This window comes from Burkholderia sp. E168m22, from assembly GCF_001319805.1.
GTDB lineage: Bacteria > Pseudomonadota > Gammaproteobacteria > Burkholderiales > Burkholderiaceae > Burkholderia > Burkholderia orbicola.
In genome coordinates this window covers 1-56315 of the sequence record NZ_BBSK01000155.1, presented here as the reverse complement: position 1 = coordinate 56315, position 56315 = coordinate 1, and the positions used below count along the sequence as shown (strand labels likewise).

The window sequence follows — 56315 nt, the reverse complement described above, 5'->3', positions numbered from 1 at the left end:
CACGTGCAGGTGGTCAGGCTGCCGATCCGCTTCGCGATCATCCCCGAATCGTCGAGCGCGCCGATGCGCACCACGCAGTCGACCCCTTCGCCGACGAGGTCGATCTGCCGGTCGGTCACGCCGAGTTCGAGCATGATGTCCGGATGGGCGTCGAGAAACGCCGGCAGCGCGGGCACCACGACCTGCTTCGCCATCGCGGGCGGCAGGTTCACCTTCAGCCGGCCGCGCGGCACGTTGCGGGCCTGCGAGACCGACGCCTCCATGTCGTCGATCTCGCGCAGCACCGCGACGGAACGTTCGTAGTAGGCCTGACCGTCCTCGGTCAGCGAGATGCGCCGCGTGGTGCGGTTCAGCAGCCGGCAGCCGAGATGCTGCTCGAGTGCGCTCAGCAGCGCCGACACGCGCGGCGTGGTGAGGCCGGTCGTGTCGGAAGCGCGCGTGAAGCTGCCGGTTTCGACGATGCGCGTGAACACGCGCATCGAAAGCAAGGTATCCATCGTCGGAAGTTCTCCAGCCGGTCGGCATGCGGCGCCGGTGCGTGCCGGCGCCGTCTTGTCTCATGTCGGATATAGGGTGTCGCGTAGCGGGGTGACCGACCCGCTAGGCGTCGATGCGCTTTCTCAGCGCGTCGCCGGCGAACGGCATTTCGCGCATGCGCTGCCCGGTCGCGTCGAAGATCGCGTTGGCCAGCGCGCCGGCGGTCGGCCCCATCGACGCCTCGGCCGCGCCGAGAAACGGCGCGCCGGGGCGATTGACCAGATGGACCTTCACGTTCTGCGGCACGGCCGAGAAGCGCAGGATCGGATAGCTGCTCCAGTCGAAGCTGCGAATCCGTTCCGTGTCGTACTTCAGCGCTTCGTACAGCGTCCAGCTCGCGGCCTGCACGATGCCGCCCTCGATCTGGTTGCGGATGCCGTCCGGCGACACGATCTGGCCCGCGTCGACGGCGGCTTCCGCGTGTTCGAGCGTCACCTGGCCGGTTTCCGGCACGACCGACACCTCGACCGCGATCGCGACGTAGGCCATCAGGTTCTTGTACTTGCCGAACGCGAAGCCGACGCCGCGATTGCGCGCGCGCGGCGGCCGCGGCCAGCCGAAGTGCTTCGCGGCGAGCTGGATCACCTGCCGCGCGCGATGGTCTTCCATGTGACGCAGCCGGAATTCGACCGGATCGACGCCGGCCGCGCGCGCGAGCTCGTCCATGAAGCTCTCGATCGCCCAGATGTTCGTGTGCGCGCCGAGCGAACGCATCGCGGACGTCTGCAGCGGCATCGTCGGCGAGAAGTTGTTGACGATGTGCTGGTTCGGCAGCGCGTACAGCGGAATCGCGTTGCGGTCGCCGCCGCCCTCCGGTTGCAGCATCGGCGTCGACGGCGCGGGCACGAACGGCGGCTCGAGCATGCGCGCGGGCAGCAGCCGGCCGGCGTTGACGATCCGCTCGTTGTGCGAACTGCTCCACAACGCATAGTTCCAGTCGACGATGCGGCCGCCCGCATCGAGCGACGCGCTGACCTCGGTCACCATCGCGGGTGTGAAGTGATCCCACGTGTGTTCCTGTTCGCGCATCCATTGCACGCGAATCGGCTTGCCCGGCATCGCAGCGGCGATCAGCGCGGCGTGCGCGGCCGCGTCGTCCGCCGCGTTGTGGCCGTAGCAGCCGGAGCCTTCGGTGTGAATGCAGCGCACGCTCGCCTTCGGCATCGACAGCATCTCCGCGAGCGCGTCGCGCAGCGGGTAGACGCCCTGCGAGTGGGTCCACACCGTCATCATCCCGTTCTCGAGATGCGCGACCGAACACGACGGCCCGATCGACCCGTGCAGCAGGTAGTTCTTCAGGAACGTCGCATTCAGCGTCTTCACGGCCGGCGCGGTGGCCGCATGCGTGTTCGCTATCTCGATGCGCTGCGTCGAGATCCGTTTCAGGTCCGCGTGCACGGTGCCGCGCTCAGGCAGCTTGCGGCCCGGCGACCAGCGGCAGCCGGCGGCGAGCGCGCGCTGCGCGACCACCGCCTGCCACTCGCCCTGCGCGACCACCGCGAGCATGCTGCCGTTGCGCACGATCCGCACGACGCCGGGCAGCTTCAGGATCGCGGCTTCGTCGAACGACAGCAGCGTCGCGTCGTACACCGGCGGCATCACGACACGTGCGTGCAGCATGCCGGGCAGCTGCATGTCCTGCACGTAGCTGACGCCGCCCGTGACCTTGTTCGGGATGTCGACGCGCGGCAGCGACGTGCCGATCACGGCGAACGTCGCCGGGTTCTTCAGCGGCGACGTGGGCGCGGCATTGCGATGCAGGTCGACCGTGCGGATCGCGTCGCCGTAGGTCATCGTGCGGCCGTCGGGCGCCTTGATCACCGCGTCGGCGGTCGTCAGCACGCCCGGATCGACGCCGAAGCGTTTCGCCGCGCCTTCCACCAGCAGCGCGCGCACCTGCGCGGTCGCGTTCAGCAGCGCGGAGCCGCTGTCGGCCATCGTATGGCTGCCGGCGGTCAATCCTTCGTCCGGCGACGCGCCGGTGTCGGCGGTCAGGAACGTGATCAGCGACGGCTTCATGTCGAGTTCCTCGGCGGCCACCTGCAGCAGTGCGGTGCGCACGCCGGTGCCGAGCTCGACCTTGCCGGTAAACACGGTGACCTTGCCGTCGGGCGCGATCTTGACCCACGCGTCGAGCAGCGGATTGGTCTTCAGGCTGCCCGCGAGCGCCTGGGTGGCCTTCGCCACGTGCACGGCCGCACCTTCGTCGGCGATCACCAGCTGCGCGGCCGCGCGCGACGCGGGCGCGAGACTGAACGTGACGAACAGCGCGCCGGAGACGATGAAATGCCGGCGGCCTTCGTCGATGTCGTCGTGGGAATTCATCACAGCCCCTTGCTGATCGTGACGGGAGCGGAAGCCGGTTCGGGAGCCGGCAGCCCCGCGACCGAGCGCACCGCCGCGAGAATCCGCATGTGCGTGCCGCAGCGGCACAGATTCGGTTCCATGTGCGTGCGCAGTTCCTGTTCGGTCGGCTTCGGATTGCGTTCGAGCAGCGCCTGCGCGCGCATGATCATTCCGGCGATGCAGTAGCCGCACTGCGCGGCCTGGTGCTCGATGAACGCGCGTTGCAGCGGGCCCGGATGCTCGGCGGTGCCGAGGCTTTCGATGGTGCGCACGCTGCGCGCACCGACCGCGGCCACCGGCATCAGGCACGAGAAGGTCGGCTTGCCGTCGACGATCACGGTGCAGGCGCCGCATTGGCCGAGGCCGCAGCCGAACTTCGCGCCGTGCAGGTGCAGGTCGTTGCGCAGCGCGTACAGCAGCGGCGTGGACGGATCGATGTCCAGCGTGTGCCGCACGCCGTTGACGGTGAGGGTAATCATCGTGCGGTGTCCTCTTTTCTGAGCTTTGCGGCCATCGCGTCGACGCCCGGCCATGCGGGACGATCGGTATAGGTCTCGCGCACGTACGCGGCGAGATCGGCGATCTGCGCGTCGTCGTACTGGTCGATGAACGACGGCATGTAGTTGAGCGTGTCCTCGCCGTGCCAGCCGATGCCGTTGAACATCATCTGGATCGCGTTGCGCGGCGTATCGGCGTTGACCGCCGTGCTGAACGAAAGCGTCGGCCGCTCGCCGATCGACTGCATCGGCGCGGCCGGCCCGTGGCACTGCGCGCACGACGCCTGGAACAGCGTCGCGCCGCGTTGCGCGGCCGGCGTCGTCGCGGCGCGTTCGACCGGCTTCGCGGCGGCGGCCGCACGCGCATTCGCCGGCTTCTGGATCGACAGGATGTAAGTGGCGATCGCCTCGACGTCCTCCACCGGCACCGTCGCGAGGTCGCGCGTGACCGGCAGCATCGGCCCGGCCGCCGCGCCGTGCTCGCTCGCGCGGCCGGTACGCAGGTAGGTGACGAGCTGCGCCTGCGTCCACGGCCGCGCGGCCTGGCCGAGCGCATTGAGCGGTGGCGCTTCCCAGCCGTCGACGATGCCGCCGTCGAATGCGCGGCCGCGCTGCTCGCCGCCGATCGCATTCAGCGGCGAATGGCACGACGCGCAGTGGCCGAGCCCGTCGACGAGCATCCTGCCGCGGTTCCATTGCGCGGACTGCGCGGGGTCCGGCTGATACGCGCCTTCGCGCAGGAACAGCACGTTCCAGAACGCGACCAGCGGGCGGAAGTTCAGCGGAAAGATCAGGTCGTTGGCGGGCGCCGTCGCGTGGACCGGTTCACGCGTCATCAGGTACGCGTACGCGGCGGCGATGTCGTCGTCCGACATCCGCGTGAAATGAATGTACGGAAACGCCGGGTAGAGCGGCTGGCCGTTGCGGCCGATGCCGGTGCGCAGCGCCCGGGCGAACGCATCGCGCGACCAGCGGCCGATCCCCGTTTCGGCGTCCGGCGTGATGTTGGTTGCATAGATCGTGCCGAACGGCGTCGCGAGCGGCAGCCCGCCCGCGAACGGCTTGCCGTCCTTCGCGGTGTGGCACACGATGCAGTCGCCGAGCGCGACGACGCGCGCGCCGGCGCGCACCAGTTGCGGATCGAACGACGCGGGAGCGGGCGGATCGATCGGCGCGATCGACGGCCGCACCATGATGCCGATCGCGACCGCGAGGCCGACGACCGCAATGCCGGCCGCGCCGAACCAGAGTCGTTTGTGCTTCATGCGCGCTCCATGCGACGCGGTGCGCCGCAAGTGATGCGAGGCGCGGCGACACCGGACGATGCGGGTCGGCCGTGCGGGGTCGTCCGATGCGGCCGCGAGCGTGTTGCCGAGCGGCGGTGATTGGCGGCGGGGATCATGTTGTCACTCCAGCAGTCGATAACGGGCGCAAGTGCCGTTCTGCGCGGCAGCTCATGAACGGCAGTCTACGCAGAGGCCGCCACCCTTGCCTGAAGCGGCGCTGAAACGTTCTGAACGGTGTCCGGCCCCGGATCGGCCGGGGGCTCGGCGCCGGGGCGGACGACGTGCGCGTTACGTCACGACCACCGCGCACGTCGCGTCACGACGGAATCTCGCCCGCGACGACTTCGTCCGCGTAGCACCAGATCCAGCGCTCGCCGGGCTCGATCGAGCGGACGAGCCGGTGGCCGGTGTCGTGGAAATGCCGGCTCGCGTGGCGATTCGGCGACGAGTCGCAGCAGCCGACGTGCCCGCAGATCAGGCACATCCGCAAATGCACCCAGCGGCTGCCCGATCTGATGCATTCCTCACAGTAGTCCTTGTCGGTGTCGAACACGCGTGCTTCGTCGAGATGCGTACAGGCGTTGGCCATCTTGCGCTCCGATGCCGGCGCGGGAGCGACGCTTGCGACGGGCCGGCGCGAGGCCGCAAGCGGGACGGATACGCGACATTGTGCGGCGTCGCGGCGCGGCCGGACCTTAATTGTCATGAAGCGGCCCGCGCGGCGCGTGCCGGCGGCGTACAGTCGCGGATGCGTCCGGCCGCGGCACCGCCGCACCGGCCGGACCGCATTCGACATCGACATCATCGGGAGGCGCTCATGGAGCAACCGCAACACGTGCGGATCGTCGGCCTGCCGCGCAGCCGGGACGCGTACGCGATCCGCGATTTCCTGCAGCGGCGCATGATCGCGTACGACTGGTGCGAGCTGACGTCGGACGCTGACTGCGCGCAGGTGCTCGGCATCGCGCCGCTTCGCGACATCCGGCTGCCGGTCGTGATCTTTCCGGACGGCTCGCGCCTGTACCAGCCGACGCTGGCCGAGATCGCCGCGCGGCTCGGCTGGGTCGCGCGGCCGCGCTTCGTCGAATACGACGTGTCGATCTACGGCGCGGGACCGGCCGGGCTGTCGGCGGCGGTCTACGCGGCGTCCGAAGGGCTGCGCGCGGTCGTGATCGAGCGCGGCGCGATCGGCGGGCAGGCCGGCACGAGTTCGCTGATCGAGAACTACATGGGCTTCCCCGACGGCATCCCGGGCGCGGAGCTTGCCGAACGCGCGCGCGAGCAGGCGGTGAAGTTCGGCGTCGAGCTGCTGACGATGCGCGAGGGCGTGCATGCGACGTTCGTCGACGGCAAGATCCGCGTCGAGCTCGCCGACGGGTCGATCCTGATCGCCCGCGCGAACATCTGCGCGACCGGCATCGAATATCGCAGCCTCGGGCTGCCGGAGGAACCGGCGTTTCTCAACGCGGGGCTGTTCTACGGCGCGGGGTCGAGCGAAGCGCCGATGTGCGCGGGCGAGCAGGTGTTCATCGTCGGCGGCGGCAATTCGGCCGGCCAGGCCGCGATGAATTTCTCCCGGCATGCGCGCCAGGTGACGATGCTCGTGCGCGGCGCGTCGCTCGCCGACACGCTGTCGCGCTACCTGATCGACCGGATCGAACGCACGCCGAACATCGAGGTCCGCTACCGGTCGAGCGTCGCCGCGCTGCACGGCGACGGCTGGCTCGACGCGATCGAGCTTCGCTCGGCGGACGGCACGCGCGAACGGCTGCCGGCCACGCGCCTGTTCGTGTGCATCGGCGGCGCGCCGAATACCGACTGGGCGAGGGACACCGACATCATTCGCAATCCGGACGGTTATCTCGTCACCGGCGGCGATCTGTACGATTGTCCGGCGTTCGAGCGCGTATGGCCGCTCGAGCGCCGGCCGTACCACCTGGAAACCAGCGTGCCGGGATCGTTCGCGGCCGGCGACGTGCGATCGGGCTCGGTCAAGCGCGTCGCGTCGGCGGTCGGCGAAGGCGCGATGGCCGTGACCTTCGTGCACCGGTTTCTCGGCGAGGATGCGCATCGGCTCGCGCGCGCGTGACGCGCTCGCGGGCCGTTCGATGCGTTCATCGCGCGTCGGCTTGCGTCGCGTCGCGCAACCCGCCCCGGCCGGCGTGCGCCGGCGGCGTCCACCCGCCGCCCAACGCACGCACGAGGCTCACCGTCGCGACGGCCAGCGCCTGCCGGCTGTGAATCAGCTGGCGCCGCGCATTCAGTGCGTCGCGATCGGCGTCGATCACTTCCAGGTAGCTGACGTAACCGTGCGCGTAGCGGCTCAGCGATAGCCGCGCCGCCGCGTCCGTCGCGCGCGCCGCACTGTCGTAGCGCACGATCCGTTCCTTTTGCGCGGCGATGTCGTTGAGCGCGTCCTGCACGTCGCGCAACGCACCGATCGCGGTCGCGCGATAGTCGGCGTCGGCGACGTTCGTGCCGGCTCGCGCGGCGGCCACCGCGGCATCGCGCTTGCCGCCGTCGAACAGCGTCAGCGCGACGTTCGCGCCGAGACTCCACAGCGAGCTGTTGCGGTCGAGAAACGAGCGCAGGTCGCGGGTGGCGAAACCGCCGTCGGCGGTCAGCGTCAGCGTCGGCAGCCACGCGGTGCGCGCGATGCCCAGCTCGAGCGACGCCGCATCGGCGCGCCGTGCCGCCGCGAATACGTCCGGGCGTTGGGCGAGCAGCGCGGACGGCAATCCGGCCGGCACCTCCGGCACCTGCACGGGCACGGCGCCGGTATCGACGTCGAACGCGGTCGGCGACACGCCGGTCAGCACCGCGAGGGCGTCGACGAGGTTCTCGCGCAGCCGGCGGCTTTCCGCGAGATCGGCATGCGCGGTATCGAGATCGGCCGACGCGCGCAGCCCGTCGAGATCGCTCGCCGCGCCGGCCCGCACGCGGGCGGCGATCACGTCGAGCGCGGTGCGCCGCAGCCCGATCGCGCGCACGAGCGTCACGAGATCGTCGTCGACGTAGCGCAGCGTCAGGTAGTCGACGGCCACTTCGGTCGCCACCCGCAGACGCACCGCATCGCGATCGGCCGCCGCCTGCAGCAGGTTCTGTTCGCCGACGTCGGCATCGCCGCGCAAGCGGCCCCATAGATCGACTTCGTAGCTCGCGGCGACGGGCACCGACCAGTTGTGCATCGTGCGCTTCGGCAGCGCGTTGTCGACCGTGCCGGACACCCGCGTGCGGCTGAACGACGGGTCGACGCGCACGGTCGGCGCCAGCGCGGCTTCGCGCACGCCGAGCAGCGCCTGCGCCTGGTCGACGCGCGCGGCCGCCGCGCGGATGTCGAGGTTGTGCGCGAGTGCGGCGTCGACGAGGCGGCCGAGTTGCGAGTCACCGAACCACGCCGGCCACGCGGCGAGCGACGGTGCGTGCGCATCGGTCGCCGGATCGGCATGACGGAACCGGTCGGTTTCGACCGGGACGGGCGCGAGCGGCTGCGGCGCGATCGAGCACGCGGCCAGCAGGCTCGCGGCGAGCAGGGCGAAGACGCGCGTCATCGCGATTCGCTGCCGGGTTGCAGTGTGACGACGACCGACAGCCCGGGCCGGATGCGCGGCTCCGTCGCGGCGGGGCCGTCGAGCAGGATCTTCACGGGCACGCGCTGCGTGACCTTCGTGAAATTGCCGGTCGCGTTGTCGGGCGGCAGCAGCGCGAACTGCGCGCCGGTCGCGGGCGACAGGCTGTCGATGCGGCCGCTGAACGCGCGCTCCGGCAGCGCATCGAAGCGCAGTTGCACGGCGTCGCCGGCGCGCACGTGCCGTAGCTGCGTCTCGCGGAAATTGGCGACGATCCACGGATGCGGCTCGACCAGCGTGAGCAGCGCCTGGCCGGGCGCGACATGCTCGCCGGTCTCGACGGTCTTCTTGCCGACGTAGCCGTCCGACGGCGCGACGACCGCCGTGTAGCCGAGTTGCAGCAGCGCGTCGCGCAACTCGGCGTCGTTCTGGCTCGACGCGGCCTCGGCGGCCTGAGCGGCGGCGAGCGCGCTGCGCCGTTGCGCATCGGCCGCCGCGACGCGCGCGCGGGCCGACTTGCGGGCGGCGTCGGCCGCATCGAACTCCTGCTTCGACAGGCCGCGCGGCGTCTCGCGAGTCAGTTCGCGTGCACGGGCGTAATCGAGTTCGGCCTTTTCGGCATCGGCGTGCGCCGACACGAGCGCCGCGTCCGCCTGCTCGATCAGCGCGCGTGCGCGGCTCGCATCGGCATGCGCCTGGGCGACGCGGGCGCGCTGCGCCGCGACGCGCACGTCGAAGTCGCGCCGGTCGATCTGCACGAGCGCGTCGCCCGCATGCACGAACTGGTTGTCGTCGACGAGCACATGCTCGACCGTGCCGGCGACGCGCGGCGAGATCACGTGCAGATGGCCGGTCACGTACGCGTCGTCGGTGCCGCGATCGCGTGCGTAGAACTCGTACACGAGCAGTGCGACCAGCAGTAGCGCGATCACGGCGATCGCGACGACGGCCAGTCGCCGGGAACGCGCGGGCGCAGCGGGCGATGGCGCGGGGGTGGGTGGGGTCATGATCGGCAAACTCCATCGTACGGGCAGGATTTGACGCACCGCGTTATGCTTGCGCCAGCTTGACAGGCGGGAGCCGCTCGACGATGAACACGACGTTCGCCACCGGCAGTGCCGTGCCGGCGCCGGCCGCAGGCCCGGCCTCCGACATCCCGACGTTTCGGTCGATCGCCGCGATCGCGGCCGTGCTGCTCGGCGCGATCATCGCGACGCTGACGTCGCGCATCACGTCGCTCGGGCTGGCCGACGTGCGCGGCGCGCTCGGGATCGGCTTCGACGAAGGCGCGTGGATCAACACCGCGTTCACCGCGTCGCAGATGTTCGTCGGGCCGCTCGCGATCGCGGCGGCCTTCATGTTCGGCACGCGCCGCGTGCTGGTCGCGGGCGCCGTGGTGTTTCTCGGCGCGGAAACCGTGCTGCCGCTGTGCACGCAATTCGGCGCGTTCATCGTGTGCCAGGCGATCGCGGGGCTCGCGTCCGGCGTGTTCGTGCCGCTGACGGTCGGCTTCGTCGTGCGCACGCTGCCGCCGCGGCTGATTCCGTTCGGCATCGCCGCGTATGCGATGAATCTCGAGATGTCGCTGAACCTGTCGGCCACGCTCGAAGGCTGGTACAGCGAACATTTGAGCTGGCGCTGGCTGTTCTGGCAGAACGCGGCGCTGACCGTGCCGTTCATCGCATGCCTGATGCTGTCGCTCGCCGACGAGCCGATCAAGCGCTTCGCGTCGGGCATCGATGCGCGCGGGATGCTGCTCGGCGCGGGCGGGTTCGCGTGCCTGTGCATCGCGCTCGACCAGGGCGAGCGGCTGTTCTGGCTGCAGTCGCCGCTGATCGTCGCGTTGCTGGCCGCGGGCATCCTGATGATCGCCGCGTTCCTGATCCACGAACTCGCGTCGCCGCGCGCCGGGTTGGATCTCGGCTACCTCGCGCGGCCCAACATCGCGCTGCTGATCGTGCTCGTCGGCCTCGTGCGTTTCACCGTGCTCAACACGAGCTTCATCCCGTCGCTGTTCCTCGCGAGCACGTACGGGCTGCGCCCGCTGCAGATCGGCGACACGCTGCGCTGGATCGCGATCCCGCAACTGCTGTTCGCGCCGTGCGTCGCGCTGCTGCTGCAGCGGGTCGATCCGCGCCGGCTGATCGTCGCCGGCTTCGCGATGGTGGCGATCGCGTTCGCGCTCGGCTCGCGGCTCACGCCGGTGTGGGCCGAGCCCGACTTCATTCCGTCGCAGCTGCTGCAGGCGCTCGGTCAGACGATGGCGCTCACGTCGGTCATCTTCTTCTTCGGCAAGCACGTGACGGCCGAGCACGCGTTGACGTTCGGCGCGGTCGTGCAGGCGACGCGCCTGCTGAGCGGGCAGCTCGGCACGACGTCGATCGCGGTGATTCAGCGGATCAGGGAGGCTACCCATTCGAATCTCGTCGGTCTGCATGTGTCGCTGTCGGATCCCGAAACGCTCGAACGGCTGCGGGCCGGCGCGGCGTCGCTGGTCGCGCATGGCGCCACGTTCGCGACCGGCAACCAGGCGGCCTATGCGCTCGTCGATCGCGCGGTGCGCGTGCAGGCCACGACGCTCGCGCTGGCCGACAACTTCCGGGTGGCGATGGCATTCGCGCTCGCCGGCGCGCTGCTCGGCATCCTGCTGCGCCCGGTGCGGGCGCCGTAAGTGTGGCACCGGGCGGCCTGAAATTTCCTGAAAAGTCCTGAACGGCGCGTCCGTCGCGGCGGCATGCGCGCCGCCGCGACGGACCGCGTGCTTACGCCTGCAGGAACGCAAGCAGCTCGGCGTTGATGCGATCGGCGTTCACGACGCACATGCCGTGCGAGCCGCCTTCGATCACCTTCAGCACCGCGTGCTTCACGATCTTCGACGACAGCCGGGCCGAATCGTCGATCGGCACGATCTGGTCGTCGTCGCCGTGCAGCACGAGCGTCGGCACGTCGATCTTCTTCAGGTCGTCGGTGTAGTCGACTTCCGAGAACTCCTTCACGCACAGGTACTGGCCGTGGATGCCGCCCATCATGCCCTGCGACCAGAATGCGTCGATGGTGCCCTGCGACACCTTCGCGTTCGGCCGGTTGAAGCCGAAGAATGGCACGGCGAGATCCTTGTAGAACTGCGAGCGGTTCTCCGCGACGTTCTTGCGGATGCCGTCGAATACTTCCATCGGCAAGCCGCCGGGATTGGTCGGCGACTTCACCATCTGCGGCGGCACCGCGCCGATCAGCACCGCCTTCGCCACGCGCTTCGTGCCATGGCGGCCGATGTAGCGCGTAACTTCGCCGCCGCCGGTGGAGTGGCCGACGAGCGCGGCTTCGCGCACGTCGAGCGCGTCGAGCAGCGCGGCGAGATCGTCCGCATACGTGTTCATGTCGTTGCCGCGCGACGGCTGGCCCGAACGGCCGTGGCCGCGGCGGTCGTGCGCGATCACGCGATAGCCGTGCTGCACGAGGAACAGCATCTGCGCGTCCCACGCGTCCGCGCACAGCGGCCAGCCGTGCGAGAACACGACCGGGCGGCCGCTGCCCCAATCCTTGAAGTAGATCTGCGTGCCGTCCTTGGTGGTGATCGTGTTCATCGTGTGCGCTCCTGAGTGGGCCGAAGAGGGGCTGTGGGACGGCGTGCCGGCCGCGGCCGCCATGGCGGGCAGCGCGGCTGCGGCAACGGCCGTCGCGCCGGCGAGCAGCATGTCGCGGCGGCGGGCCGACGAAACGGCGTCGGTCTGTTCGGGATGCATCTGGACTCCTGAGGTATGCGGCGGCGAGGCCGCACGGGATGGTGGATCGGTGGCGGCTGGTCGCGGCCATCCCGCCCGGCAGCCGGCCGGCGTGCGCCGTCGCGCGTCGATGGTGGCGCGCGGACGAACGAATGCCGTCGGGAGCGTAATCCGGCGCGGTGCGCGCCGTACTGAAATCCGGCTGAATTCTCTTGAACGCCGCGGCGCCGCCAACGGATTTGCCGCACTGCAGAAAAATTAAGGCCGCGACCGGGACTCTTCAGCGAACGGCGGCTATCGTCAGCATCGGGTCATCGGCACACGTCGCGCGCCACGCGAACGGGGCCGACCGGCCCGCGCCGCCCGTCACCTGCCTGGATAAGCCGCCATGGACGCCTTCAATCGCTGGGAGCACATGATCACGTCGCTCGGACCGCTATCTGCCACGGGCGTCCGGATGCCGCCGCTGCCGCGCACGCGAGAGGCGGACGGCTCGCGTCGCCCGCATCGGGACGATGCGCCGGTGCCGTCGAGCGGCGACGTGCGCCGCCGCAGCGCGATCGTCGCCGTCGAGCGGCAGACCGATTCGTCGATGCTGGTGTCGTGGAGCGATCCGACGCGCTGCCGCTACGACGAACAACGCTGGATCAGCGCGAAGGCGCGCCGGCTGGCGCGCTGCGCGCTCACCGGGCAACCGATCCGGGTCGGCGACGCGATCTACAAACCCCAGTGGCGCGGCGAGAAACGCCCCGCGAACTGCCGCGAGATGGTGCTCGCGACGGCGCTCGAGCAGTTCGTCGCCCGGCAGTCCCGGGCATGACGCGCCGCGCCGCACGCTTCGGCCGCGTCCGTGGGCGCGGCCTCCCTACTCGAAAGGAACCTTCATGAGCACGTTCACCACCCGCGACGGCGTGTCGATCCACTACAAGGACTGGGGCAGCGGCCGCCCGGTCGTGTTCATTCACGGCTGGCCGCTGAATGCCGACATGTGGGACGTGCAGATGCATCATCTGGCGTCGCACGGCCTGCGCGGCATCGCGTACGACCGGCGCGGCTTCGGGCGGTCCGATCAACCGTGGAGCGGCTACGACTACGACACGCTGGCCGACGATCTCGCGACGCTGCTCGAGACGCTCGACCTGCATGACGTGACGCTCGTCGGCTTTTCGATGGGCGGCGGCGAGGTGGCGCGCTACATCGGCCGGCACGGCACGCGCCGCATCGCGAAGGCGGTGCTGATCGGCTCCGTGACGCCGCTCGTCGCGCGCCGCGACGATCATCCGGAAGGCGTGGACGTCGCGGTATTCGACGGCATTCGCGCGGGTATCGTGGCCGATCGCGCGGCGTTCTTCGACGGCTTCTGGCCGCTCTTTACCGGTTCGAACCGCGACGGTTCGACGGTGTCGCGAGCGGCGCTCGGCTGGACCTCGGTGATGGCGTTGCAGGGCGGGCTGAAGGGCACGCTCGAGTGCGTTCGCGCATTTTCCGAAACCGATTTCCGTGCCGACCTGCAACGGTTCGACGTGCCGACGCGCGTGATTCACGGCGACGACGACCAGACGGCGCCGCTCGCGCTGACCGGCGCCGCGACCGCGAAACGCGTGCCGAATGCGACGCTGAGCGTCTATGAAGGCGGCCCGCATGCGCTGTACCTGACGCATGCGGCCCGGCTGAACGACGAATTGCTGGCGTTCGCGCAGGACTGAGCTCCGCGACGCCGACCGGCGGCGGCGCGGGGCACGCGCCGCCCGTTTCGCATGGCGCAGCGCGCCGGAAGCGCACGCAAATGAGCCGACGGATATTCGGCCGGCACGATAGAGGCGCCCGAAAATAAACCGGCCGTGCGAATCGAAAAGAAAATGCGCCGTATTTCTCCGCGCGAAAAACATTTCGTCTGATATATCGAAATCGAATTCATGGACGCATGCACGATTTGCACGTGAAACGTGCGTGGCCTCGCCGTATTTCGGTGCCCGGGCGGTGCTCGGGCGCAAACAGCGCCGCGCGGCGGTATTTTTCGTCATTTCAAAAAATTCGAGCCGTTCATTCTGATAATTTGAATCATTCGACCATGCAAATACCGTAGCATTGATGCGGAACCGGCACCCGATTTCAGTGGGGCGCCGTTGAATGTCACCCTCAAGAAATTCTCATGATCCGGATTGGAACACTTCACGTTTTTCTCGACAGACGTGAAATTCGTTCGAACGGCAAGCTGCTGCGCATCGGCAGCCGCGCATTCGAAATTCTCGAGCTGTTGATTCGGGCGAACGGTGCGCTGGTATCGAAAGACGACATCATGCAGCGCGTATGGCCGCACACCGTGGTGGAGGAAAACAACCTGCAGGTGCACATCGCGTCGCTGCGCAAGGCGCTGGCCGGCGACCGCAACCTGATCGTGACGGTGCCGGGCCGAGGCTATCGGCTGGTCGCCGGGCAGGACGACGGCGATGCGCCCGTGCGTCCCGCGACGTGGCGGCCGTCCGCGGCGCCGAGCACGCTGTTCGGCCGCGAACAGACGGTCGCCGACGTGCTGGCCGCGCTGCAGGGCGCGCGCGTCGTGACGCTGGTCGGCGCGGGCGGCATCGGCAAGACGCGCGTCGCGATCGAAGCGGCGGCGCGCGCCGACGCACGCTTTCCGGAAGGCACCGTATTCGTTTCGCTCGCGACCGTCGCGTGTCCGCGCTTCGTGCCGGACGCGCTGGCCGGCGCGTTCGGCATCACGCAGCCGACCGGGTCGCTGACCCTCGAAGCGGTGCTCGCCAGCGTCGCACGTCGCCGGATGCTGCTCGTGCTCGACAATTGCGAGCACCTGCTCGACGCCGCCGCGCAAATCGCGAGCGCGCTCACCGATGCGGACGACGGGCTGTGCGTGCTCGCGACGAGCCGCGAATCGCTGCGCATCCACGGCGAGCGCGTGTGCCCGGTGCCGCCGCTCGACGTCCCCGACGAAGGTGCCGGTGATCGCGAGGCGATGAATGCCAGCGCGGTGCAGTTGTTCGCGGCGCGGGCCCGCGCGGCCGATCCGCGTTTTCCGCTCGACGCGCGCAGCCTGGCGTTGATGGCGTCGGTCTGCCGTCGGCTCGACGGCCTGCCGCTCGCGATCGAGCTGGCGGCGGCCCGCGCCGCCGTGCTGGGCATCGACGTGCTGGCCGCCCATCTCGACGATCACTTTCGGCTGCTGACCGGCGGTTTTCGCACCGCGTTGCCGCGCCACCAGACGCTGCAGGCGATGTACGACTGGAGCTACCGGTTGCTCGGAGACGCTGAGCGCCTGCTGCTGCGATGGCTCGGCGTGTTTCGCGACGGTTTCTCGATCGAGGCCGTGCGCGAGGTCGTCGGCGCCAACGGGCTGGCCGGCGCCGATCTGCTCGATACGATCGCCGGCCTCGTGTCGAAATCGCTGGTGATCCTCGAAACCGCGCACGGCGTGCCGCGCTACCGGCTGCTGACGACCACGCGGGCCTACGCGCAACAGCAGCTCGACAGTCACGGCGAGGGCGCGGCCGCGGCGCGCGCGCACGCGACCTACTTCCTCGCGTTGTTCCGGCGCGCGGCCCACGATGGCGACGCGCCGGGCAGCGGGCCGGAGGGCGCGACCCGGCTGGATGCGGTCCGGCGCGAGCTCGGCAATCTGCGTGCCGCGCTCGACTGGGCATTTTCGGCGCAGGGCGACGCGGCGCTCGGCATCGCGCTTACGGCCGTCGCGGTGCCGTGCCTGTTCGATCTGTCGCTCGTCGACGAATGTCGCGAGCGCGCGCGCGTCGCGCTCGATGCGATGCGCGACGCGGATGCAACCGGGGTGTCCGACGATGCGCGCGTGCGGGTGCTGGCTGCGTATGCGGCGGCGCTCGCGCATACCGCAGGGTCGACGCAGGTCGTGCACGATGCGTGGTCGGAGGTGCATGCACTCGGATTCGATGCGGCCGAGGCCGAACTGCCGTCGCGCGAGTCGTGACGCCGGCTTCGTGCGCGTCTCCCGTATTTCAGAACGATTCAGCCCGGATACAGGGCGGCGGCGGGCGGCGCGCGTAGATTGCGTGAACGGCGCGTGCCGACACCCCGTCGGCACGCGTGCGCATCGACCACGTGCGCTCGCCGACGTCGCGCGATCCCGCTGAACGCCGGCGCGGCGAAACGCCCGGTGCACGCGTCGCCGTGCATCCCGCTCAACCGACGAACCGCGCATGAAACCTGACCAACCCGACCTTTCCCGGCACGCGACCGATCTCGGCCTGCTGTTCCTGCGCGTCGCCGCCAGCGTGCTGTTGCTCGTCGTGCACGGCTTGCCGAAGATCGTGCATTACACGGCCGAAGCCGCGGCCATCGAAGATCCGTTCCATCTCGGCCGCACGCTGTCGATCCTGTTCGCGATCTTCGCGGAGGTCGTGTGCCCGGTCTTCATGATCGTCGGTCTGTACCCGAGGCTGGCGGCGCTGCCGGTGATGATCGTCACGCTCGTCGCGCTGGTGTTCGTCCACCCCGACTGGCCGCTGCGCGATGCGCAGTTCGCGTGGATGCTGCTGATCCTGTTCGGTACGATCGCGATCGCGGGCGCCGGCCGCTACGTGTTGCCGCTGCCGGGCGTCATGCGCCGGCGCGCCTAGCCGCAGCCAGCGCGTCGGCGGCCCGCACGCCATGTGCCCGACGATTCCGTCCGCGCGGCGACGTACGTGCTGCCGCGCCCATCCTTTCGCGCGCCGCGCGTACGCTCCGACATGTTGAATTTCTCCGATACGGCGCTCTACGGCGCGCCGATCGTGCTGGCCGATCTCGCCGCGTGGCGGCTGGTCGGGCGCGATCGCGCCGTGGCGCGCGCCATCCGGCGCTGTGCGGCGTTCGCCGCGTTGACCGCCGTGCTGTTCGCGACCGGCGTAAGCCCGCTCGCCGTGCCCGCGTCGCTCGGCGGGCTCGACCGGATCGTGGTCCAGGCCGTCTGCATCGCGTGGTGGCTCCAGTGCGCGATCGTGTTCAGCCTGCTGCTCAACCATCTGCTGCTGCCGCATGCGTGGCGCAATCAGCGGCTGTTTCATGACATCGCCGAAGCCATCGTGTTCGGCGCGGCCGCGGTGGCCGCGCTCGGCTACGTGCTCGGCCTGCCGTTGAGCGGCCTGGTCGCGACCTCCGGCGCCGTGGCGGTGATACTCGGCCTCGCGCTCCAGAACACGCTGAACGACGTGTTCTCCGGGCTCGTGCTGAATACCACGCAACCGTTCCGGCTCGACGATACCGTCTCGATCGGCGAGCTCGAAGGGCGCATCGTCGAGAGCAACTGGCGTGCGACGAAGCTGATCGACAACCTCGGCAACCTGGTCGTCGTGCCGAACAGCACCGCGGCGCGCGCGACGATCGTGAATCTCAGCGAACCCGCGGCCCTGCACGGCGTGACGCTCGCGCTCGACCTCGATCCCGCGGTGCGGCCGGCGGTGGCCGTCGGTGCGCTGGAGCGGGCCGCGGCGAGTTCGCTCGACGTGCTCGCGCGCCCCGCGCCGATCGCGGTCGTGAAGGCGTTCCGCGCGAATGCGATCCAGTACGAACTCGTCTGCTACGTCGACGCGCTGCAGAAGAAAATCACCGTGCGCAACGCGCTCTACGATCTCGCGCATCGGCATCTGGCCGCGGCGGGCGTCGCGTGGCGGCCGCTAGCAGGCTCAGCGCCGGCGTCCGTATCGACCTCGCCAGGGCAGCCGGTATCGCGTCGGCTACTGCTGTTGCGCGCGGTCGAATTGTTCGCGCGCGTGGACGACGACGATCTGGCCGTGCTGGCCGATGCGCTGGTCGCGCGTTCGTTCGGCAAGGGCGACGTGATCTATGCGTCGAATGCGGAATCGCGCGTGCTGACGATCGTCGAATCGGGCGTCGCGGCGGTGTTCGTGCCGGGTGCGTCCGGCGATGTCGAAGTCCGGCGGATGGCGCCGGGCGATGCGATCGGGCAGTCCGTCGTGCTCGCCGGCACGCGGCTGCATGCGACCGTTCACGCGGTGACCGCGATGACCGTGCATCAGCTTCGCAGCGAGGATCTGTCGGCACTGATCGCGAGGAAGCCGGCGCTCGGCAGGCTGATGTGCGAGTCGCTCACCGACCATATCGCGACCGAGGAGCGGATGATGATTCCGCCGGTCGAGAAGGCGCACGCGGGGTTCAGCCTGATCGGCTGGCTCGAGAAGGAAATGAAGCGGCTGCACGATTCGCTCGGCTGACGTGCGGCCGGATCGCGAGGGGCGCCGGCATGCCGTGAAACGCGCGCGTCAGTCCGGCGTCGTGAAACGATCGACGAGATCGGGCTGGTCGAGTTGCTCGACCCACCAGTGCAGCGCGCGGCCCGCCTCGTCGCCGCGCCACGCGAGATAGCAGTGCGTGGTATCGCGCATGCCGGTCACCTGGCGCGCGACGAGCTTGCCGTCGGCGATCGCGCGCGCCGCGATGCATTCCGGCAGCGTGCCGACCGCGAGCCCTTCGCATTGCGCTTCCAGCTTCGCGGCCAGCGTCGGTACCGCGAGATACGGCTGGCCCGCATCGATCGCGACCGACTGCGGCTGCAGTTCGCGCGACGTATCGCTGATCACCGCGCCGCGATACTGGACGACCGACGCCATCGCCAGCGGTTCGGGCAGCGCCGCGAGCGGATGGGACGGCGCGACCGCGAACACGTGTTTCAGCGAGCCGATCGGCCGTGCGACGATGCCCGGCAATTCCGGCGGTTCGCCCGCCGCGCCGACGACGAGATCCGCCCGCCGCGAAATCAGCGCATCCCACGCGCCGCCGAGCACTTCCGTCGACAGCCGCAACCGCGTGTCCATCCCGAGCGCGTAGAACCGGTGGACGTACGGCCACAGCGCGTCGAACGGCAGGATTTCGTCGATACAGACGCGGACTTCCGTTTCCCAGCCCTGTTGCGCGCGCAGCGCCTTCATTTCGAGCTGCTCGGCCGCACGCAGCAGGCGCCGGCCTTCCTCGACGACGATGCGGCCCGCATGCGTGAGCTTCGCGCGCCGTCCGCTGCGGTCGAACAGCGCCACGCCGAGATCGCTTTCGAGTTTCTGCACCAGGTAGGTGAGCGCGGACGGGACACGATGCAGCAGTTCCGCTGCTTCGGCAAAGGTGCCGGTGCGGTCGATCGCGTCCAGGGCTTCGAGCGCTTCGAATGACAGCTTCATCGAAAATTCCGGTAGGGGGTGGCTGGCGCATCATACCAGTGCGGGGTGCGGCGCGAGCAGCGTGCGTCGCCGCGATTTGCTAGAGTGATAAGCCTCGTTCATTCAGCTTCCCGCCTCGCCCCATGAGCGCCCCTCAGCCGGATACCGCATCGTCCGATTTCATCCCCGCCGACGTCAGGCAGACCGTCGTCACGCAAGCGTTGCCGAACGGGCAAATCGGTATCGTCCGGCTCAAGACCTTGCGCAGGAACATGGGGCTGACCGCGCCCTATGAACTCGAGAATACGGATCTGATCGTGCTGCAGTTGCACCCGTTCGGCGAGCAGGATCTGTGGCTCGACGGCCGCCCCGCACCGTTCGTTCCGTATGACGCGGGAACCGTGTCGATCTACGATCTCGACCGTCGCTGGGTGGCCGATCTCCAGGGCGCGTTCGATTGCCTGCATTTCCATCTGCCGCGCCACACGCTCGAGGAAACGGTCGACGACCTCGGCGGCCGGCAGCGGCCGCAGCTTTATCTGCCGCCGCATCTGAGCACCCACGATTCGGTCATCCATGCGCTCGGACACGCGCTGCTGCCCGCGCTGGCCCGGCCCGCTGAAGCGTCCCAGATCTTCATCGATCACGTGGGGCTGGCGTTTCAGGCGCACGTCGCGCATCGTTACGGCGGCGTCGGCGAACGGCGGGAAAGGTCGGACGGCAAGCTCACGCCGTCGCAGGCGCGCCGCGCGAAGGAGTTGCTGCTCGCGCACCTCGACGGCAACATCGGCCTGGCCGACGTGGCGAGCGCGTGCGGGCTGTCGCGCGGCCATTTCGTCAAGGCGTTTCATCGAACGACCGGGCTGCCGCCGCATCGCTGGCTCATCGTGCAGCGCGTCGAACGGGCGAAGGAATGGATGCGCGACCCGAACATGCCGTTGAGCATGATCGCCGTTGCGTGCGGCTTCGCCGATCAGAGCCATTTCTCGCGAACGTTTACGCGGTTGACCGGTGTCACGCCTCGTCGGTGGCGCGCGGACCACACGTGATCGTCGCGACGCGGATGCGGGGCGCGGCATGACAACCGCGGCGACGTGCAGGCATGCAACTTGCGCGGCCGCACGGGCCGCACTACTTTGGAGAGATTTCCATGAAACGACGCTGGCCGCGACAACCGATGCTCGTGATGGGTGTGTTCGCAACGTTCGGGCTGCACGCAGCCGTTGCATCGGCGGCGCCCGAAGTCTCGATCAGCCGAGCCGATTACGGGACGACCGCGACCGGGCAGGCGGTGAGCCAGTACACGCTCGCGAACCGGCGCGGCGTGACGCTGAAAGTCATCACGTACGGCGGTATCGTGACCGCGCTCGACGTGCCCGACCGCACCGGGCACGCGGCCGACATCGTGCTCGGCTTCGATTCGCTGCGCGACTACGAGGCGCACAACGGCAACATCCATTTCGGCGCGCTGATCGGCCGGTATGCGAACCGCATCGCGGGCGGGCGCTTCGCGCTCGACGGCAAGACGTGGAAGCTGCCGGTCAACGACGGGCCGAACACGCTGCACGGCGGCCCCGACAGTTTCGACGCGAAGGTCTGGACGGTCACCGGCACGCACAGCGACGCGACCGGTTCGAGCGTCACGCTGCGCTACGTGAGCCCCGACGGCGAGAACGGCTTCCCCGGCACGTTGACGACGGACGTGACCTATACGCTGACCGGCGACAACCAGATCCGCATCGACTACCGCGCCACGACGGACAAGAACACGGTCGTCAACCTGACCAACCACAGCTACTTCAATCTGGCCGGGCAGGCGGGCGGCAGCGTCGAGCGGCAACTGATCGAGATCGCCGCATCGCGCTTCACGCCGACCGACGATACGTCGATTCCGACCGGGCAACTGGCGAGCGTCGCGGGCACGCCGATGGACCTGCGCCAGCCGACGCCGATCGGCGCGCATTTGCGCGATGCGTATCCGCAGCTCGCGATCGCGCATGGCTACGACCAGAACTGGGTGCTCGACCAGGGCGGCCAGCCGGCGCCGGCGTTCGCCGCGCGTGCCTACGACCCGGCGTCGGGGCGTTTCCTCGAGCTGTACACGACGCAGCCGGGGCTGCAGTTCTATACGGCCAACGGGTTGAACGGCAGCGTCGCGGGCAAGGGCGGCACGGTCTACCGGCAAACCGATGCATTCGCGCTGGAAGCCGAGCATTTCCCCGATTCGCCGAATCATCCGGCCTTCCCGTCGACGGCGCTCAAGCCGGGCGAGACGCTGCACGAAGTGACGGTGTGGCGGGTGGGCGCGCGATGAGCGGCGGCGTCGGCGGGCGCGCGGCGATCACACGTTGATCACGCCGCGCCCGAGTTCGATCACGCGCCCGCCGACGCCGATTTTGCCCGCGGCATCGACCGACAAGTGCAGCAGGCAGGGCCGGCCGACGGCTTCGCCTTGCTCGACCCGAAGCGCGGCCGGCAGATCGTGACTGGCCGCAAGCAGCCAGCCGCCCAGGTTCGCACAGGCCGAACCGGTGCCCGGATCTTCCGACACGCCGCCGCCTTGCTTCACGAAGAAGTAGCGGGACACGACCGTCCCCGGGCGTGCGTCGTCGAACGCGAATACGTACGCGGTCCTGCGGCCGAGGCTGCTTGGCGGCCAGATGTCGACGCGTGCGCCGTCGGGCCGCGCGCGCCGCACGGCGGCCGGGTCCTTGAGCGCGACCAGCAACTGGTCGGCGCCGGTATTGACCCACAGCGGCGGCGCGAGCAGATCGTCCTCGGTGAGCCCGAGCAGCGCCGCGACCTGCGCATCGGGCAACGTGCACGGCGCCGTGTTCGGCATGCCGGCGTGCGGCGCGATGAAGGTCCACACGTCGTCGCGCGCGGTGACGTCGACGACGCCGGCCTTGAATTCGAGCGACAGCGCATCGCCGGCATTCAGCCGCTCGCGCACGACGTGCGCGGTGCCGAGCGTCGGATGGCCCGCGAAAGCCATCTCGTAGCCGGGCGTGAAGATCCGCACACGTGCATGTGCCCGATCGGACGGCAGCACGAAGGTCGTCTCGGACAGGTTGAACTGCACGGCCAGCGCCTGCATGGTCGCGTCGTCCATGCCGCGCGCATCGTCGAACACGCACAGCGGATTGCCGCCGAACGTCGATTCGGCGAAGACGTTCAGCAGGCGAAAGGTGTATTGGGTCATCGATATCTCGTCGAGGTCAGCCCCGCTTGTCGGGCGGTGCAAGCATCGCCTGCATGTCGGGATGCTTCAGCACTTTCCGGTATTCCGCCGGACCCATTGCGTCGATCAGTACGCGGCCGCTCACGTCGGCCTTGATGTACTCGACCGCGAGCAGCGCGATGACCGGATTGGTCGTCAGCGTCGCCTGGTCGGGCGACTGATCGCCGAATTCCGCGACCACTGCCTCGGTGTCGTCCGCGACCGCGACGGCCAGCCGCCGTCCGGAGAGCCGAAGTCTCGCGCTGGCGCCGCATTTGGCCATGTCGTAGTGACGCGGCCCGTTGAGCGTGCGCGTGCCGTAGATCGCCACGTGCGTATCGACGCCGCGCGCCGCGGCCGCTTCGAGCAGTGGCCCGAGATCGTCGATCTCTTCGTCCCAGACGCCCGCGAAGATTTCCGTTTTCGCCTGGTCGATCACGCGCACGAAGGCGCTGACGATCGCCTCCCGCCCGCTCAACGACCAGACCAGCCCCGGCTCTTGCCGCACCGGCAGCCGGTCGAGCGCGCCCGCCGCCAGCTCGAGATCCGCGTTGAAACGTGTGCGCAATTCTTCCAGCAGCGAGCGGTGCGGCACGGCGGCATAGCGGACCGGTTCGGAGCGGTTGACGAGCACCGCGCCGCGCGCCTCCAGGCGGCCGAGGGTCTCGTAGACCTTCGATGGCGGCATGCCGGCGCGCCGGCCGACTTCCGCCCCCGTCAACGCGGCTTGGCCGACGAGCGCCGCGTACGCCTGCGCCTCGTATTGCGTGAAGCCAAGCCGGATCAGGGACGTGATCAGTTCCGCGTTTTCGTTCATGTGGATGGACTCGGATGGCCGTGATCAGCATCACGGCGGTGCTTGATTAACTACCGGAGTAGTATAAAATCGATCTCACTTACTACCGAAGTAGTAAGTGAGATTTCCAAACCTTGCCAAGGAGGATCATCAAGATGCGTCAACGGATCAGTACCGGCTCCCCGTGGGAGCCGAAGGTGGGCTATTCGCGTGCCGTGGTCGTCGACAACACGATCTACGTGTCGGGGACGGCCGGCAAAGGCGACGACGTATATGCGCAGACGCGCGATGCGTTGGCGACGCTCGGCAAGGTCCTCGCGGACAGCGGATTCGCGCTGTCGGATGTCGTCCAGAGCCGGCTGGTGGTCGCCGACTTCGACCATTGGGAAGACGCGGCACGTGCGCACGGCGAGATATACGGCGAGATCCGGCCGGCGTTCTCGCTGGTCCATGCGTTGCCGTTCGTCGATCCGGAGATTCGGGTCGAAGTCGAGGCGATCGCGGTCCGGCCCGTCGCATGACGGTCGCCGGCCCGCACGCGTACCTGTCCCGCACCGCGATCGCGATGCTGGCGCTCGCGGCGGGCGTCGCGATCGCCAACGGCTATGCGCTGCAGCCGTCGCTGTCGGCCATTGCCGGCGATTTCGGCGTGCCAGCCGCGCGGATGGCGACACTCGCGTCCGTGACGATGCTCGGCTATCTGGCCGGCCTGGCGCTGCTGGTGCCGCTGGTCGACCGGTTCGGTCCGCGCACGCTCATTCCGGCGCAAATGGGCGTGCTCGCGGCGTTGCTCGCGTGCGCGTCGCTGTCGTCGACGCCGTTCGCGCTCGACGCCTGCTTCCTGCTGGTGGGGGCGGCCACGACGGTCGCGGCGCAATGCAGCGCGGTGGTCGGCAAGCATGCGGAGCCGCAGCGGCGTGGCGGAGCAATGGGGATGGTGTCCGCGGGCATTTCCGCCGGCATCCTGCTGAGCCGTTTCGTCGGCGGGGCGTTGTCGCAATGGTGCGGGTGGCGCGGTGCGCTGCTCGCATTGGCCGGTTGCGTGGCGCTGGCGGCCGTCGGCAGTGGCGTGCTGTTGCCCGGCGGTCGCCCCGAGCGGCGTTCCGGCCACGCAGCCACGATCGGCGCGATTCCGCGGCTGCTGCGCGACAGCGCCGCATTGAGGCGCCGCACCTGTGCCGGCATGCTGTGGTTCTTCGCGTTCAATCTGGTCTGGGTGGGGCTGGCGATTCGTCTGGCCGCGCCGCCGTACAACCTGGGAGCGGCCGAGATCGGCGCATACAGTCTCGCCGGCGTGCTCGGCCTGGGCGTGACGCGCGTGGCCGGCAAGCTCACGGATCGCTTCGGCGATCGAGCGGTGATCGGCGGCGGGCTCGCCGTGGCTGCACTTTCCACGTTGTTGCTTGGCGTCGCGCTCGGTCATCCGGGCTGGCTGGGCGTCGGGCTGGCGTTGTTCGATGCCGGTTGTTTTGCCGCGCAGGTCGCGAATCAGGCCCGTGTCGTGGCGATTCAGCCCGTGCGGGCCGGTGCGTTGAACGCCGCGTACCTGACGCTGTACTACGCAGCCGGCGCAGGCGGCGCCGTGGCGGCAGGCATGCTCGTCGAACGGCTCGGGTGGGGCGCGATGATGCTCGTCGCGGCCGGTGCGGTGACGGTGGCCGCGTGGGTCGGGGCATCCCGTGCGACGGTCGGTGCCGCGGGCGAACCGATGTCGGCCGGTTGAGCCGAGGAAATTGTCGTGTTCCCGTTCGCCGCGCTGGTGAATCGGATTTGCCGCGGCAAGACGCGGACGGCGAACGTGCGGGCGGTTGGTATTGGGCCGATCAGCCGCGGGACATCTGGGGCGTGACCGCGTTCATCCTGAAGTCGCTGGCCGGCCTCGCGCTCGATGCCGCGCGATGAACGCGTGCGTCGCGCGCCCGGTTCGGCGCACGTCAATGACGTCAATGCGACGACACGAACACCGCATCGTCGAACGCCTGCGGAATCGCGAAGCTCGCGCGCATGCGCTGCGTTTCCTTCGCCGGCGTCAAGCCGAACAGGCGCTTGAATTCCCGGCTGAACTGCGACGGGCTCGTATAGCCGACCGCGTAGCCGGCCGCTTCCGCCGTCAGGTCCTGACGCACCATCAACAGCCGCGCCTGATGCAGGCGCGTCGACTTCAGGTACTGCATCGGCGACACCTGCGTGATCGCCTTGAAGTGACTGTGAAAGCTCGGCACGCTCATGCCGGCTTCATCGGCCAGTTGCGACACGTCGAGCGGCCGTGCGTAATCGGTATGAATCATGCGCAACGAGCGCCCGATCCGGCCGAATTGCCCGCGCATCGCCAGTGCGTTGCGCATCGCATTGCCCTGCGCGCCGGTCAGCACGCGGAAATACAGCTCGCGAAGCAGCGCCGGGCCGAGCACCGCGGCGTCGAGCGGCCGCTGCATCGCCTCGACGAAACGCAGCACCGACGCGTGCATCGCGTCATCCATCGGCGTCGACATCATGCTCTTCGGCGCCTGCACGGCTTCCGCGACGCCGGCTCGGTCGATCTGCGCGGCGAGTTCGGCGGCCAGCGTGAAATCGAGGTGCAGGTACAGCGCGAGCAGCGGGCGCTCCGGCGTGGCGTCGGTTTCCATGCTGAACGGCACGGGCACGGAGACGGCCAGGTAATGGTGCTCGTCGTACAAATAGCGCTCGCCGCCGAAGTACCCGCGCTTCGATCCCTGACACACGATCACGATGCCCGGGTCGTACAGCACCGGCGTGCGCGACAGCGCGCGGTTCGAGCGCAGGATGCGCACGCTCGGCAGCGCGGTCAGGTTGTAGCCCTCGTCGGGCGCCAGCGCGCGCAGCAGCGTCATCAGGCGCTTCCGGTCGCGCGGCGACAGTAACGAAGCTCGGGTCGAACGGGGTGTGGTACTCATAGTTTTGTGCAAGAAAATCAGCGGAATCGGGCTTATTCGGCGTCGTTCGTCAGACTAGTATGCATGCTTCAATCGACATTCGGGAGAGGCTCACATGGCATCCGGCAACATCATGCTCATCACCGGCGTCAGCAGCGGGTTCGGCCGTGCGCTGGCCCAGGAAGCGCTGGCCGCCGGTCACACGGTGGTTGGTACGGTGCGCGGCGCGCAGGCGGCGCGCGACTTCGAAGCGTTGTCCCCGCAGGCGGCCGTCGCGCGGGTGCTCGACGTGACCGACTTCGAGCGTATCGACGGCGTCGTCGCGGACATCGAGGCGAACGTCGGGCCCGTCGACGTGCTGGTGAACAACGCGGGTTACGGGCACGAAGGGATCATGGAGGAGGCGCCGCTCGACGAGATGCGCCGGCAGTTCGACGTGAACGTGTTCGGCGCGGTCGCGATGATGAAGGCCGTCGTGCCGTTCATGCGCGAACGCCGGCGCGGCCGCATCCTGAACATCACGTCGATGGGCGGGCACATCACGATGCCGGGCATCGCGTACTACTGCGGCAGCAAGTTCGCGCTGGAGGGCATTTCCGAGACGCTCGGCAAGGAACTCGAACCGTTCGGCATCGCGGTGACGGCCGTCGCGCCAGGTTCGTTCCGCACCGACTGGGCTGGCCGCTCGATGGCGCGCACGCCGCGCTCGATCGCCGACTACGACGCGTTGTTCGATCCGATCCGCCGCGCGCGGGAGGAGAAAAGCGGCAAGCAGCCAGGCGACCCCGCGAAGGCCGCGCGGGCGATGCTCGCCGTGATCGCGGCGGACCATCCGCCCGCGCATCTGCTGCTCGGCAGCGACGCGCTGCGGCTCGTGCGGAACAAGCTGGCGGCGCTGGACGAAGAAATCCGCGCGTGGGAAGCCGTGACGGTGTCGACGGACGGTTGACGGCTGACGCGCGCGGCGTCGTTCGTTTCCTGCCGGTGGATGATCGGCCATCGCATTGCACGATGGCGTCGTGGTTTCACAATAATGGCCGATAATGGCAGCGGCCCGTTCGCCACGTTCATTCACCTCACAGGAGCATCGCGATGCCATACGCCACCACGAAGGACAACGTCGAGATTTTCTACAAGGATTGGGGTCCGAAAGACGCGCAGCCCGTCATGTTCCACCACGGCTGGCCGCTGTCCAGCGACGACTGGGATGCGCAACTGCTGTTCTTCGTCCAGCACGGCTATCGCGTGATCGCGCACGACCGCCGCGGCCATGGCCGCTCGGCGCAGGTCTGGGACGGCCACGACATGGATCATTACGCCGCCGACGCGTTCGCGGTCGTCGAAGCGCTCGACCTGCGCAATGCGGTGCATATCGGGCACTCGACCGGCGGCGGTGAAGTGGCGCGCTACGTCGCGAAGCACGGCGAGCCGGCCGGCCGCGTCGCGAAGGCCGTGCTGGTCAGCGCGGTGCCGCCGCTGATGGTGAAAACCGATTCGAACCCCGAAGGCTTGCCGCTCGAGGTGTTCGACGGCTTCCGCAAGGCGCTCGCCGACAACCGCGCGCAGTTCTTCCTCGACGTGCCGAGCGGCCCGTTCTACGGGTTCAATCGCGAAGGCGCGACCGTGCACCAGGGCGTGATCCGCAACTGGTGGCGGCAGGGGATGGAAGGCAGCGCGAAGGCGCATTACGACGGCATCAAGGCGTTTTCGGAAACGGACCAGACCGAGGACCTGAAGTCGATCTCCGTCCCGACGCTCGTGCTGCATGGCGAAGACGACCAGATCGTACCGATCGCGGATGCCGCGCTGAAATCGATCAAGCTGCTGAAGAATGGCACGCTGAAGACCTACCCGGGCTATTCGCACGGGATGCTGACGGTCAATGCCGACGTGCTCAACGCCGACCTGCTCGCGTTCGTGCGGGGCTGACGGTATCGGCGCCGGCCCGCTGCGGCGGGCGGCGCCATGATCGAAGGCAGGCGATCCGGCCGCGCGTGGAAAAGGACGGATCGCCCGCCGCGTGCTTCACCCCAAATCGACGAAGCGAACGCCCGGATGCGCGAGACGCGGCATCCGGCCGGCCAGGAACGCATGCAACTCGCGTACCTGCGCGGCCTTGGCGGAATCTTCCGGCCATACGAGGTAGTACGCATCGCCGGTGCTCACGGCTGTCTTGAACGGCAGCACGAGCTGCTTCTCGTCGATCGCCGTCGCGCACAGCGCGAGGTCGCCGATCGACATCCCGTGACCGGCGATGGCCGCCGCGATGCCCTGTTCGAGCATGTCGAACACCTGCCCGCGCGTGATGTCCACATTCAGGTCGTGACCGCTGCCGTTGAGCCAGCGGCGCCAGTCGCGCCGGTCGGGCGACGGATGGATCAGCTCGCACGCGGCGGGATTCGCGCGCGCGACCGCGGCGGTGGCCCGCGAGCACACCGGAATCAGCCATTCGTCGAACAGCTTCACGCAATGCGTGCTTTCGCCGAACTTGCCTGCACCGAGCAGGATCGCGCAATCGTAGGATTCGCTGAAAAAATCGACGGTGTCGACATCCATCCACACGCTCGCGATCTGCACCTCGAACGCCGGCCGTGTGCCGCGAAAGGCGGCCAGTGCGTCGAGCAGCCAGCGCATCGTCAGCGTGGACGGCGCCTTGAGCCGCAGCACGTCGCGTTGCGTGCGGAACAGCATGCACGCTTCCTCGACCTGCCGGAACCCGCGCCTGAGGCCGGCCGCGAAGATGTGGGCTTCCGCCGTCACGGTCATTTTTGGCCCGTGCCGGACGAACAGCTTCCGGCCGAAGTAGGCCTCCAGTGTCTTCACGTGCTTGCTGACCGCGCTTTGCGTCAGGCTCAGTTCCTCGGCGGCCAGCGTGAACGAGCCGTTGCGCGCGGCGCTCTCGAACGCGCGGAGCGCATAGACGGGGGGAAGCGGTTTGGCCTTCATCGGTTTCGAGTATGAACAAGACTCATGTCATCAGGCAGGATTTTCCGTTTTCGATCGACAGGCCGGGCGCGTGATACTGCTCGTCACCGCGCTTTTTGTCACATCGTGGCCCCCATGATGCCACCGTGACGGGCACGCCTGCCGACTCATCGAACAACTTTTTGTCATGACACTCCATTACCCGCTGCTGTTTGCCTATCTGGCCGCGATCGTGCTGCTCATCGCGACGCCCGGCCCGGTCGTCATGCTCGTCACGGGCACGGTTGCGCGGCGCGGGTTCCGTCAAGGCGTGCTGACCGCGGTGGGCGCGAATGCGGCGAGCCTCGTGCTGATCGCGGGCGCGATGCTGATGGTGTTCGGCGTCGTGATGGTCAGCGCTCGGCTGCTCGCCGGGCTGCACGTCGCGGGTTGCCTGTTCATCGCGGTGCTCGCGATCCGGACGCTGGTCGGCGAATGGCGCGCCGGTCGCGGGCGCAGTGGCGACGGCACGGCGGCGGGCGAACCGGCGTCACGGCCGCGCGGGTTGCCCGGCGTCGTGCGCGGCTTCCTCGTCGGCATCGCGAATCCGAAGGATGTGCTGTTCTTCGTCGCGTTCTTTCCGCAGTTCGTCGGCATCACGCCCGATTCGCGCGTGAGCCTCGCGATCCTCGCTGCGTTGTGGATCGCGGTCGATTTCACGATCATGACCGGCTACATGGCCGCGATCAACCATCCGGCGATTCATCGGAAGCAGCGGTGGATCTCGGCGTCGTCGGCGCTTGCGCTGCTCGCGATTGCGCTCGCCGGGCTCGGCGGCACGATCGCGAGCGTCGCGTAGCGGGTCGGCGATTGGCGTTACGCTTCGTTGGCGCCCGCTAATCGTTGCGCAGGAACACGACGTAGCCGCGGAACCACGGATTCGACGCGAGATACGGCGGCGCGTCCCACTCGCCGCCCTGGATCACGCCGATGCGAAACGGTAATTGCAGCCGCGCGACGCGCGGCAGGTAGGCCGCGTAGTCGGGGATTGTCCGGCGGCCCTGGTAGGTCTGCACGACCACCTCGTCGACGATGCCCTTGAGCTGGTTGACCTGGTCGGTATCGATGCGGCTGCTCCAGTCGAGCAGCCCCGTGATGCTGAGCCGGCAATCGGCGGGCAAGGTTTCGCGCAGCGTGCGCAGGAATGCGAGGTAATCCTGCAGGTGGCGCGTGCCCGCATCGAAATCGATCTGGATGCCGGCGATCGTGCGGCCCGACGCACGCCAGCGTGCGAGCTGCGCGAGCATGATCTGCGTGACGCGCGGGGTCCAGCGCAGCGTATGCGCACGATAGACGAGCCACACGCGCGCGTCGGGCGCGGGCGGCAGCGCGACGCCCTGCGCGATCACGCGCACCTGCGACTCGTCCGCGGCGACGCTTCGATCTGACCTTGCAGCACGTAGACGATGCGCGCACCGTGCACGACCGCCTGCGGCTTTACGCCGGCCCATAGCCAGAATGCGTCGTACCGCGCGGCGTCGACGGTGCCGCCCAGCGCGACGCGCGCGGCCAGCAGCAGCGCGACGCACGCGATGCGCTTCATGCGGCGCTTACCAGTAGTAGCGGAGCTTCTGCGCCCACGGGCTACCTGGATAGGCGGTCTTCAGCGTGTCGAACCAGCGCTTGCGCGTGCTCTTCGGCACCTCCTTGCCGCCGCATTCGTTGGAGCCGCCCGGCGCGTAGCACTTGATCGCGCGATAGAACGCGTACGCGCGGTCGTTCGGGTTCGCCTGCGTATCGGCCATCACCGTCACGTAGCTCGACATCCGTTCGTACGGCTTGCCCGCGAACTGCGACGGCGCCGCGCCGAGCGTCGGCGGCACGCGCGTGGCGGCCGTGCTCGACGCGTTGCGGACCCACGACGGCACCGGTTCGGTTTCGAGGCCGTACGCGGGCGGATGAAGGCGCACGAAATCGGCGAGGCAGTTCAGCCCTTTCGGATCGGCGGGATTCTGCTGCAGCGTCGCGGCGATGTCGCGCGCCGACAGGCACGTGTAGCCGTCCTCGTTTTTCGCGGCGGCTGCGACGAACGGCTTCAATGGATCGGCGGGCGCGCCGGGCACCAGTGCGGTATCGGCGATGAAATCCGCGTAGTGCGAACGCGTGAGCTCCTTGTACAGCAGCGTGTACAGCGCGGTATCGCGCAGCGCGCCGCTCGTCGCCTGATTCTGCGCCTGCGCGCGCAGCAGCTCGGCATTGGCCGCGCGCTGCAGCAACACCGCGCGGATCGCGACGTTCCGCACGAGCGAATCGTCGGCGAACGCGTCGTTGACGAGCCCGGCCTGCTCCAGGTTGATCGCGAGCGCGAGCTCCAGCATTTCGCGCTGGAAGCGGAACGTCGCGAGCGGGATCAGGTCGCGCCACAGCTGGCGGGCCTTGTCGTTCTGGCCGCTGTCCTCCAGCGCGAACCCGCGCAGCGCCTGCTGGCTCAGCCCGAAGTAGTCGAGCGGCGCGGCGGGCGTTTGCGGCAGCAGGTCGAGGGCGGCGTCCGGCTTGTGCCCGATCTGCACGTACCAGGTCGCGAGCAGGTAGTCGTACAGCGCGGGCGCGTTCGCGAAGCGCGGCTTCTGCGCCTGCAGCTCGTCGAGCGTCATCGGCTTGCGGCTCGCATCGCTGCTGTCCGACGCGCGCATGCGCAGCAGGTCGACGGTGGCGAGCACGGTCGGCGACTGGATCTGGCTTGCGTCGAATTCGGAGCCGAACAGCAGCTTGCTGTCGAGTTCGTTTGCCAGTTGCATCAGCGGCACGTTCGACGTGGCCGGCGACCAGCGCGCGAGCGCACGGCCGTACAGGTCGGCCTGCTGCGTGACGTTCCCGCCGAGCCACGCGACCCGTCGCAGCAGCCCGCTCGCGGACACCGCATAGCGTCCCTTCGGATACACCTTCAGGTAGGTCCGGAACACCGTGTTCGCCGCGTCGAGCGATACCTTCATCACGCGTGCGCGCGTCGGCGTCGGGCTGTCGTTGTCGAATACGTTGGCCTGCGCGGCGTTCAACTGCGCGCGGCCGGCCATGTAGAGGCCGGTTTCCTTCAGCCACGGGTCCGCGCTGTGCGATGCGTTCGCGAAGGCCCGGGTCGCGGTGAGGAAGTCGGCGCGGTAGAACGCGTTCGTGCCGTCGAGGTACGCGGCGAACTGCTGGCCGAGCGGCGACTTGACCGGCGGCTTCGTCCACGCGGCGCTCGCGCCGCCCGCGGCACAGGTCTTCTGCGCGATGTCGGCGCGCGCCGCGCGCAGGCGTGCGGCTTCGTCGGCGGGCAGGCCGCCGGCGCCCCCCAGTGCGGCGTTGAACGCGTCCGCGCCCGCGCTCATGCTGCGGCAGATGCTGCCTTCGCCGTCGGCATACCGGTTCGACGACGCATCGGCCTCCGCTGCGCCGCCGCTCTTGTCGGGCTCCTTCTGGCCGATGTAGATCCATCCGGAGAAATCCATCGGGAACGGCACGACGATCTGGTTGATCCGGTCTTTCGCCGGGATGGTCTTCGGGTCCGGAAACACCTGCGCGACCTTGGCGCTGTCGACCATCATCAGCATCGCGTTGATGCGCGTGTCGTTGGCGGGCGTCAGCATCGGCACGTTGCCGCACGAGTAGGAGGTCTGCCGGAGCGTGTTCGGCACGTAGCAGCCGTCGTCTCCGCTGGCGTGGGCGGCGGGCGTCCAGAGCAGGCTGGCCGCCAGCGCGGCGAACAGGTTTCGGTTCAGCGTCGGGTTTCTTCGCATTTTTCTTGTGCCGGGTAGGGGGCCGCGACGGCCGGTTCTCTCAGGGGGTGTTTTGCCCCGGCGCGTATCGTACCTCACGGGGCGTGACGGCCGGCGGTGCGCAGGGCCGCCAGCCGCGCCGCGGGCCGGCCTCGCGAAACGGAAATCCACTCAGTGTGGACGCAACGCCACCTTGAATCCGGATCGCTTGAATTAAGATGCAGCCGGCAGCGGCGGACGTCCGACGATAGACGACCTGACGGGGGCCGCACTGCACGACGGGGAGGTCTGCCGAAAGCGGCGTTCGCATCGATCCGCGCGACGGAATCGATCATGAGAGGGAGGCGAACGGATGCCGTTTTACATGCCTGTTCAGTAGCATTACTTAACAATTTTAAGGGCGACACGATACGTCGTGTCGGCCAACGGCAGACGAGAGTGCGCCGGACAACGAAAACAAGAGGATTCCGATGAAACCCATTACATGGATGGTCATGGCGGCCGCGCTCGCGCTGACCGCATGCGGCGGCGACGATGTCGCGCCGAACGGCGGCGCGTCGTCATCGTCGTCGACGCCGACGAATCCCGGTTCGCCGTCCGGCTCGACGTCGCCCGGGGGCGGAACGAGCGGCGGGTCGAACGGCAGCCCGACTGGCGGCGGCGCCACGCAGCCGCAGGCCGGCTGGTCGACCGCCGCCGCGGTGGACGGCAAGGGGCCGGAGGGCGCCCCCAGCGTGACTATCGACGCGAGCGGCAATGCGCTCGCCACCTGGATGACCAACGGCCCGACCGGCGCGAACGGCAACGAGATGTGGGGCGCGCGCTATGCCGCAGGTTCGGGCTGGGGCACCGCGACGCGGCTCGACACGGGCGACGGCTCGCATTCGATGAACACGACGAGCTCAAGCCCGTCGCGCGTGGTCGGCAACGCGAGCGGGCAGGCCGTCGCGTTCTGGACCGAATGGATGCCGGGCCCGAACACGTATGCGCTGTGGGCGCGCCCGTACAGCCCGGCCGGCGGCTGGGGCGCGGCGTTCGAAGTCGCGCCGGACGTGACGGGGTCGACCTATTCGGCCGGGATCGACGGCCAGGGCAACGCGCTCGTCGCGTGGACCCAGTCGATCAGCCTGCTCGACACGCGTATCGCATGGACGCGCTACACGCAGTCCGGACAGTGGTCGCCGACGGCGCTGATCCAGATGCCGGTGCAGACCGGGCCGGGCGCGGTGACCGGCGACACCGACAACGTGGGGCCGATGATTTCGGTGCTGTCGTCCGGCCGGGCCGTGCTCGCGTGGCGGCAGACCAACCATACGCACTCGGCGCTGTGGACGGCCACGTACGACGCCGCCAACGGCTGGACCGACGTCAACCAGGCCGTGTCGAACACGAGCCTGTTCACGACGATCATCTCGCCGGTGGCCGGCATGGACGCGAAGGGCAACATCACGCTGCTCTGGGGGCAGCTCGACGTGACGGGCGGGCATATCACTACCACCACGATGTCGCAACGCTACGTGTCCGGCACCGGGTGGCAGCCGTCGCAACCGGTCGCGCCCGCGATCGTCGAGCCGACCGGGTTCATCGCGACGCCGATGCTGGCCGTCAACGAAAACGGCGTGGCCGCCGCGATGTGGGCGGAAGGCGGCGCGGCGCTGCAGGTGAGCGTGTCCGATGCCAGCGGCAACTGGGGGCCGTTGCAGCGGCTGACGGAACACCTGAACGGCGCCGCACTTCAGTACCCGCCGCTCGTGGTCGATGCCGGAGGCAACGTGACGGCTGCGTGGCAGGACACCGGTTTGCCGGGTGCGTCGGCCGTCATCGTGGCCAGCTACCGGAAGGGCGCGTGGAGCGCGTCGACGGTGGCGCCGCAGAGCGCGTCGTGGCCCGCGCTGGCCGTCAACGCGACGGGGGCGATGGCGCTCCTCTGGCAATCGTATGTCGCGACGATCGGCAGCCAGATCCAGGCCAGTTTTTATACGCCGGGCACGTAAGCGCCTCGTATTGGGGAAATCGAAGGAGAAACCATGAAGCAAACCTTGTATTGCACCGCCCGGACCGCGCTGGCCGTCACCGTCGCTGGCCTCGTGCTCGCCGCGTGCGGCTCGACGCAGATGAACATGGTCGACGTCCAGACGTCGACCGCGAAGACGCTCGGGCTCGCGTCGTCGGACGAGATCACGATCGCCAACGTCCAGTACGGGAAGAAGGACGGGCTGGGCGGCCAGAAGGTGAGTTACGACGCGACGACCGGCAAGGGGCGGCGTTTCGGCTGTACGGTGTTCATGATTCCGGGGCTCACGCCGATCGATCGGCCGACGTACAACAACTGGGAATGCCATCCGCAGCGGTGATGGCCGCGATGACGACCACGCCCGGCGTCGGGCGTCGGTCGATCGCTTAGGGGGACGATGCACCGCGTGGGCCTTGCGCCGACGCAGTTTGGTCCGATAATTGACGAACCGATTCTTTCCTGACCCGCCGGTTCGATAAAAAACTGTCATGGATCAAGCTGCATTTGTCCCTGTTTTCAGGTTCCGCACGACCGACTATCCCGAGCCGGACCGGTTCCACGTCTGGGTCAAGGACATGCTGTGCGACTACCGGCTCGACGACGACGGCGGCCACGGCCCGTGCGACGCGGAAGCAACCGGCGCGGCGCTCGGCCCGCTGATCTTGTCCGGCCGGCACTGGCACTCGCGCGCGCCGACCTATACAGTGCGCCGCACGCCGCGGCGAATCCGGCTCGACGGGCAGGATTCGATCCGCTTCACGCTGCTGCTCGGCGGGCGGCTGGCGAGCCATACCGGCGGGCCCGAATTGATCAAGGGCGCCGGCGACCTGTTCGTCTACGACGTCGCGCAGATCAACGACTGCAAGGTCGAGGCCGGCGACGTGATCAGCCTCGTCGTGCCCCGCTATCTGCTGCCGGCCCATGCAGCCCAGGCGCACGGCCAGACGCTGACGAGCGGCGTGGGCCGGCTGGTCGCCGACCAGATGCTGTCGCTGTTCCGCAACCTGCCGAACCTGCGCATGCAGGACGTGCCCAGCATTGTCCAGTCGATGCTGTTGCTGCTGGCCGCGGCGGTGTCGCCGAGCGCGCAGGCGTTGAACGACGCACGCGGCCCGATCGACCATGCGCTGGTCGATCGCGTGCGTCGCTACATCGACCTGCATTTGCTGGAGCCGGACCTCACGCCCGAACGGATCTGCCGCGACATCGGCGTGTCGCGGGCGCGGCTCTATCAGTTGTTCAAGGAAGAGGGCGGCGTGATGCGGCAGATCACGCGGCGGCGCTTGCGTCACGCGTATCACGTGCTCGGCGATCCGCAGCGCCGGCATCAGCGCATTGCGGAAATCGCGTGGGCGCACGGCTTTCCCGACGAGAAATATTTTCACCGGTTGTTCAAGGCGGAATTCGGCCACACGCCGAAGGAGACGCTCGAGTGCGCGGCCGCGCCGATCCTGCTGCCGTGCGGTGCAACCGATGCGCGCTGGGGCGACGGCGGCCGGCTGGCGGGATGGACGCTGCCGTTCGGGGTGCTCACCAACTGAGCCTGACGCGCGTGAGCATCGCGCGGTGAACGCGCGCTAGCGCATCACGCACAGACGCTGCTGGCGATGCCGCCGTCATCCATCTCGTCGAGCACGGCGCGCAAGTCGTCGATGGCCACCATCAGTTCGCGGACCTGCCGCAACGACGGGTACTGATGCAGCACGGCTTGCCACTGCGGCAGGGTCAGCAACGCGTGCCAGATGACGCCGAGGCCGTCCGGATCGGCATCCGGCCGTTGCGCGAGCGCGCTCGCGTATTCGAGGCTCGCCTGCGCGGACAGCAACTGCATCCGGCTTGCGGCGCCCAGCAGGCGCGGCGTCGTGTCCGCGGACGCGTCGCAGCAATACAGCACTTCGCGTGGCAGCGCCCCTTCGTCGGTCGTCAATGCGTGCAGCGATGCGCCATGCACGTGCACCGTGCCCTGATGCGTCTCGAATGCATAGACCGTGTCGGGTGCGGCCTGCGCGAGCAGGTTCAGGCCGCGCCGCAGCCGCGGCAGATCGGTCGTCGCCGCGTCCGCGGAGGCCTTCGCTTCGACCAGGAAGCGCACGTTCCATGCGGCCGCCGGGTCGCTGCCGCGCGCGCGTTCGAGCAGGATCGCATCCCATTCGGTTTTCGCGCGGTCGTGCCGGCCCGGGATCGACGAAGGCACGCGCATCGACGTGACCACGCGGTAGGTACGCTCGTCGTCCACCGCGTCGAGTTTGCGCGCCAGTGCGTCGAGCGCCTGGGCCGCCAGCGCCTCGACGGCCGCGCCGCGCTGCTGAGATGCGGCGCCCTGCGCGACCGCGACCGTGCTGCCGACGAGCGGCCCCTGACGGACCCACAGCGCGCGGTAGCGACGGACGTCCGTGTCCGCGGCCAGCGCATCGAGCCGCAGCATGCGTTCGAGCGCGGGGCTGTCCTTGAGCCTGACGATGTCTTGCTCGAACGCCGCGTCGGTCGCCATCTCGGGCAGCGCGAGCAGGTGCGCGAGCGCCGCATGCAGCTTGCCCCACGTCGCCGCGGTCGCGGCCGCATGCAGGCGCGCGAGGCCGTCGCGTTGCCATGCCAGTGCGCTGCGCTCGAGCTTGGCCGGATGCGCGATCGCATTGACGGCCGAGTAGAGCGCACGCCGGTCCTGCTCCGCGTGCGCGGACAACGATGCGTATTCGCGCACGTTCGGCGCATCGTGACGCAGCACCGATGCCTGAAACGACGGATCGCCGGATGACGGGTCCATCGCGTCGCGGATCATCCGCGCGAGCGCATCGATGAAGCGCTGCCGCAAATCCGCGCCGGGCGCGTGGCCGTCCGCCCGCATCCTGCGCGCCTCCTCGATCACGATCGCCAGCGCGGTGGCCGGGTGCGTCGCGTCGGTCAGCGACGACGCGCGCTCGAGCGGCGGCAACCGGTAACGGCGCGCGACGGTGCGCAGGGTGGTGTCGAGCAGGGCGGGAAGCGGTGTCAGCGACATGGCGGGTTGGGCGTGAAAGAGACGTGAACCGTTACGCCGTCAACGTCACCGACAGGCTGCCGAGTTCGCCGAAGCGCACCGTCAGCACGTCGCCGAGCGGCACCTCGATCGCGCCCGCGTACGAGCCCGTCGTCACGATCTGGCCGGCGCGCACTGCATCGCCGCGCGACGCGAGGAAATTGACGAGCCACACCAGCGGCTTGAGCGGATCGCCGTCTGGATGGCGGCCGTCGATCGTGCGGTTCAGCGCGCCTTCGAACGACAGCGCCAGCGTCTCGAGCGGCACGTTCAATCCGTCCGGCACGACCGGGCCGACGCACAGCCCCTGGTTGAATTGCCCGTCGGCCAGCAACTCGAACTTCGACGCGCGCGCCGGCTCCGCATAGCGGCAGCCGAGGACTTCGAGCACGATGCGCACTTCGCGGATCGCGGCGCGCACGTCGCCTTCGTCATACGGCTGCTCGCGTGCCGGCAGATCACGATCGAGCACGAACGCGATTTCCGGTTCGATCCGCACGATCGGCCCGCCGACGACGCGGTACGGCGCATCGGCTTCGCGGATCGTCGACGCGAAGATCGGCGCGAGGATCACGCGATCGGGCGGCGGCAGTGCGCATTTCCAGCCGCCGACGGGTTCGCCGAGCAGGTCGGCGACGCGCTGCTGGATCGCGAGCGCGGTTTCGATGTCGTCGGGGCGCAGCGCATCGGGCAGCAGCGGGCCGGGCGAGCCGGCATGGCGGGCGGCGACGAGATGCTGGGCGGCGCCGTCCACGCGTTCGGTAGTCGTTGTCATGTCGGTTGAGCGAGTTGAAAGTGGGGCCGGCAAAAAAGGGCCGGACGAAAGTCGCATGGTCGATGATAGCGCCTTCGGGGCGATGGCCGCTCGAAAGGGCCTCGGCGCCCGCATTGCCGGCCCGGCTCGCGGCCGTGCTGAAAACACGAGCTTTTCCCTTCCCGTCGCGCCGTTTTGCCGCACGCACGGTCGCCGCCGGGCTTGACCGCTATCAATATCCGAACCCGCCGCCGGCCGATGATGGAGACATGGCCGCGCATAAGAGAGCGCGCTGCCATGCAAAAACTCACCCCAGCGAGGTTCGCATGTACGAGAAGATCATGGTGGCGGTCGACGGCAGCGCTTCGTCGAAACAGGCGCTTGCCGAAGCCGTGAAGGTGGCGCTGGCGGGCGATACGCACGTCAGCGTCGTGTATGTGGTCGACAAGTCGGTGCTGTTCACGTACGCCGGCCGTCTCGATCCACACGCGCTCGTCGAGGAAATTCGCGACGACGGGCGCAAGGTGCTGCGCGAAGCCGAACAGATCATCGCGCTGGCCGGCGCGAAGGGCGAAGCCGAACTCGTCGAGACCGAGAGCATCGGCGAGGACATCGCGGAACGCCTGCAACGCTACGTGAAGGAGCGCGGGATCGATCTCGCGGTGGTCGGCACGCACGGGCGGCGCGGCATCCGGCGCGTGCTGCTCGGCAGCGTCGCCGAGCGTTTCGTGCGCGGCTCGAAGTGCCCGGTGCTGCTGATTCGCGGCGACGATGCCGACGAGTCGGCCGCCGCGGCCGCGGCATGACGCGGCGCGCGCGATGATACGCCGCCAGTACCGGATCGTCGTCGCGGCGCTCGCCGTGTTCGTGTCGCTTGCCGGGATGATGGCCGTTGTGACGGGCCTGCTGTTCGATGCCGCGACGGCGCTGCGCGGCGGCGCCATCGCGTTGATCGTCGGCGTCGCCGGCTTCGTCGTGATGCTGAACCCGGGGCCGAAAGGCGAGGAGTGACGCGGTCGGGCGAGGCGGCGGCGCACGTCGGGTGTCGGTTTCGCGACGACCGGCGGCCGCCGTTGCGCCGCCGGGATTTCGCGTGGTCGCTTGCCGTCGCCGGCGCCTTCGTGTGGTCCCGCCCGATCGGGATATCGGCCGCTTCGACGTTGCCGCCCGCTCGGCGCTTCTGTCAAACTGGCGCCCATGAAACCGCGCCTCGCTTCACCGCCTTCCTCCGATTCCGCGCCTGCGCCCGCAGGCTTTCCCGACGCCGACGAACTGGCCGCGCTGCGTGCGTGGTACGCGGGCATGACCGTGCGCCAGGCCGTCGAACGCTACCTGCCCGACCGGCTCGGCGGCGGGCGGTCGGCACGCGGCGTGATCGGCGCGATTCGCCGTCGCCTCGTGCGCGTCGCGCGGCAGGTCGGTCGCCCCGACCTCGCGGAACGGCTCGGCCACGCGGACGGTGAGCGTTTGCGGGAGGCGAAGGTGGCCACCGACGCGATCGGCCTGCTGCGCCATGCGCGCGCGCCGGTCCCGCAGATCAGCGACGACGTCGGCCTGTGGCTGCCGGCACGCGCGGTCGTGGCATTGCGTGCGCACGGGATCGCGACGCTCGCCGACCTGACGGTGCGGATTCCGCGCCGGCGCCAGTGGTGGCGCACGATCGCGGGCCTCGGCATGGCCAGCGCGCGGCGCGTCGAGGCATTCTTCGCCGCGCATCCGGACCTGACCGAACGGGCGCGCGCGCTGATCGCCGCGACGCCGCGCGGCAGCATCGTGCCGTGGGAGCACCTGAAGCTGCCGCACGAAGTCGACGGCTCGGCCGGCACGTTCCGCGCGCCGCGCGCGACCAGCACGCTCGACGCGGACAACGATTACGCGGCCGTGCACGCGTGGCTGTCGCTGCACGAATCGGCCGCGACGCGGCGCGCATACCGCAAGGAGGCCGAGCGGCTGATCCTGTGGGCGATCGTCGAGCGCGGCCGCGCGCTGTCGTCGCTGACCACCGAGGATGCGCTCGCGTATCGCGCGTTCATCCGCCGCCCGACGCCGCACGAACGCTGGGTCGGGCCCGTGCGGCCGCGCGGTGCGCCCGACTGGCGGCCGTTCTCCGGGGCGTTGTCCGCGCGGTCGGCGGCATACACGCTGTCGGTGCTCGGCGCGCTGTTCCGCTGGCTGATCGAGCAGCGCTATCTGCTCGCGAATCCGTTCGCGGGCGTGAAGGTGCGCGACACGCGCGGCGCGACCGCGCTCGACACGTCGCACGCGTTCACCGAAGGCGAGTGGCTGCTGGTCCGCACGATCGCCGACGGGCTCGAGTTCGGCAAGCGCACGGCCGACGGCGCGCCGCAGCCGGGCTGGACGCCGGCCGCCGCGCAACGGCTGCGCTTCATTCTCGATTTCGGCTATGCGACCGGGTTGCGCGCGAGCGAACTGGTCGGCGCGACGCTCGGCGACATCGAGACGGATGCGCACGGCGACGCATGGCTGAAGGTGATCGGCAAGGGCAGCAAGGCGGCCCGCGTCGCGCTGCCGCCGCTGGCGCGCACGGCGCTCGATCGCTATCTGGTCGCGCGCCGGTTGCCGGTCACGCCGGCGCGCTGGCGGCCCGATACGCCGCTGATTCCGCGCCTCGCGGAAGACGACGCGGCCGCGATCACGAGCGTGCGGCTGTGGAAGGTGATGCAGCGTTTCTTCGCGCAGACGGCCGACGCCGTCGAAGCCGACCATCCGGCGCTCGCGCACAAGCTGCGCCAGGCGAGCCCGCACTGGATGCGGCATACGCATGCGACCCACGCGCTGGCGCGCGGCGCGGAGCTGACGACGGTGCGCGACAACCTGCGGCATGCATCGATCTCGACGACGTCGATCTATCTGCATGGCGACGACGTGAAGCGGGCGCGGCAGATGTCGAGCGCGTTCGGTATCGACAAATGAGTTGAACGGCGCGGCGTCGACGCGGGTCAGACGATGTTTCGATCCCGGAGATTCGCATGGCATCGAGCCAGAGCACGATCGATTTCATCGTCGAGCAGATCGCGGCGGCCGGTACGGTATCGGCGCGCAAGATGTTCGGCGAATACGGTATCTATTGCGACGGCAGGATGGTCGCGCTCGTCTGCGACGACCGGCTGTTCGTCAAGCCGACGTCCGAAGGCCGCGCGTATCTCGGCGCGTGCGACGAAGCCCCGCCGTATCCGGGCGCGAAGCCGCATCTCGTCATCGCCGGCGATCGCTGGGACGATCGCGAGTGGCTCGCGACGCTGATCCGGCTCACCGCCGCGCAATTGCCGCTGCCGGTGAAGCGCGGCCGATGACGATCATGCTGCATGCGACGTCACGCCCGCAGCGGCAGGCGTATTCTGTGACACATGCGCGCGACCATCGTGCGCCACGGAGTAAACACATGGAGACATCCGGACCTTCACGCGGCACGCGGCATGCGCGCCGCGTCTGGCACGCGCTCGTCGCGACCCTGTGCGTGGGCTGGAGCGCGCTGTCGTTCGGCGCAGAGGGCGCGAACGGCGCGGCCGCGCTGCTCGAGCGCTACCGCAGCCTCGGCGCGCAATTGAAGGACAACGCGTTTCACCGGCCCGTGGTCCTCGAATCGTCGGAGGCATCGTCGTCGCTGAAGGGCGACATCTATGCGGTCGTCGATTATCCGTTCGCGGTCGTGAACGGCCAGCTCAACGATCCCGCGCAAGGCCCCGCGAACTGGTGCGCGGTGCTGATCCTGCACCTGAACACGAAGTACTGTCACGCGTCGAGCGGCGGCAACGGCCCGGTGCTCGACGTGAACCTCGGCCGCAAGATCGAGCAGAAGCTGTCGGACACCTATCGCGTGCAGTTCCGCTATCGCGTGGCGGCCGCGACGCCCGACTATTTCCAGGTGGACCTGACCGCCGACAGCGGCCCGATGGGTACGAAGGATTACCGGATCGCGCTGGAGGCCGTGCCGGTCGGCGCGTCGCGCACGTTCCTGCATCTCACGTATTCGTATGGCTTCGGCACGGTCGGCCGGATGGCGATGAAGACCTACCTCGCGACGGTCGGCAGCGACAAGGTCGGGTTCACGAACGTCGGCGCGGCCGCGCAGCCGCAGTACGTCGGCGGCGTGCGCGGGCTGCTGGAGCGCAACACGATGCGCTACTACCTCGCGATCGACACGTATCTCGCGACGCTCGACAAGCCGGTCGACCAGCGCCTCGCGCGCTGGTTCGACGCGACCGAGCAGTATCCGCAGCAACTGCACGAAGTGGAGCGCGGCGCGTATCTGCAGATGAAAGCGCAGGAGGTGCAGCGGCAGCAGACGGCGCGATAGGCGGCGCCTGCCGCCTGTCGCCCGGCGTCGATCAGTTCGACGCGCCGCCGACCGTGCGAATGCTGTGCCATTGCCCCTGTTCGACGCGGAACAGCGTGTACGGCGGCTTGACCAGGTCGCCACGCTCGTCGAACGAGATCTTGCCGGTCACGCCGGTGACCGACACGCCGGGCAGGCTCGCGACGATCTTGCCGCGATCGGGCGAGTCGGCCTTGCGGACCGCCGCGATCATCGCGAGCGCGGCGTCGTACGCGAACGGCGCATACAGTTCGACATCCTGGTTGAAGCGCGCCTTGTAGCGCTGCGCGAACGCGACGGCCGACGGCAGCTTGTCGAGCGCCGGGCCGGGCTCCAGATCCTGCGTGCCTTCGCCAGCGTTGCCGGCGATCTTCAGGAACGCGTTGCTTTTCAATGCGCCGGCGCCGAACAGTTGCGCGCGGATGCCGAGCGAGCGCATCTGCTTGACGAGCATCGCGCCCTGTTCGTCGAGCCCGCCGAAGAACAGCAGGTCGATGTTGTTGCTCTTCATCGTCGTCAGGATGCCGCGGAAATCGACGGCCTTGTCGTTCGTGTATTCACGGCCGACGATGCTGCCGTGCGCGTCCTTCACGCCCTTCTCGAACGCGTCGGCGAGACCCTGGCCGAACGCGGTGCGATCGTCGATGATGCCGATCCGCTTCGCCTTCAGCTGCTCGACCGCGAAGCGGCCGGCCACCACGCCGCCGACACCGTCGTGCCCCATCGTGCGGAACACGTTCCTGAAGCCCTGCATCGTCAGTTGCGGATTGGTCGAGCCGGGCGTGATCATCGCGACGTTCGCCTGCTTGTAGACGGCCGACGCCGGAATGCTGCAGCCGGAGTTGTAGTGGCCGATCACGCCGACCACGCCGTCGTCGACGAGCTTCTGCGCGACCTGGATCGCGATGCGCGGATCGGCCTGGTCGTCCTGTACGTCGAGCACGAAGCGCACCGGTTTGCCGCCGATGGTCGGATGCTTCGCGTTTTCCTCGTCGAGGGCGAGCTGCGCGCCGTATTGCAGATCCTTGCCGACGCGCGCGACCGGCCCCGTCAGCGGGCCGGCGAAGCCGATCCTGACGGTTTCCGGGTCCGCGGCCTGCGCGGACGCCGCGACCGTGCCGATCGAGCAGACGGCCAGCCAAGCCAGCCAGTAACGACGATTCATGATGCTTCTCCTTGGGGTGGAAATCGTGGCGCGCGTCAGAATCGTGCGGCCCGGTATGGCGTGAGGTCCAGCGGCGGGGCGCGCTGGGCGACGAGGTCGGCGACGATCTGCCCGGTGATGCCGGCGAGCGTCACGCCGAGATGCTGATGACCGAATGCGTGGATCACGCGCGCGCTGTCGCGTGCGCGGCCGATGACCGGCACGCCGTCGGGCAGCGTCGGCCGGAAGCCGAGCCAGCTGCGCGTCGGTGCGCCGAGCGACGGCACGGCTTCGCGCGCGGAGCGCGTGAGCAACGCGACCAGCGACGGATTCATCGGCGCGTCGAAGCCGCCGAGCTCGACGATGCCGGCCGCGCGCAGCCCTTCGTCGAGCGGCGTCATGTAGAAGCCGCGCTCGGCCCAGCCGACCGGCCGCGTGACGATCGGCTCGTGCGCGCCGAACTGCACGTGATAGCCGCGCTCGGTATCGAGCGGCACCGCATCGCCGCACGCGGCTGCGAATTCGCGCGAACGGGCGCCCGCGGCGATGACGACGTGATCGAACGCGCGCACCGTGCCGCCCGCGTGCACATTCACGCTGTGGCCGGCCGGGGCGATCCGTTCGACCCGCGCGCGTTCGAGCGTCGCGCCAGCGGCGGCGAGCTGGGCGAACAGTTCGCCGAGAAACCCGTGCGGATCGGAGAAATGCCAACTGCCCGCGAACAGCACGCCGCGCGAGAAGATCGGCGCGAGCGCGGGCTCGAGCCGGCGAATCGCGCTTGCATCGAGCGTCTCGAACGGCACGCCGAGCCGGCGCCGCAGCGCGAGCGACGGCTGCGCGGCGTCGAACGACGCCTGCCGCGCGTACAGGTACAGGCATTCGCGCGGCCGCACGAACGCCGCGAGCCGCGACGGCGCGAGCAGCGGCGCATAGCCGTCGGCGGCGCGCGACAGCAGCGCGGCCAGCGCACTGGCGCTGCGCGCGTGACGCGCGGGCGTCGACGCGAGCAGGAAGCGCGCGAGCCAGGGCGCGCCGTGCAGCAGATATGGCCAGCGGATACGCAACGGGCTGTCGGCGGCGAACAGGAAATGCGGCAGGTCGCGGAACACCGACGGGCCGTTTACCGGCACGCAACCGTACGGCGCGAACGTCGCGGCATTGCCGAACGACGCGCCCTGGCCGACGCCGGCCGGATCGAACAGCGTCACGCGATGCCCGTCGCGCTGCAGCCATGCCGCCGCGCCGAGCCCGATGAAGCCTGCACCCACGATGGCGACGTTCGCCATGACGCTTCCCCTTCGAAGGAGATGATTCACACAAAGTTGCAATCAAGAATCACACAGTAAATTTTTGTGTGCAATCAAAATAATATTGTGTGGTGCTGGCGTTTACCCGATTTCAACTCGCTGATTCAGCAGACTTTTCAGTGAATGATTGACGGGGCGGGGAGATCCTATACAATCGCGGGGCAAGCCAAAACGGCAGACAAACGCTTTTTGTGTGGTCACGGGCGATAGATGGCATCAGACAAACTTTCTGGCGAGCGCGATGGCGGCCTGCCGGCACCGGCGAAGCGACCGACCTACGTCGAGGTCTCGAGCTCGATCGAGGCGGAAATCCGCAACGGCATGTATCCGCCCGGCAGCCGCCTGCCGCCGCAGCGCCAGCTCGCGACCGAACTCGGCATCAACGTGTCGACGGTGTCGCGTGCGTACAAGGAATTGCAACTGCGCGGCCTCGTGATCGGCAGCAAGCGTCGCGGCTCGCTCGTCACCGGTGGCGCGATGCCGAGCATCGAGCCGGCCCGCGCGTCGCTTGCGGCGGGCAACGGCGTGATCGACCTGACCGTGAACCGCCCGGCGACGGGCGAATTTCTCGCGAGCCTCGCGCAGACCTTCGCCACGCTGCCGAACGACCCGCGCTTCGCCGCGCTGCAGGAATACCAGCCGCCGCAAGGCCCCGACTGGGCGCGTGCGGCCGGCGCGCAGTGGCTGGCCGCGCCGGGCTTCGCGCCGTCGCCCGACCAGGTGGTCGTCACGAGCGGCGCGCAGCACGGGCTGTATGCGGTACTCAACAGCCTGATCGGCACCGACGGTGTGATCGTCGCCGACCGCCTCACGTATTACGGGCTCAAGGCGCTCGCGCCGGTGTTCCAGTTCGAGATCGTCAGCGCGCCAGCCGACGACGACGGCCTGCTGCCCGACGAGATCGAACGGATCTGCCAGCGCATGCCGGTCAAGGCGATCTTCGTCGTGCCTAATCTGCAAAACCCGACCGTGACGACGATGAGCCTCGCGCGCCGCATGGCGCTCGTCGACATCGCGCGGCGCCATCACGTGACGATCATCGAGGACGACGTGTACGGCCCGCTCGTGCGCGACCGGCTGCCGGCGATCGCGGGGCTGTGCCCGGAGCTGACGTTCCATATCGGCGCGACGTCGAAGATCCTCGCGCCGGGGCTGCGCCTCGGCTACCTGAGCTGTCCGCGCGACAGCGTCGCGCTGTGCGCGGAAGCCGTGCGGACCACCGCATGGATGCCGGCGCCCACGTCGATGTTGATCGCGACGGTATGGATCGAGGACGGCACCGCCGAGCGGATCATGGCCGCGCAACTCGCGGAGATTCGCGCACGCGTCGATCTCGCGCGGGAACTGCTGCCGGCCGGGCAACTGAAGGCCGACCCCGCCTGCATGTTCGTGTGGCTGCGGCTGCCGCCGCCGTGGCGGGCCGACGACTTCGCCGCGAATGCGAAAGCGCGCGGCGTGATCGTGATGCCGTCGTCGACTTTCGCGGTCGACCGCGCGGAACTCGAGCACGGCGTGCGCATCAACCTCGCGTGCCCGGCCACCCGCGACGAACTCGTCAACGGGCTGCGCATCCTGTCCGGCACGCTGAAGGACCGGCCGCGCGCGCTGTTCGGTTCGATCTGACGGCGCCGGCTCAGTCGAGCCACCCCGCGACGACGTCGACGATCCGCTGCAGCAGCGCTTCGTCACAAGGCAGCCACGGCACCGCGCGCAGCAGCGACGGCGGCGGCGCGATCGCCGGTTCGACCGGCTCGCCGTCGCGCGTCACGCGTCGCGCGGCCGGTCGCGCAATGCAACGACCACGCGCCGGCGCGCACGTGGCGTTCGTCGATCGTGATCCTCCCTTGCGCAACCGGTTCGGCGAATACGAGCGACAGCACATGCCTGCGATGTTGCGCCATCACGCCCCGCGGCAAGTCCGACAACCGGTTCAGGCGCCCAGCGTCGCGTCTCGATACCGCGTTGGCGGACCGGGTCCGTCGCCGGGCCTTAGCCGTCTAGCCGTCGCGCGCGTGGCATCGTCGTCGAGCGCGAACGCGGCCACGCTGACGAGCAGATCGGCCGCACGCGCGACTTCCGGGAACACGACCGGATCGGGTTCGCCGATCGGCAGCGGCGCCCCGCGCGCGCGGTGCCGGTGAAGCGCGCGCTGGCGGTCGTGTCGGTTAGTCTTGCGACGAGCAGATCAACGAGGGCGCGATCAGACCGGTGTGCACTTCGGGTCGGCCGCGTCGTTCTGGCGCGATTGCTTCTGTACTGATTGGACGGCGTGCATCGCACCGCCGACGCCGGCTACAGGTTCGACCGTGTACCGCATGGTGGGGCGCTCACCACGAAAACCCGTATTGCGGCCCTATTGGTCCGATCGCACGAAGGCCCGTACGGCGGCCGTCCTGGGCCGATCCGGCCGCGCTGTGCCGGCCAACTCGCCAACCGGCCGTCCGGCCATTTCATAAGACGTACAGTTTTCCCGTGATGCGCGATTCGCGCCGAACTGTACTCTTGTTCGCGCGCTCGATGTGTGTACTCGTCGCCAACTGTTCTTCTCTTAAGATTAGATCATCAAGTGCACAGTGCCGCAGATCCCGCTGTTCCGGAACCCTGCCGGTGCATCTTCAAGAGAGAGCCAGTGCGATGGAAAAGGCAAAACCGGAGGGAAAGATCAGGAATCACGACGGCCCGGTCGGCGGGCGAAACACGTGCAACGCGTGCGTATCGGGCGCACACGGCGGGGCGACGGGGCGGCGCGCGCCGGCAGGAGACGCACGATGAAACTCTATGAAAAACTCGCGGACGACATCGAGCGTCTGATCCGCCAGGGTGTGTACCGGCACGGCGACCGGATTCCGTCGGTGCGGCAGGCGAGCCAGCAGCACCGGATCAGCATCACGACCGTGCTGCATGCCTATCTGCTGCTGGAAAGCCGCGGGTTGCTCGAAAGCCGGCCGCAGTCGGGCTATTTCGTGAACCTGCGGCGCGACGACGGCCACGCACCGGTGCGCGAGCTGCGGCCGTCGAAGCCGATCGCGATCTCGTCGTCGGTGGACGTGAGCCGGCTCGTGCTGTCGACGCTGCGCTCGATCGGCACGGACGACGCGGTGCCGCTCGGCTCGCCGTATCCGGACCCGAGCCTGTTTCCGTTCGAGAAGCTGAACCGCTACGCGTATGCGGCCGGTCGCGACAAGTCGCTGTGGGGCGTGACGGACGGGCTGCCGCCGGGCCATCCGCGGCTGATCCGGCAGATCGCGCGGCGCTATCTGGAGAACGGGATGTCGGTGGACCCGAATGAGATCATCGTGACGGTCGGTGCGACGGAGGCGATCAACCTGTGCCTGCAGGCGGTGGCGAAGCCGGGCGACACGATCGCGGTGGAGTCGCCGACGTTCTACGCGATGCTGCACGCGATCGAGCGGATGGGGATGAAGGCGATCGAGGTGGCGACGCATCCGGAATACGGGATCGACATCGCGGCGCTGGCAGCGATCGCGAAATCGCAGCCGATTGCCGCGTGCATGGTGATGCCGAACTTCCAGAACCCGCTGGGCTTCCAGATGCCGGACGAGCGCAAGCGCGAACTGGTTGAGTTCGCAACGAAGGCCGGCATACCGATCATCGAGAACGGTGTGTATAACGAACTGTATTTCGGCGATACGCATCCGAGTTCGCTGAAGTCCTACGACCGGACCGGGATCGTGCTGCATTGTTCGTCGTTCTCGAAGAGCCTGACGGCCGCGTACCGGATCGGCTGGGCGCTGCCGGGCCGCTATCGCGATCAGGTCGAGAAGCTGAAGTTCCTGAATACGCTGGCGACGCCGTCATTGCCGCAGTTGGCGATCGCGGAGTTTCTGGAACGCGACGGCTACGAGCATCACCTGCGACGCTTGCGCAAGGCGTATGCGCAGCAGGCGAACCTGATGCGCGCGATGGTGTCGCGGTTTTTTCCGGAGGGCACGCGCATTTCGAGCCCGGCGGGTGGGTACGTGCTGTGGGTCGAGCTGCCCGCGCAGGTCGACGCGATGCGGTTGTACCAGCTCGCGCTGGAGCAGGGGATCACGATCGGCCCCGGCTACATGTTCTCGATCACCGACAATTACCGGAACTTCATCCGGTTGAACTACAGCAGCCCGTGGTCGCCGGAGATCGAGCAGGCGGTGATCACGGTCGGGAAGCTGGCCGCGGCGTGCATGCGGTGAACGGGTGGGTGACATGGATCGCGGGCGGCGAGACCTGCCGCGTGCGATTCATGTCGTTCAAGCCCAGCCGGCCGCCGAAAACGACCGTGCGGCCGATCGCAGCCAACTGCAGAACGCATCGATTTGCGGCCGCGCGGCGGCCGCGCGCGTCGTCAACAGATGGTAGCTGTAGGGGCCTTGCACCGGCTTGCCCGGCGCAATGGCCAGCAGCCCTTGCCTGACCGCATCGGCGGCGAGGACGTCCGACGCCACGGCCACGCCCTGGCCCGCTATCGCGGCATCGAGCGTCAGATAGGTATGCGAGAAGCTCGGCCCTTGCCGCAAACGCGCCGGGCCGGCCTGCACGTCCTGCATCCGGCTCCAGCGCATCCAGTCCACCTGCTCCGGAATGCGAGCCTCGTATTCGTCGTGCAACAGCGTTGCACGCAACAGATCGTCCACGGTGCGCAACGGCTTGCATATCGACGGTTGCCCGACCGCGAGGAACGTCTCCGACATCAGTTTTTCCGCGATGAGCCCCGGATAGGGGCCCACACCCAGGCGGATCGCCACGTCGACGCGCTCGCGGCTGAAGTCGACGGCGGGCACCGAAGCCAGCAGGCGCACCTCGATGTCGGGATGCAGCCGCCGGAACTCGCCCAGGCGCGGCATCAGCCAACGCGTGACGAACGACGGCATCGCGGTGACCGTGACCTCCGGCGAATCCGCGGCTTGCCGGATGTCGAGCGACGCGCGCTCGAGCTCGTCCATCAAGCGTTCGATTTCCAGGAAGTAGCGCCGCCCGATCTCCGTCAACTGGACCGACCGGGCGCCACGCATGAACAACGGCGTGCCCAGCCACTCCTCCAGCAGCCGCACCTGATGGCCCACCGCACCGGACGTGACGCACAGCTCGTCACCTGCCCGGGCGAAGCCGCCATGGCGCGCGGCCGCCTCGAATGCGCGGACGGAGAGCAGCGGTGGAAGTTGTCGCGACATGACTAAATTGAATTGAGTCTCAGTGTGGAAACGTTTGATTTGTTGCGCGGGAAAGGCGTGCTTAATCTACAAGCCTCCTGTCACGAGGCTCAGAAATAGTGAGCCATGCCATTTCCGGAGTCAACATGGATCTCAGTATTCACGGCGAGTCGAATCCCGCGCTCGCGTCGTCGTTTCGAAAGGTGCTCGTGCCCTGGGCGGTCCAGGGCGGGCTCAATCCGCCGGTCATCACGCATGCGCAGGGATGCTACTTCTACGATGCGAACGGCAAGCGCTACCTGGACCTCACCAGCGGCTATGTCGCGGTGTCGTTGGGACATGGCCATCCGAAGGTGGTCGAGGCGATCCAGGCGCAGGCCGCGCGCATGTGCTGGGTCGCGTCCAGCTACTTCAACGACGTGCGCGCCGAATACGCGGAACTCCTGAACAGCGTTTCGCCGTGGCCGGACGGGCTGCGCGTGCATTTCACCTGCGGCGGTGCCGAGGCGAACGACGACGCGGTGAAGATCGCGCGGCTGGTGACACGCCGGCCCAAGGTGCTGACCGCCTATCGGTCGTATCACGGCAGCACGCTCGGCGCGAGCGCGATGACGGGCGTGGACCGCTGGCGCGATCCGTTCCCGGCGCTGCCGGGCATGGTGAAGTTCTTTGCGCCGTATCCGTATCGCAGCCCGTTCCATACGTCGGAGCCGGCCGAGGAAACCCGGCGCGCCCTCGATCACCTGGCGCGTGTCCTTTCGCATGAAGGCGCCCAAAACGTCGCCGCGATCCTGATGGAGCCGATGACCGGCTCCAGCGGGGTCGTCGTCTACCCGCCGGGCTATCTCGCGGGCGTTCGGGATCTGTGCGACCGGCACGGCATCCTGCTGATCTTCGACGAGGTCATGACGGGCTTCGGGCGCACGGGGGCATTGTTCTGCGCCGAGCGGGTCGGCGTGTTGCCGGACCTGATTTCGTTCGCCAAGGGGGCCAGCTCTTCGTATACGCCCCTTGGCGGCGTCCTGGTGCGCGAAGGTGTGGCCCGCCACTTCGATACGGAACTCTTCGACGTAGGCCACACGCATGCGGGCCACGTACTGGCGGTCGCCGGCGGGCTCGCCGCGCTGAAGGTCTATCTGGAAGAGGGCTTGTTCGAGCGGGCGCGCGAGATCGAAGGCTGGCTGCGCGACGGTCTCGGCGAGCTGGCGGAGCGTCATCCGTCGATCGGCGACGTGCGGGGCATGGGCGCCCAGTTCGGCATCGAGCTGGTGCGCGACCGGGAAACGCGCGAGCCGCTCGTCGAGTGGCACCACCCGGCGGGATCGGCGCCGATGCGCGCGTTCTATGGCGAACTGCTGAAGCGCGGCGTTCACGCGTACGGGCGCTACAACGTGGTGATCGTGACGCCGCCGCTCGTCATCTCGCGCACGGAGCTGGACGAGGGACTGGATGCGCTCGACGCGGCGCTGACGGTGCTGGAGGCCGCGCGATGAACTATGAGGACATTCTGTATCGCGAAGCGGGCGGCGTGGCGACGATCACGATCAACCGTCCGTCGGTGTACAACGCGTTCCGCGCCAGGACGGTCGACGAACTGCTGCATGCCTTTCAGCAGGCGGGCTGGAATCGCGAGATCGGCGTGATCGTGCTGACCGGCGCCGGCGAAAAGGCCTTTTGCACCGGCGGCGACCAGACGAGCCACGGCGATGGCGGCTACGGTGGCCGCGGCGCGATCGGCTTGCCCGTGGACGAGTTGCAGAGCCTCATTCGCGACGTGCCGAAGCCGGTGATCGCGCGCGTCAACGGCTATGCGATCGGCGGCGGCAACGTGCTCGTGACGGTGTGCGACCTGGCGATCGCGAGCGAAGCGGCCCAGCTCGGGCAGGTGGGGCCCAGGGTGGGGTCGGTGGATCCCGGCTTCGGCACGGCGCTGCTCGCACGTGTCCTCGGCGAAAAACGCGCGCGGGAAGTGTGGTTCCTGTGCCGGCGCTACACGGCGCGCGAAGCGCTTGCAATGGGGTGGCTCAATGCGGTCGTGCCTGCCGATCAGCTCGACGGGGAAGTCGCGCGATGGTGCGACGAAATCCTTGCACTGAGCCCCACGGCGCTGGCGATCGCCAAGCGGTCGTTCAACGCGGATTCCGAGAACATTCGCGCGATCGGTGCGCTGGGATTCGAGGCGCTGTCGCTGTACTACGACACCGACGAATCGAAGGAGGGCACGCGTGCTTTCCGCGAAAGGCGCAAGCCCGATTTCCGGCGTGGAAAGGCTGGCCATGATCCGCAACCCTGATCTGTCGCCCTGCCTGCTTGGGGCGATCCGGCAGGGCGACATCGTGCGACTCACGATTCGGACGGAGCACTTCGATGAGCACCACTGACATACTTTGGCAACCACCGTCCGACTGGCGGACCAGCACGCTGCTAGGTGAACTCTGCGCGTGCCTGGGCGCATCGTCGTTCGAAGAACTGATCGGGATTTCGCTGCGTGAGCCGCAACGCTACTGGGCCGCGGTGATGACGCACCTGCAATTCCAGTGGCGAACGCCGCCGCAGCGGCATGTCGACCTGGCGGGCGGCCCCGCGTTTCCGCGATGGTTTCCCGGCGGTCGACTGAACTGGGTCGATCATGTGCTTGCGCACGCGGACGGTCCACGCGCGATGCAGGCGGCAGTCATCACGGAAACGGAGGACGGACGCGTCAGCACGACCAGCTATGCCGCGCTGGCTCGGGAAGTACGGCGCCTGGCTTCGCGGCTCGCCACGCTTGGCGTCGGTGCAGGCGATCGGGTCGGCATCATGATGACGATGGGGGCGCAGGCCGCGGCCAGCCTGATTGCCGTATCGGCGCTCGGTGCGATCGCCGTGCCGCTGTTCACCGGCTTCGGGGCGGACGCCGTCGCCGCGCGACTGACGCTGGCCGACGCGCGTGTGTTGCTGGCGAGCGGCGGCTACCTGCGCCGCGGACGCACCATCGACCTGAAACCCGTGTTCGACGCCGTGCAAGAACAGATGCCGGGTTTGCGCATCGTCGTCCACGGCGACGAGCCGGCGCGTTCCGCCGCCCTCGACGACCCGGCTTCCGCGCACGCGGCGGCGCCCCGCGCGTTTCCCGCGCAGGACCCGGACCAGCCGTTCATGATCGTTTTCACGTCCGGCACGACGGGGGAGCCGAAGGGCACGGTGCACACGCATGCCGGGTTCCCGTTGAAGATCCTGCACGATTGTGCGTACCACTTCGAGTTGCGCCCCGGCGATCGCTGCCTGTGGCCGAGCGACATGGGCTGGATCGTCGGCCCGCTCACGACGGTCGGCGCGCTCGTCCGCGGCGCGACCCTGGTGTGCTACGACGGCGCGCCCGACCATCCGGGCGCCGGACGTCTGGCCGAAATCATCGACCGCCACCAGGTCACGCATTTCGGCGCATCGCCCACGCTGATCCGCAGCCTGGCGGCGTCGCCGGATGCCGTCGACGGCGCGGTGCTGGAGAGCCTGCGTGTGCTGATGGTGGCCGGCGAGGTGATCGACCCGGATCACTTCGCGTGGTTCTTCCATGCATTCGGCCGGGCGCGGTTGCCGGTGATCAACTACAGCGGCGGCACGGAGGCGTCGGGCGCGCTGTTGGGCAATGTTCCCGTGCGCCCGATCCGTGCCTGCGCTTTCAACGCCGTATCGCCGGGCGTCGACGCGTTTGCCGCCGACGAGAAAGGGCAGCGCGTGCGTGGCGTTCCCGGTGAACTGGTGATCGCCGCGCCTTTCGTCGGGATGACGTCGGGATTCTGGAACGCGGCCGACCGCTACGAGGAAACGTACTGGCGCCAGCGGCCGGGCCTGTGGACGCATGGCGACCTGTTGCTCGAAGACGATGACGGACAATTCTTCATCCTCGGCCGCGCGGACGACACGCTGAAGATTGCCGGCAAGCGGCTGGGGCCGGCCGAGGTCGAGTCGGTCGTGCTCGGGTCGCCGCTCGTGCGCGACGTGGCGGCCGTCTCGCTGCCCGATCCGGTGAAAGGGGAGCGGCTGGTGGTTTGCGTCAGTACCCACGGCGAACCGCCGAGCGTGCTGGTGAAGTCGCTGGCCGATCGGATCGAGGCGGCGCTGGGAAAACCGTTCCGTCCCGGCGTCGTGCATGTCGTGCCCGATCTGCCGCGCACGCGCAACGGGAAGGTCATGCGCCGCGTGGTGCGAAACGTGTTGCGGGGCTTGCCGCCGGGCGACGTGAGCGCCCTCGAGAATCCGGCGGCGCTTGCAGCGTTGCAGGCGCTGGCCGATCAGGGCACGGCATGACGGATCGACATCGGAACGGGCGGGGCGCGGTGTGGTGTCATCCCCCCGTCACCGGCGGAAAGAATGCGACCTCGCTGTCCTCCCGCACGACGAATTCCCCGGTCACCATTTCGAGGTTCACGGCCGCCCGCACTGGGCGGTCCATCCGCAACGCGTCCGCGCTGCGCGCGTCGCGCGCGGCCAGCGTGCCGCGCAGCGCGTCGACGGTGAGTTCGCGGGCATCGATTTCGACGGTTTCTTCATCGAGCGCCAGTTGTTCGCGAATGCTCGCGAAGTATTTGATCGTCAGTTTCATTGGAATGTCTCGAGCAGGAGCGGCGGAATCGGAAAACACGAAGCGAGCGCAATCAGCCCCAGCGCCGCATCGCCTGGTCGTCATGCGCCTTCGCCTCGACCCAGCCGGATTCGCCGTCGTGCCGGATCTCCTTCTTCCAGAACGGCGCGTGGGTCTTCAGGAAATCCATCAGGAATTCGCACGCATCGAACGCGGACGCGCGATGCGCGGCGGCCACCACGACCAGCACGACCGACTGGCCGAGCGGAATGCGTCCGACGCGGTGCACGATCCTGACCGCCTCGAGCCGCCAGCGCGCGGTGGCCTCCTCGACGATGCTCCATAGCGCCTGTTCGGTCATCGTCGGGTAGTGCTCGACTTCCAGCGCGACGACGTCGTCGACGTCGCCTTCCTTGCGCACGACCCCGAGAAAATTCACGACCGCACCGACATTCGGATTGCGAACGATCGGTGCAAGCTCCGCGCCCGCGTCGATCGGCGCATGCTGCACGCGCACTTCGAAGCCGGCGGCGATCGCGGGCGCCGATTCGGGGTGCGGGTCGGTCGCGTCGACGGGCGGCGGGGCGCTGCCGGCACGCGGCGGATCGTCCGGCAGCCCGGCGCGGGATTCGGTGAAGGTCGTCATGACAGGTTCTCCAGTGGGCGGCGCATCCTGTATCGCGGGGCGGCCCGTCAGCCGCCGACGAGCGACATGCGCACGGTCGGATAGGTCTTGCCCGGCGCGCGGGCCGGCCGTGCGGCCCGGCGCTCGGAATAGCGGTCGTCGCGCTGCGTCCAGCGTGCGCGCACGGCGGCGGCGAGGTCGGCGGTCGACGCGGCGTCGTCGAGCCACGGCCGCAGGTCGGTGCCTTGCGTCGCGAACAGGCACGTATAAAGCCGGCCGTCGGCTGACACGCGGGCGCGCGAGCAGGTGCCGCAGAACGGATGCGACACGCTCGCGATGAAGCCGACTTCGCCCGCGCCATCGATGTGCGCGCAACGGATCGCGGTGGCGTCGTGCCCCGGTTCGCCGACGAGCACGAGCGGATAGTGTTCATCGATCAGCTCGCGCATCCGCGCGGCCGGGACGACCTTGTCGCCGGACCAGAAGCTGGCGCCGCCGACATCCATGTATTCGATGAAGCGCACGGCCACGCCCGTATGCCGGAAGTGCCGCACGAGCGGCAGGATCTGGTCGTCGTTCACGCCGCGCTCGATCACTGCGTTGACCTTGACCGGCGCGAGCCCGGCCGCATGCGCGGCTTCGATGCCGGCCAGCACGCGCGCCACCGGCACGTCGGCGTCGCTCATCCGGCGGAATACCGCGTCGTCGAGCGCATCGAGGCTCACGGTCACGCGCGACAG

52 protein-coding genes and 1 pseudogene are annotated in these 56315 nt (G+C 68.8%); 29 read left to right on the top strand and 24 right to left on the bottom strand.

Going from position 1 to position 56315, the window contains the following annotated elements:
- The 5 genes from AP428_RS34125 to AP428_RS34105 all read right to left on the bottom strand — a co-directional run.
- Positions 1–497, bottom strand: a 497-nt coding sequence (locus AP428_RS34125; RefSeq protein WP_156349371.1) for a LysR family transcriptional regulator, incomplete at its 3' end; no start/stop codon positions are given.
- A 103-nt stretch (positions 498–600) separates the two neighbouring features.
- Positions 601–2862: a molybdopterin cofactor-binding domain-containing protein gene (locus AP428_RS34120; RefSeq protein ID WP_011545669.1), complete on the bottom strand. Its 2262-nt coding sequence runs from the start codon at positions 2860–2862 to the stop codon at positions 601–603.
- Entirely contained in the window at positions 2862–3362 is a 501-nt protein-coding gene (locus AP428_RS34115; RefSeq protein WP_006498476.1) for a (2Fe-2S)-binding protein, read from the bottom strand. Before AP428_RS34115 ends, AP428_RS34120 begins: the two co-directional genes overlap by 1 nt.
- Positions 3359–4645 (bottom strand): cytochrome c, encoded by a 1287-nt coding sequence (locus AP428_RS34110; RefSeq protein ID WP_054928685.1) that lies wholly within the window; start codon positions 4643–4645, stop codon positions 3359–3361. The genes AP428_RS34115 and AP428_RS34110 overlap by 4 nt, the downstream gene beginning before the upstream one ends.
- A 337-nt stretch (positions 4646–4982) precedes the next feature.
- Positions 4983–5255, bottom strand: a complete 273-nt coding sequence (locus AP428_RS34105) for a UBP-type zinc finger domain-containing protein (protein WP_041489316.1) — start codon at positions 5253–5255, stop codon at positions 4983–4985.
- 228 nt (positions 5256–5483) lie between these two features.
- Between AP428_RS34105 and AP428_RS34100 the strand changes: the two genes are divergently transcribed.
- Positions 5484–6755, top strand: coding sequence for an NAD(P)/FAD-dependent oxidoreductase (locus AP428_RS34100; RefSeq protein WP_041489211.1), 1272 nt, complete (start codon positions 5484–5486; stop codon positions 6753–6755).
- 25 nt (positions 6756–6780) lie between these two features.
- Here the strand turns inward: AP428_RS34100 and AP428_RS34095 are convergent, their stop codons facing one another.
- The gene (locus AP428_RS34095; protein WP_011545666.1) at positions 6781–8217 is read right to left on the bottom strand and encodes an efflux transporter outer membrane subunit; all 1437 of its coding nucleotides are present in this window, start codon (positions 8215–8217) and stop codon (positions 6781–6783) included.
- Complete coding sequence (locus AP428_RS34090; RefSeq protein WP_011545665.1) at positions 8214–9242, bottom strand: HlyD family secretion protein; 1029 nt, start codon at positions 9240–9242, stop codon at positions 8214–8216. Before AP428_RS34090 ends, AP428_RS34095 begins: the two co-directional genes overlap by 4 nt.
- 83 nt (positions 9243–9325) lie before the next feature.
- Here AP428_RS34090 and AP428_RS34085 point away from each other — a divergent pair, with 83 nt between their 5' ends.
- Positions 9326–10906: an MFS transporter gene (locus AP428_RS34085; RefSeq protein ID WP_011545664.1), complete on the top strand. Its 1581-nt coding sequence runs from the start codon at positions 9326–9328 to the stop codon at positions 10904–10906.
- Positions 10907–10997: 91 nt separating this feature from the next.
- Here AP428_RS34085 and AP428_RS34080 read toward each other — a convergent pair whose 3' ends face one another.
- A complete protein-coding gene (locus AP428_RS34080) occupies positions 10998–11819 on the bottom strand; it encodes an alpha/beta fold hydrolase (RefSeq protein ID WP_226292203.1) in 822 nt (273 codons plus the stop codon).
- On the opposite strand from AP428_RS34080, the gene AP428_RS37630 reads away from it, so the two are divergent.
- The 6 genes from AP428_RS37630 to AP428_RS34055 all read left to right on the top strand — a co-directional run bounded on the left by AP428_RS37630 (position 11800) and on the right by AP428_RS34055 (position 18157).
- Positions 11800–12219 carry a hypothetical protein gene (locus AP428_RS37630; RefSeq protein WP_226292202.1) on the top strand — a complete coding sequence of 140 codons (420 nt, stop codon included), beginning with the start codon at positions 11800–11802 and terminating at the stop codon, positions 12217–12219. The two genes, AP428_RS34080 and AP428_RS37630, sit on opposite strands and share 20 nt — an antisense overlap.
- 126 nt (positions 12220–12345) lie before the next feature.
- Positions 12346–12777 carry a DUF3331 domain-containing protein gene (locus AP428_RS34075; protein ID WP_011545662.1) on the top strand — a complete coding sequence of 144 codons (432 nt, stop codon included), beginning with the start codon at positions 12346–12348 and terminating at the stop codon, positions 12775–12777.
- A gap of 64 nt (positions 12778–12841) precedes the next feature.
- Positions 12842–13663 (top strand): alpha/beta fold hydrolase, encoded by an 822-nt coding sequence (locus AP428_RS34070; RefSeq protein WP_011545661.1) that lies wholly within the window; start codon positions 12842–12844, stop codon positions 13661–13663.
- Between the two features lie 446 nt (positions 13664–14109).
- Positions 14110–15915 carry a winged helix-turn-helix domain-containing protein gene (locus AP428_RS34065; protein WP_011545660.1) on the top strand — a complete coding sequence of 602 codons (1806 nt, stop codon included), beginning with the start codon at positions 14110–14112 and terminating at the stop codon, positions 15913–15915.
- Between the two features lie 229 nt (positions 15916–16144).
- Positions 16145–16564, top strand: coding sequence for a DoxX family protein (locus tag AP428_RS34060; protein ID WP_011545659.1), 420 nt, complete (start codon positions 16145–16147; stop codon positions 16562–16564).
- A 111-nt stretch (positions 16565–16675) separates the two neighbouring features.
- The gene (locus tag AP428_RS34055) at positions 16676–18157 is read left to right on the top strand and encodes a mechanosensitive ion channel family protein (RefSeq protein WP_011545658.1); all 1482 of its coding nucleotides are present in this window, start codon (positions 16676–16678) and stop codon (positions 18155–18157) included.
- A 48-nt stretch (positions 18158–18205) separates the two neighbouring features.
- Here AP428_RS34055 and AP428_RS34050 read toward each other — a convergent pair whose 3' ends face one another.
- The gene (locus AP428_RS34050) at positions 18206–19114 is read right to left on the bottom strand and encodes a LysR family transcriptional regulator (RefSeq protein ID WP_006481353.1); all 909 of its coding nucleotides are present in this window, start codon (positions 19112–19114) and stop codon (positions 18206–18208) included.
- Between the two features lie 122 nt (positions 19115–19236).
- Between AP428_RS34050 and AP428_RS34045 the strand changes: the two genes are divergently transcribed.
- Both AP428_RS34045 and AP428_RS34040 read left to right on the top strand, forming a co-directional pair.
- A complete protein-coding gene (locus tag AP428_RS34045) occupies positions 19237–20142 on the top strand; it encodes an AraC family transcriptional regulator (protein WP_011545657.1) in 906 nt (301 codons plus the stop codon).
- A gap of 101 nt (positions 20143–20243) precedes the next feature.
- Positions 20244–21407, top strand: coding sequence for an aldose epimerase family protein (locus tag AP428_RS34040; protein ID WP_011545656.1), 1164 nt, complete (start codon positions 20244–20246; stop codon positions 21405–21407).
- A 27-nt stretch (positions 21408–21434) separates the two neighbouring features.
- Here AP428_RS34040 and AP428_RS34035 read toward each other — a convergent pair whose 3' ends face one another.
- Together AP428_RS34035 and AP428_RS34030 are read right to left on the bottom strand one after the other, a co-directional pair.
- Positions 21435–22295 carry a PhzF family phenazine biosynthesis protein gene (locus tag AP428_RS34035; RefSeq protein WP_011545655.1) on the bottom strand — a complete coding sequence of 287 codons (861 nt, stop codon included), beginning with the start codon at positions 22293–22295 and terminating at the stop codon, positions 21435–21437.
- A 16-nt stretch (positions 22296–22311) separates the two neighbouring features.
- Positions 22312–23130, bottom strand: coding sequence for a TrmB family transcriptional regulator (locus AP428_RS34030; RefSeq protein ID WP_011545654.1), 819 nt, complete (start codon positions 23128–23130; stop codon positions 22312–22314).
- Positions 23131–23264: 134 nt separating this feature from the next.
- Between AP428_RS34030 and AP428_RS34025 the strand changes: the two genes are divergently transcribed.
- The 3 genes from AP428_RS34025 to AP428_RS37730 are packed head-to-tail and all read left to right on the top strand — an operon-like array spanning position 23265 to position 25011.
- Entirely contained in the window at positions 23265–23630 is a 366-nt protein-coding gene (locus AP428_RS34025; protein ID WP_011545653.1) for a RidA family protein, read from the top strand.
- Positions 23627–24832 (top strand): MFS transporter, encoded by a 1206-nt coding sequence (locus tag AP428_RS34020; protein ID WP_011545652.1) that lies wholly within the window; start codon positions 23627–23629, stop codon positions 24830–24832. The genes AP428_RS34025 and AP428_RS34020 overlap by 4 nt, the downstream gene beginning before the upstream one ends.
- Positions 24833–24879: 47 nt before the next feature.
- Positions 24880–25011: a hypothetical protein gene (locus AP428_RS37730; RefSeq protein WP_260426933.1), complete on the top strand. Its 132-nt coding sequence runs from the start codon at positions 24880–24882 to the stop codon at positions 25009–25011.
- 41 nt (positions 25012–25052) lie between these two features.
- Here the strand turns inward: AP428_RS37730 and AP428_RS34015 are convergent, their stop codons facing one another.
- Positions 25053–26024, bottom strand: a complete 972-nt coding sequence (locus AP428_RS34015; protein ID WP_011545651.1) for an AraC family transcriptional regulator — start codon at positions 26022–26024, stop codon at positions 25053–25055.
- A gap of 94 nt (positions 26025–26118) precedes the next feature.
- Here AP428_RS34015 and AP428_RS34010 point away from each other — a divergent pair, with 94 nt between their 5' ends.
- Both AP428_RS34010 and AP428_RS34005 read left to right on the top strand, forming a co-directional pair.
- Positions 26119–26952, top strand: a complete 834-nt coding sequence (locus AP428_RS34010; RefSeq protein ID WP_011545650.1) for an oxidoreductase — start codon at positions 26119–26121, stop codon at positions 26950–26952.
- Positions 26953–27095: 143 nt separating this feature from the next.
- Positions 27096–27932, top strand: coding sequence for an alpha/beta fold hydrolase (locus AP428_RS34005; protein ID WP_011545649.1), 837 nt, complete (start codon positions 27096–27098; stop codon positions 27930–27932).
- A 96-nt stretch (positions 27933–28028) separates the two neighbouring features.
- On the opposite strand, the gene AP428_RS34000 is transcribed toward AP428_RS34005, so the two are convergent.
- Positions 28029–28949 (bottom strand): LysR substrate-binding domain-containing protein, encoded by a 921-nt coding sequence (locus AP428_RS34000; protein WP_011545648.1) that lies wholly within the window; start codon positions 28947–28949, stop codon positions 28029–28031.
- A 166-nt stretch (positions 28950–29115) separates the two neighbouring features.
- Between AP428_RS34000 and AP428_RS33995 the strand changes: the two genes are divergently transcribed.
- Positions 29116–29766: a LysE family translocator gene (locus AP428_RS33995; protein ID WP_011545647.1), complete on the top strand. Its 651-nt coding sequence runs from the start codon at positions 29116–29118 to the stop codon at positions 29764–29766.
- 37 nt (positions 29767–29803) lie between these two features.
- On the opposite strand, the pseudogene AP428_RS33990 reads toward AP428_RS33995, so the two are convergent.
- A pseudogene (locus tag AP428_RS33990) lies at positions 29804–30510 on the bottom strand (DUF3142 domain-containing protein).
- Positions 30511–30517: 7 nt separating this feature from the next.
- Entirely contained in the window at positions 30518–32686 is a 2169-nt protein-coding gene (locus AP428_RS33985) for a hypothetical protein (RefSeq protein ID WP_011545645.1), read from the bottom strand.
- A 449-nt stretch (positions 32687–33135) separates the two neighbouring features.
- Between AP428_RS33985 and AP428_RS33980 the strand changes: the two genes are divergently transcribed.
- From AP428_RS33980 to AP428_RS33970, 3 genes are all read left to right on the top strand, one after another.
- Positions 33136–34659, top strand: coding sequence for a hypothetical protein (locus AP428_RS33980; RefSeq protein ID WP_011545644.1), 1524 nt, complete (start codon positions 33136–33138; stop codon positions 34657–34659).
- 33 nt (positions 34660–34692) lie between these two features.
- The gene (locus tag AP428_RS33975; RefSeq protein WP_006481339.1) at positions 34693–35019 is read left to right on the top strand and encodes a hypothetical protein; all 327 of its coding nucleotides are present in this window, start codon (positions 34693–34695) and stop codon (positions 35017–35019) included.
- Between the two features lie 148 nt (positions 35020–35167).
- Positions 35168–36220, top strand: coding sequence for an AraC family transcriptional regulator (locus tag AP428_RS33970; RefSeq protein ID WP_011545643.1), 1053 nt, complete (start codon positions 35168–35170; stop codon positions 36218–36220).
- A gap of 44 nt (positions 36221–36264) precedes the next feature.
- Here the strand turns inward: AP428_RS33970 and AP428_RS33965 are convergent, their stop codons facing one another.
- Together AP428_RS33965 and AP428_RS33960 are read right to left on the bottom strand one after the other, a co-directional pair.
- Positions 36265–37677 carry a hypothetical protein gene (locus AP428_RS33965; RefSeq protein ID WP_011545642.1) on the bottom strand — a complete coding sequence of 471 codons (1413 nt, stop codon included), beginning with the start codon at positions 37675–37677 and terminating at the stop codon, positions 36265–36267.
- 31 nt (positions 37678–37708) lie between these two features.
- Positions 37709–38470: a 2-keto-4-pentenoate hydratase gene (locus AP428_RS33960; RefSeq protein ID WP_011545641.1), complete on the bottom strand. Its 762-nt coding sequence runs from the start codon at positions 38468–38470 to the stop codon at positions 37709–37711.
- Positions 38471–38775: 305 nt separating this feature from the next.
- Here AP428_RS33960 and AP428_RS33955 point away from each other — a divergent pair, with 305 nt between their 5' ends.
- The 5 genes from AP428_RS33955 to AP428_RS33935 all read left to right on the top strand — a co-directional run bounded on the left by AP428_RS33955 (position 38776) and on the right by AP428_RS33935 (position 42767).
- A complete protein-coding gene (locus AP428_RS33955) occupies positions 38776–39255 on the top strand; it encodes a universal stress protein (RefSeq protein ID WP_011545640.1) in 480 nt (159 codons plus the stop codon).
- Between the two features lie 13 nt (positions 39256–39268).
- Positions 39269–39460, top strand: coding sequence for a DUF2964 family protein (locus AP428_RS33950; RefSeq protein ID WP_011545639.1), 192 nt, complete (start codon positions 39269–39271; stop codon positions 39458–39460).
- Positions 39461–39646: 186 nt separating this feature from the next.
- Positions 39647–41383, top strand: coding sequence for a site-specific integrase (locus tag AP428_RS33945; RefSeq protein WP_011694988.1), 1737 nt, complete (start codon positions 39647–39649; stop codon positions 41381–41383).
- A gap of 56 nt (positions 41384–41439) precedes the next feature.
- Positions 41440–41763: a TfoX/Sxy family protein gene (locus AP428_RS33940; protein WP_011545637.1), complete on the top strand. Its 324-nt coding sequence runs from the start codon at positions 41440–41442 to the stop codon at positions 41761–41763.
- A gap of 89 nt (positions 41764–41852) precedes the next feature.
- Positions 41853–42767 (top strand): hypothetical protein, encoded by a 915-nt coding sequence (locus AP428_RS33935; protein WP_011545636.1) that lies wholly within the window; start codon positions 41853–41855, stop codon positions 42765–42767.
- A gap of 31 nt (positions 42768–42798) precedes the next feature.
- On the opposite strand, the gene AP428_RS33930 is transcribed toward AP428_RS33935, so the two are convergent.
- Both AP428_RS33930 and AP428_RS33925 read right to left on the bottom strand, forming a co-directional pair.
- Complete coding sequence (locus tag AP428_RS33930; protein WP_011694989.1) at positions 42799–43950, bottom strand: branched-chain amino acid ABC transporter substrate-binding protein; 1152 nt, start codon at positions 43948–43950, stop codon at positions 42799–42801.
- 35 nt (positions 43951–43985) lie between these two features.
- Complete coding sequence (locus tag AP428_RS33925) at positions 43986–45215, bottom strand: FAD-binding oxidoreductase (protein WP_054928684.1); 1230 nt, start codon at positions 45213–45215, stop codon at positions 43986–43988.
- A 231-nt stretch (positions 45216–45446) separates the two neighbouring features.
- Between AP428_RS33925 and AP428_RS33920 the strand changes: the two genes are divergently transcribed.
- The gene (locus AP428_RS33920) at positions 45447–46859 is read left to right on the top strand and encodes a PLP-dependent aminotransferase family protein (RefSeq protein WP_011545633.1); all 1413 of its coding nucleotides are present in this window, start codon (positions 45447–45449) and stop codon (positions 46857–46859) included.
- Positions 46860–46869: 10 nt separating this feature from the next.
- On the opposite strand, the gene AP428_RS37725 is transcribed toward AP428_RS33920, so the two are convergent.
- A complete protein-coding gene (locus AP428_RS37725; protein ID WP_023475958.1) occupies positions 46870–47004 on the bottom strand; it encodes a hypothetical protein in 135 nt (44 codons plus the stop codon).
- A 1000-nt stretch (positions 47005–48004) separates the two neighbouring features.
- Here AP428_RS37725 and AP428_RS33915 point away from each other — a divergent pair.
- Positions 48005–49429 carry a PLP-dependent aminotransferase family protein gene (locus AP428_RS33915; protein WP_011545632.1) on the top strand — a complete coding sequence of 475 codons (1425 nt, stop codon included), beginning with the start codon at positions 48005–48007 and terminating at the stop codon, positions 49427–49429.
- Between the two features lie 57 nt (positions 49430–49486).
- On the opposite strand, the gene gcvA is transcribed toward AP428_RS33915, so the two are convergent.
- Positions 49487–50407: a transcriptional regulator GcvA gene (gcvA, locus tag AP428_RS33910; RefSeq protein WP_011545631.1), complete on the bottom strand. Its 921-nt coding sequence runs from the start codon at positions 50405–50407 to the stop codon at positions 49487–49489.
- 125 nt (positions 50408–50532) lie between these two features.
- On the opposite strand from gcvA, the gene AP428_RS33905 reads away from it, so the two are divergent.
- From AP428_RS33905 to AP428_RS33895, 3 genes are read left to right on the top strand one after another with little or no spacing between them, the layout of a single operon-like run.
- The gene (locus tag AP428_RS33905; protein WP_011545630.1) at positions 50533–51879 is read left to right on the top strand and encodes an aspartate aminotransferase family protein; all 1347 of its coding nucleotides are present in this window, start codon (positions 50533–50535) and stop codon (positions 51877–51879) included.
- A complete protein-coding gene (locus tag AP428_RS33900) occupies positions 51876–52679 on the top strand; it encodes an enoyl-CoA hydratase-related protein (RefSeq protein ID WP_011545629.1) in 804 nt (267 codons plus the stop codon). The genes AP428_RS33905 and AP428_RS33900 overlap by 4 nt, the downstream gene beginning before the upstream one ends.
- 17 nt (positions 52680–52696) lie before the next feature.
- Positions 52697–54676 carry an AMP-binding protein gene (locus AP428_RS33895; protein WP_226292199.1) on the top strand — a complete coding sequence of 660 codons (1980 nt, stop codon included), beginning with the start codon at positions 52697–52699 and terminating at the stop codon, positions 54674–54676.
- Between the two features lie 37 nt (positions 54677–54713).
- Here the strand turns inward: AP428_RS33895 and moaD are convergent, their stop codons facing one another.
- The 3 genes from moaD to AP428_RS33880 all read right to left on the bottom strand — a co-directional run.
- On the bottom strand, positions 54714–54971 hold the full coding sequence (gene moaD, locus AP428_RS33890; protein ID WP_006498429.1) for a molybdopterin converting factor subunit 1: 258 nt from the start codon (positions 54969–54971) through the stop codon (positions 54714–54716).
- Positions 54972–55023: 52 nt separating this feature from the next.
- Positions 55024–55596 (bottom strand): molybdenum cofactor biosynthesis protein MoaE, encoded by a 573-nt coding sequence (locus AP428_RS33885; protein ID WP_011545627.1) that lies wholly within the window; start codon positions 55594–55596, stop codon positions 55024–55026.
- Positions 55597–55643: 47 nt separating this feature from the next.
- Positions 55644–56315: GTP 3',8-cyclase MoaA (locus AP428_RS33880; protein ID WP_374755424.1), on the bottom strand; the 672-nt coding region annotated here is incomplete at its 5' end.

Bases quoted from the DNA above. Each gene is read 5' to 3' on its own strand.
- AP428_RS34120 (WP_011545669.1), bottom strand. From the start codon at position 2,862: ATGAATTCCCACGACGACATCGACGAAGGCCGCCGGCATTTCATCGTC.
- AP428_RS34115 (WP_006498476.1), bottom strand. From the start codon at position 3,362: ATGATTACCCTCACCGTCAACGGCGTGCGGCACACGCTGGACATCGAT.
- AP428_RS34110 (WP_054928685.1), bottom strand. From the start codon at position 4,645: ATGAAGCACAAACGACTCTGGTTCGGCGCGGCCGGCATTGCGGTCGTC.
- AP428_RS34105 (WP_041489316.1), bottom strand. From the start codon at position 5,255: ATGGCCAACGCCTGTACGCATCTCGACGAAGCACGCGTGTTCGACACC.
- AP428_RS34100 (WP_041489211.1), top strand. From the start codon at position 5,484: ATGGAGCAACCGCAACACGTGCGGATCGTCGGCCTGCCGCGCAGCCGG.
- AP428_RS34095 (WP_011545666.1), bottom strand. From the start codon at position 8,217: ATGACGCGCGTCTTCGCCCTGCTCGCCGCGAGCCTGCTGGCCGCGTGC.
- AP428_RS34090 (WP_011545665.1), bottom strand. From the start codon at position 9,242: ATGACCCCACCCACCCCCGCGCCATCGCCCGCTGCGCCCGCGCGTTCC.
- AP428_RS34085 (WP_011545664.1), top strand. From the start codon at position 9,326: ATGAACACGACGTTCGCCACCGGCAGTGCCGTGCCGGCGCCGGCCGCA.
- AP428_RS34080 (WP_226292203.1), bottom strand. From the start codon at position 11,819: ATGAACACGATCACCACCAAGGACGGCACGCAGATCTACTTCAAGGAT.
- AP428_RS34075 (WP_011545662.1), top strand. From the start codon at position 12,346: ATGGACGCCTTCAATCGCTGGGAGCACATGATCACGTCGCTCGGACCG.
- AP428_RS34070 (WP_011545661.1), top strand. From the start codon at position 12,842: ATGAGCACGTTCACCACCCGCGACGGCGTGTCGATCCACTACAAGGAC.
- AP428_RS34065 (WP_011545660.1), top strand. From the start codon at position 14,110: ATGATCCGGATTGGAACACTTCACGTTTTTCTCGACAGACGTGAAATT.
- AP428_RS34060 (WP_011545659.1), top strand. From the start codon at position 16,145: ATGAAACCTGACCAACCCGACCTTTCCCGGCACGCGACCGATCTCGGC.
- AP428_RS34055 (WP_011545658.1), top strand. From the start codon at position 16,676: ATGTTGAATTTCTCCGATACGGCGCTCTACGGCGCGCCGATCGTGCTG.
- AP428_RS34050 (WP_006481353.1), bottom strand. From the start codon at position 19,114: ATGAAGCTGTCATTCGAAGCGCTCGAAGCCCTGGACGCGATCGACCGC.
- AP428_RS34045 (WP_011545657.1), top strand. From the start codon at position 19,237: ATGAGCGCCCCTCAGCCGGATACCGCATCGTCCGATTTCATCCCCGCC.
- AP428_RS34040 (WP_011545656.1), top strand. From the start codon at position 20,244: ATGAAACGACGCTGGCCGCGACAACCGATGCTCGTGATGGGTGTGTTC.
- AP428_RS34035 (WP_011545655.1), bottom strand. From the start codon at position 22,295: ATGACCCAATACACCTTTCGCCTGCTGAACGTCTTCGCCGAATCGACG.
- AP428_RS34030 (WP_011545654.1), bottom strand. From the start codon at position 23,130: ATGAACGAAAACGCGGAACTGATCACGTCCCTGATCCGGCTTGGCTTC.
- AP428_RS34025 (WP_011545653.1), top strand. From the start codon at position 23,265: ATGCGTCAACGGATCAGTACCGGCTCCCCGTGGGAGCCGAAGGTGGGC.
- AP428_RS34020 (WP_011545652.1), top strand. From the start codon at position 23,627: ATGACGGTCGCCGGCCCGCACGCGTACCTGTCCCGCACCGCGATCGCG.
- AP428_RS34015 (WP_011545651.1), bottom strand. From the start codon at position 26,024: ATGAGTACCACACCCCGTTCGACCCGAGCTTCGTTACTGTCGCCGCGC.
- AP428_RS34010 (WP_011545650.1), top strand. From the start codon at position 26,119: ATGGCATCCGGCAACATCATGCTCATCACCGGCGTCAGCAGCGGGTTC.
- AP428_RS34005 (WP_011545649.1), top strand. From the start codon at position 27,096: ATGCCATACGCCACCACGAAGGACAACGTCGAGATTTTCTACAAGGAT.
- AP428_RS34000 (WP_011545648.1), bottom strand. From the start codon at position 28,949: ATGAAGGCCAAACCGCTTCCCCCCGTCTATGCGCTCCGCGCGTTCGAG.
- AP428_RS33995 (WP_011545647.1), top strand. From the start codon at position 29,116: ATGACACTCCATTACCCGCTGCTGTTTGCCTATCTGGCCGCGATCGTG.
- AP428_RS33985 (WP_011545645.1), bottom strand. From the start codon at position 32,686: ATGCGAAGAAACCCGACGCTGAACCGAAACCTGTTCGCCGCGCTGGCG.
- AP428_RS33980 (WP_011545644.1), top strand. From the start codon at position 33,136: ATGAAACCCATTACATGGATGGTCATGGCGGCCGCGCTCGCGCTGACC.
- AP428_RS33975 (WP_006481339.1), top strand. From the start codon at position 34,693: ATGAAGCAAACCTTGTATTGCACCGCCCGGACCGCGCTGGCCGTCACC.
- AP428_RS33970 (WP_011545643.1), top strand. From the start codon at position 35,168: ATGGATCAAGCTGCATTTGTCCCTGTTTTCAGGTTCCGCACGACCGAC.
- AP428_RS33965 (WP_011545642.1), bottom strand. From the start codon at position 37,677: ATGTCGCTGACACCGCTTCCCGCCCTGCTCGACACCACCCTGCGCACC.
- AP428_RS33960 (WP_011545641.1), bottom strand. From the start codon at position 38,470: ATGACAACGACTACCGAACGCGTGGACGGCGCCGCCCAGCATCTCGTC.
- AP428_RS33955 (WP_011545640.1), top strand. From the start codon at position 38,776: ATGTACGAGAAGATCATGGTGGCGGTCGACGGCAGCGCTTCGTCGAAA.
- AP428_RS33950 (WP_011545639.1), top strand. From the start codon at position 39,269: ATGATACGCCGCCAGTACCGGATCGTCGTCGCGGCGCTCGCCGTGTTC.
- AP428_RS33945 (WP_011694988.1), top strand. From the start codon at position 39,647: ATGAAACCGCGCCTCGCTTCACCGCCTTCCTCCGATTCCGCGCCTGCG.
- AP428_RS33940 (WP_011545637.1), top strand. From the start codon at position 41,440: ATGGCATCGAGCCAGAGCACGATCGATTTCATCGTCGAGCAGATCGCG.
- AP428_RS33935 (WP_011545636.1), top strand. From the start codon at position 41,853: ATGGAGACATCCGGACCTTCACGCGGCACGCGGCATGCGCGCCGCGTC.
- AP428_RS33930 (WP_011694989.1), bottom strand. From the start codon at position 43,950: ATGAATCGTCGTTACTGGCTGGCTTGGCTGGCCGTCTGCTCGATCGGC.
- AP428_RS33925 (WP_054928684.1), bottom strand. From the start codon at position 45,215: ATGGCGAACGTCGCCATCGTGGGTGCAGGCTTCATCGGGCTCGGCGCG.
- AP428_RS33920 (WP_011545633.1), top strand. From the start codon at position 45,447: ATGGCATCAGACAAACTTTCTGGCGAGCGCGATGGCGGCCTGCCGGCA.
- AP428_RS33915 (WP_011545632.1), top strand. From the start codon at position 48,005: ATGAAACTCTATGAAAAACTCGCGGACGACATCGAGCGTCTGATCCGC.
- gcvA (WP_011545631.1), bottom strand. From the start codon at position 50,407: ATGTCGCGACAACTTCCACCGCTGCTCTCCGTCCGCGCATTCGAGGCG.
- AP428_RS33905 (WP_011545630.1), top strand. From the start codon at position 50,533: ATGGATCTCAGTATTCACGGCGAGTCGAATCCCGCGCTCGCGTCGTCG.
- AP428_RS33900 (WP_011545629.1), top strand. From the start codon at position 51,876: ATGAACTATGAGGACATTCTGTATCGCGAAGCGGGCGGCGTGGCGACG.
- moaD (WP_006498429.1), bottom strand. From the start codon at position 54,971: ATGAAACTGACGATCAAATACTTCGCGAGCATTCGCGAACAACTGGCG.
- AP428_RS33885 (WP_011545627.1), bottom strand. From the start codon at position 55,596: ATGACGACCTTCACCGAATCCCGCGCCGGGCTGCCGGACGATCCGCCG.